The 56,725-nt window shown below is 67.8% G+C and carries 56 protein-coding genes, 1 tRNA gene and 1 pseudogene (2 of these 58 running past the window's edge); 29 read left to right on the top strand and 29 right to left on the bottom strand.

Annotation, left to right across the window (positions count from 1 at the left end):
- From G6N07_RS16760 to G6N07_RS16750, 3 genes are all read right to left on the bottom strand, one after another.
- On the bottom strand, positions 1-2,618 hold the 5' portion of the coding sequence (locus G6N07_RS16760) for a cation-translocating P-type ATPase (protein WP_235849552.1). It extends 1,777 nt beyond the left edge of the window; only the first 2,618 of its 4,395 coding nucleotides appear in the window; its start codon is at positions 2,616-2,618; its stop codon lies beyond the left edge, outside the window.
- Positions 2,615-3,034: a hypothetical protein gene (locus G6N07_RS16755; protein ID WP_085188218.1), complete on the bottom strand. Its 420-nt coding sequence runs from the start codon at positions 3,032-3,034 to the stop codon at positions 2,615-2,617. Before G6N07_RS16755 ends, G6N07_RS16760 begins: the two co-directional genes overlap by 4 nt.
- Positions 3,035-3,146: 112 nt before the next feature.
- A complete protein-coding gene (locus tag G6N07_RS16750; RefSeq protein WP_085188220.1) occupies positions 3,147-3,983 on the bottom strand; it encodes an RDD family protein in 837 nt (278 codons plus the stop codon).
- A gap of 26 nt (positions 3,984-4,009) precedes the next feature.
- Here G6N07_RS16750 and G6N07_RS16745 point away from each other — a divergent pair, with 26 nt between their 5' ends.
- Entirely contained in the window at positions 4,010-5,002 is a 993-nt protein-coding gene (locus tag G6N07_RS16745) for a stage II sporulation protein M (RefSeq protein WP_085188222.1), read from the top strand.
- On the opposite strand, the gene G6N07_RS16740 is transcribed toward G6N07_RS16745, so the two are convergent.
- From G6N07_RS16740 to G6N07_RS16720, 5 genes are read right to left on the bottom strand one after another with little or no spacing between them, the layout of a single operon-like run.
- Positions 5,003-6,322 (bottom strand): DUF58 domain-containing protein, encoded by a 1,320-nt coding sequence (locus G6N07_RS16740; RefSeq protein ID WP_085188224.1) that lies wholly within the window; start codon positions 6,320-6,322, stop codon positions 5,003-5,005. It lies immediately after the preceding gene.
- Entirely contained in the window at positions 6,322-7,311 is a 990-nt protein-coding gene (locus G6N07_RS16735; protein WP_085188225.1) for an AAA family ATPase, read from the bottom strand. The genes G6N07_RS16740 and G6N07_RS16735 overlap by 1 nt, the downstream gene beginning before the upstream one ends.
- Positions 7,308-8,450 carry a DUF4350 domain-containing protein gene (locus G6N07_RS16730; RefSeq protein WP_179959999.1) on the bottom strand — a complete coding sequence of 381 codons (1,143 nt, stop codon included), beginning with the start codon at positions 8,448-8,450 and terminating at the stop codon, positions 7,308-7,310. The genes G6N07_RS16735 and G6N07_RS16730 overlap by 4 nt, the downstream gene beginning before the upstream one ends.
- Entirely contained in the window at positions 8,447-9,097 is a 651-nt protein-coding gene (locus G6N07_RS16725; RefSeq protein ID WP_085188229.1) for a DUF4129 domain-containing protein, read from the bottom strand. Before G6N07_RS16725 ends, G6N07_RS16730 begins: the two co-directional genes overlap by 4 nt.
- Before the next feature lies 1 nt (position 9,098).
- On the bottom strand, positions 9,099-10,289 hold the full coding sequence (locus G6N07_RS16720) for a DUF7847 domain-containing protein (RefSeq protein ID WP_085188564.1): 1,191 nt from the start codon (positions 10,287-10,289) through the stop codon (positions 9,099-9,101).
- Between the two features lie 93 nt (positions 10,290-10,382).
- Here G6N07_RS16720 and G6N07_RS16715 point away from each other — a divergent pair, with 93 nt between their 5' ends.
- Together G6N07_RS16715 and G6N07_RS16710 are read left to right on the top strand one after the other, a co-directional pair.
- The gene (locus tag G6N07_RS16715; protein WP_085188231.1) at positions 10,383-10,847 is read left to right on the top strand and encodes a GatB/YqeY domain-containing protein; all 465 of its coding nucleotides are present in this window, start codon (positions 10,383-10,385) and stop codon (positions 10,845-10,847) included.
- A gap of 79 nt (positions 10,848-10,926) precedes the next feature.
- On the top strand, positions 10,927-11,913 hold the full coding sequence (locus tag G6N07_RS16710; protein WP_085188233.1) for an LLM class F420-dependent oxidoreductase: 987 nt from the start codon (positions 10,927-10,929) through the stop codon (positions 11,911-11,913).
- Between the two features lie 4 nt (positions 11,914-11,917).
- Here G6N07_RS16710 and G6N07_RS16705 read toward each other — a convergent pair whose 3' ends face one another.
- Positions 11,918-12,130 (bottom strand): three-helix bundle dimerization domain-containing protein, encoded by a 213-nt coding sequence (locus tag G6N07_RS16705; protein ID WP_085188235.1) that lies wholly within the window; start codon positions 12,128-12,130, stop codon positions 11,918-11,920.
- 145 nt (positions 12,131-12,275) lie between these two features.
- Between G6N07_RS16705 and G6N07_RS19770 the strand changes: the two genes are divergently transcribed.
- A complete protein-coding gene (locus G6N07_RS19770; protein WP_165756747.1) occupies positions 12,276-12,434 on the top strand; it encodes a hypothetical protein in 159 nt (52 codons plus the stop codon).
- An 8-nt stretch (positions 12,435-12,442) separates the two neighbouring features.
- Here G6N07_RS19770 and G6N07_RS16700 read toward each other — a convergent pair whose 3' ends face one another.
- Positions 12,443-13,096, bottom strand: a complete 654-nt coding sequence (locus G6N07_RS16700) for a phosphodiesterase (RefSeq protein ID WP_085188237.1) — start codon at positions 13,094-13,096, stop codon at positions 12,443-12,445.
- 114 nt (positions 13,097-13,210) lie between these two features.
- On the opposite strand from G6N07_RS16700, the gene G6N07_RS16695 reads away from it, so the two are divergent.
- Both G6N07_RS16695 and G6N07_RS16690 read left to right on the top strand, forming a co-directional pair.
- Entirely contained in the window at positions 13,211-13,906 is a 696-nt protein-coding gene (locus G6N07_RS16695) for a HemK2/MTQ2 family protein methyltransferase (protein WP_085188239.1), read from the top strand.
- Complete coding sequence (locus G6N07_RS16690) at positions 13,903-14,151, top strand: CDGSH iron-sulfur domain-containing protein (protein WP_085188241.1); 249 nt, start codon at positions 13,903-13,905, stop codon at positions 14,149-14,151. The genes G6N07_RS16695 and G6N07_RS16690 overlap by 4 nt, the downstream gene beginning before the upstream one ends.
- On the opposite strand, the gene G6N07_RS16685 is transcribed toward G6N07_RS16690, so the two are convergent.
- The gene (locus G6N07_RS16685; protein ID WP_085188243.1) at positions 14,131-15,150 is read right to left on the bottom strand and encodes an iron-containing redox enzyme family protein; all 1,020 of its coding nucleotides are present in this window, start codon (positions 15,148-15,150) and stop codon (positions 14,131-14,133) included. The two genes, G6N07_RS16690 and G6N07_RS16685, sit on opposite strands and share 21 nt — an antisense overlap.
- Positions 15,151-15,209: 59 nt before the next feature.
- The gene (locus G6N07_RS16680; RefSeq protein ID WP_179959998.1) at positions 15,210-16,025 is read right to left on the bottom strand and encodes an acyl-CoA thioesterase; all 816 of its coding nucleotides are present in this window, start codon (positions 16,023-16,025) and stop codon (positions 15,210-15,212) included.
- A gap of 116 nt (positions 16,026-16,141) precedes the next feature.
- On the opposite strand from G6N07_RS16680, the gene G6N07_RS16675 reads away from it, so the two are divergent.
- Positions 16,142-16,684: a hypothetical protein gene (locus G6N07_RS16675; RefSeq protein WP_133055515.1), complete on the top strand. Its 543-nt coding sequence runs from the start codon at positions 16,142-16,144 to the stop codon at positions 16,682-16,684.
- Between the two features lie 956 nt (positions 16,685-17,640).
- Here G6N07_RS16675 and G6N07_RS16670 read toward each other — a convergent pair.
- The 3 genes from G6N07_RS16670 to G6N07_RS16660 form a co-directional block, all read right to left on the bottom strand.
- A complete protein-coding gene (locus tag G6N07_RS16670; RefSeq protein WP_085188247.1) occupies positions 17,641-18,657 on the bottom strand; it encodes a hypothetical protein in 1,017 nt (338 codons plus the stop codon).
- A complete protein-coding gene (locus G6N07_RS16665; RefSeq protein ID WP_085188249.1) occupies positions 18,647-20,293 on the bottom strand; it encodes an N-6 DNA methylase in 1,647 nt (548 codons plus the stop codon). The genes G6N07_RS16670 and G6N07_RS16665 overlap by 11 nt, the downstream gene beginning before the upstream one ends.
- Before the next feature lie 793 nt (positions 20,294-21,086).
- Positions 21,087-21,665, bottom strand: a complete 579-nt coding sequence (locus G6N07_RS16660; RefSeq protein WP_163784234.1) for a hypothetical protein — start codon at positions 21,663-21,665, stop codon at positions 21,087-21,089.
- A 9-nt stretch (positions 21,666-21,674) separates the two neighbouring features.
- Here G6N07_RS16660 and G6N07_RS16655 point away from each other — a divergent pair.
- Both G6N07_RS16655 and G6N07_RS16650 read left to right on the top strand, forming a co-directional pair.
- Positions 21,675-22,223: pseudogene (locus G6N07_RS16655) on the top strand (alpha/beta hydrolase); the annotation flags it as partial.
- A complete protein-coding gene (locus G6N07_RS16650) occupies positions 22,217-22,870 on the top strand; it encodes an LppA family lipoprotein (RefSeq protein WP_085188253.1) in 654 nt (217 codons plus the stop codon). The pseudogene G6N07_RS16655 and the gene G6N07_RS16650, both read left to right, overlap by 7 nt.
- A 227-nt stretch (positions 22,871-23,097) precedes the next feature.
- On the opposite strand, the gene G6N07_RS16645 is transcribed toward G6N07_RS16650, so the two are convergent.
- The 4 genes from G6N07_RS16645 to ponA2 form a co-directional block, all read right to left on the bottom strand.
- Positions 23,098-23,171 (bottom strand) — tRNA-Pro (locus G6N07_RS16645).
- 252 nt (positions 23,172-23,423) lie between these two features.
- Complete coding sequence (locus tag G6N07_RS16635) at positions 23,424-24,530, bottom strand: L-cysteine desulfhydrase Cds1 (protein ID WP_085188256.1); 1,107 nt, start codon at positions 24,528-24,530, stop codon at positions 23,424-23,426.
- 13 nt (positions 24,531-24,543) lie between these two features.
- On the bottom strand, positions 24,544-25,530 hold the full coding sequence (locus tag G6N07_RS16630) for a metallophosphoesterase (RefSeq protein WP_085188258.1): 987 nt from the start codon (positions 25,528-25,530) through the stop codon (positions 24,544-24,546).
- A 92-nt stretch (positions 25,531-25,622) separates the two neighbouring features.
- Positions 25,623-28,064, bottom strand: a complete 2,442-nt coding sequence (ponA2, locus tag G6N07_RS16625; protein WP_085188260.1) for a transglycosylase/D,D-transpeptidase PonA2 — start codon at positions 28,062-28,064, stop codon at positions 25,623-25,625.
- A gap of 294 nt (positions 28,065-28,358) precedes the next feature.
- On the opposite strand from ponA2, the gene G6N07_RS16620 reads away from it, so the two are divergent.
- Positions 28,359-28,715, top strand: coding sequence for a WhiB family transcriptional regulator (locus G6N07_RS16620; protein ID WP_085188262.1), 357 nt, complete (start codon positions 28,359-28,361; stop codon positions 28,713-28,715).
- Between the two features lie 21 nt (positions 28,716-28,736).
- Here the strand turns inward: G6N07_RS16620 and G6N07_RS16615 are convergent, their stop codons facing one another.
- Entirely contained in the window at positions 28,737-29,867 is a 1,131-nt protein-coding gene (locus G6N07_RS16615) for an ATPase BagB (protein WP_085188264.1), read from the bottom strand.
- A gap of 31 nt (positions 29,868-29,898) precedes the next feature.
- Positions 29,899-30,918 (bottom strand): ATPase BagA, encoded by a 1,020-nt coding sequence (locus tag G6N07_RS16610; RefSeq protein ID WP_085188266.1) that lies wholly within the window; start codon positions 30,916-30,918, stop codon positions 29,899-29,901.
- Between the two features lie 57 nt (positions 30,919-30,975).
- On the opposite strand from G6N07_RS16610, the gene G6N07_RS16605 reads away from it, so the two are divergent.
- The 3 genes from G6N07_RS16605 to G6N07_RS16595 are packed head-to-tail and all read left to right on the top strand — an operon-like array spanning position 30,976 to position 32,386.
- A complete protein-coding gene (locus G6N07_RS16605; protein ID WP_099050129.1) occupies positions 30,976-31,152 on the top strand; it encodes a Sp36 family protein in 177 nt (58 codons plus the stop codon).
- The gene (locus G6N07_RS16600) at positions 31,149-31,607 is read left to right on the top strand and encodes a RidA family protein (protein ID WP_085188268.1); all 459 of its coding nucleotides are present in this window, start codon (positions 31,149-31,151) and stop codon (positions 31,605-31,607) included. Before G6N07_RS16605 ends, G6N07_RS16600 begins: the two co-directional genes overlap by 4 nt.
- A complete protein-coding gene (locus G6N07_RS16595; protein WP_085188270.1) occupies positions 31,604-32,386 on the top strand; it encodes an MBL fold metallo-hydrolase in 783 nt (260 codons plus the stop codon). The genes G6N07_RS16600 and G6N07_RS16595 overlap by 4 nt, the downstream gene beginning before the upstream one ends.
- Before the next feature lie 22 nt (positions 32,387-32,408).
- Here the strand turns inward: G6N07_RS16595 and crp are convergent, their stop codons facing one another.
- Both crp and G6N07_RS16585 read right to left on the bottom strand, forming a co-directional pair.
- A complete protein-coding gene (crp, locus tag G6N07_RS16590) occupies positions 32,409-33,083 on the bottom strand; it encodes a cAMP-activated global transcriptional regulator CRP (RefSeq protein ID WP_085188272.1) in 675 nt (224 codons plus the stop codon).
- A 101-nt stretch (positions 33,084-33,184) separates the two neighbouring features.
- The gene (locus G6N07_RS16585) at positions 33,185-33,517 is read right to left on the bottom strand and encodes a hypothetical protein (RefSeq protein ID WP_085188274.1); all 333 of its coding nucleotides are present in this window, start codon (positions 33,515-33,517) and stop codon (positions 33,185-33,187) included.
- Between the two features lie 195 nt (positions 33,518-33,712).
- Here G6N07_RS16585 and nth point away from each other — a divergent pair, with 195 nt between their 5' ends.
- From nth to marP, 4 genes are read left to right on the top strand one after another with little or no spacing between them, the layout of a single operon-like run.
- Positions 33,713-34,465: an endonuclease III gene (gene nth, locus G6N07_RS16580; RefSeq protein WP_372507537.1), complete on the top strand. Its 753-nt coding sequence runs from the start codon at positions 33,713-33,715 to the stop codon at positions 34,463-34,465.
- Between the two features lie 11 nt (positions 34,466-34,476).
- Positions 34,477-35,124, top strand: a complete 648-nt coding sequence (locus tag G6N07_RS16575) for a TlpA family protein disulfide reductase (protein ID WP_085188278.1) — start codon at positions 34,477-34,479, stop codon at positions 35,122-35,124.
- Entirely contained in the window at positions 35,121-35,897 is a 777-nt protein-coding gene (locus G6N07_RS16570; protein ID WP_085188279.1) for an NUDIX hydrolase, read from the top strand. The genes G6N07_RS16575 and G6N07_RS16570 overlap by 4 nt, the downstream gene beginning before the upstream one ends.
- A complete protein-coding gene (gene marP / locus G6N07_RS16565; RefSeq protein ID WP_085188281.1) occupies positions 35,894-37,081 on the top strand; it encodes an acid resistance serine protease MarP in 1,188 nt (395 codons plus the stop codon). Before G6N07_RS16570 ends, marP begins: the two co-directional genes overlap by 4 nt.
- Before the next feature lie 2 nt (positions 37,082-37,083).
- Here the strand turns inward: marP and G6N07_RS16560 are convergent, their stop codons facing one another.
- Together G6N07_RS16560 and G6N07_RS16555 are read right to left on the bottom strand one after the other, a co-directional pair.
- Entirely contained in the window at positions 37,084-38,037 is a 954-nt protein-coding gene (locus tag G6N07_RS16560) for an alpha/beta fold hydrolase (protein WP_085188283.1), read from the bottom strand.
- A complete protein-coding gene (locus tag G6N07_RS16555; protein ID WP_085188285.1) occupies positions 38,037-38,549 on the bottom strand; it encodes a phage holin family protein in 513 nt (170 codons plus the stop codon). The genes G6N07_RS16560 and G6N07_RS16555 overlap by 1 nt, the downstream gene beginning before the upstream one ends.
- A gap of 127 nt (positions 38,550-38,676) precedes the next feature.
- Between G6N07_RS16555 and G6N07_RS16550 the strand changes: the two genes are divergently transcribed.
- Entirely contained in the window at positions 38,677-39,384 is a 708-nt protein-coding gene (locus tag G6N07_RS16550) for a chymotrypsin family serine protease (protein ID WP_085188287.1), read from the top strand.
- A gap of 64 nt (positions 39,385-39,448) precedes the next feature.
- Here the strand turns inward: G6N07_RS16550 and acs are convergent, their stop codons facing one another.
- A complete protein-coding gene (acs, locus tag G6N07_RS16545; protein WP_235849554.1) occupies positions 39,449-41,398 on the bottom strand; it encodes an acetate--CoA ligase in 1,950 nt (649 codons plus the stop codon).
- Between the two features lie 125 nt (positions 41,399-41,523).
- On the opposite strand from acs, the gene G6N07_RS16540 reads away from it, so the two are divergent.
- Complete coding sequence (locus G6N07_RS16540) at positions 41,524-42,255, top strand: oxidoreductase (RefSeq protein ID WP_085188291.1); 732 nt, start codon at positions 41,524-41,526, stop codon at positions 42,253-42,255.
- A gap of 402 nt (positions 42,256-42,657) precedes the next feature.
- Here G6N07_RS16540 and G6N07_RS16535 read toward each other — a convergent pair whose 3' ends face one another.
- The gene (locus G6N07_RS16535; protein ID WP_085188293.1) at positions 42,658-43,515 is read right to left on the bottom strand and encodes an HAD-IB family hydrolase; all 858 of its coding nucleotides are present in this window, start codon (positions 43,513-43,515) and stop codon (positions 42,658-42,660) included.
- A gap of 453 nt (positions 43,516-43,968) precedes the next feature.
- Here G6N07_RS16535 and ssd point away from each other — a divergent pair, with 453 nt between their 5' ends.
- From ssd to G6N07_RS16500, 7 genes are all read left to right on the top strand, one after another.
- Complete coding sequence (ssd, locus tag G6N07_RS16530; protein WP_085188568.1) at positions 43,969-45,030, top strand: septum site-determining protein Ssd; 1,062 nt, start codon at positions 43,969-43,971, stop codon at positions 45,028-45,030.
- Entirely contained in the window at positions 45,027-46,193 is a 1,167-nt protein-coding gene (locus G6N07_RS16525; RefSeq protein WP_085188295.1) for a TadA family conjugal transfer-associated ATPase, read from the top strand. The genes ssd and G6N07_RS16525 overlap by 4 nt, the downstream gene beginning before the upstream one ends.
- Positions 46,190-46,975, top strand: a complete 786-nt coding sequence (locus tag G6N07_RS16520) for a type II secretion system F family protein (RefSeq protein ID WP_085188297.1) — start codon at positions 46,190-46,192, stop codon at positions 46,973-46,975. Before G6N07_RS16525 ends, G6N07_RS16520 begins: the two co-directional genes overlap by 4 nt.
- Positions 46,972-47,550: a type II secretion system F family protein gene (locus G6N07_RS16515; protein ID WP_085188570.1), complete on the top strand. Its 579-nt coding sequence runs from the start codon at positions 46,972-46,974 to the stop codon at positions 47,548-47,550. The genes G6N07_RS16520 and G6N07_RS16515 overlap by 4 nt, the downstream gene beginning before the upstream one ends.
- A gap of 48 nt (positions 47,551-47,598) precedes the next feature.
- Positions 47,599-47,805 carry a DUF4244 domain-containing protein gene (locus G6N07_RS16510; protein WP_085188299.1) on the top strand — a complete coding sequence of 69 codons (207 nt, stop codon included), beginning with the start codon at positions 47,599-47,601 and terminating at the stop codon, positions 47,803-47,805.
- A 68-nt stretch (positions 47,806-47,873) separates the two neighbouring features.
- Positions 47,874-48,134, top strand: a complete 261-nt coding sequence (locus tag G6N07_RS16505) for a TadE family type IV pilus minor pilin (RefSeq protein ID WP_308214538.1) — start codon at positions 47,874-47,876, stop codon at positions 48,132-48,134.
- Complete coding sequence (locus G6N07_RS16500) at positions 48,034-48,474, top strand: Rv3654c family TadE-like protein (RefSeq protein ID WP_085188303.1); 441 nt, start codon at positions 48,034-48,036, stop codon at positions 48,472-48,474. Before G6N07_RS16505 ends, G6N07_RS16500 begins: the two co-directional genes overlap by 101 nt.
- Before the next feature lie 611 nt (positions 48,475-49,085).
- On the opposite strand, the gene G6N07_RS16490 is transcribed toward G6N07_RS16500, so the two are convergent.
- Positions 49,086-51,413, bottom strand: coding sequence for a DNA 3'-5' helicase SftH (locus tag G6N07_RS16490; RefSeq protein ID WP_085188305.1), 2,328 nt, complete (start codon positions 51,411-51,413; stop codon positions 49,086-49,088).
- A 308-nt stretch (positions 51,414-51,721) separates the two neighbouring features.
- On the opposite strand from G6N07_RS16490, the gene G6N07_RS16485 reads away from it, so the two are divergent.
- The 3 genes from G6N07_RS16485 (at position 51,722) to topA (ending at position 55,725) form a co-directional block, all read left to right on the top strand.
- Positions 51,722-51,925, top strand: coding sequence for a cold-shock protein (locus G6N07_RS16485; protein WP_011562175.1), 204 nt, complete (start codon positions 51,722-51,724; stop codon positions 51,923-51,925).
- A 133-nt stretch (positions 51,926-52,058) separates the two neighbouring features.
- Positions 52,059-52,652 carry a hypothetical protein gene (locus G6N07_RS16480; RefSeq protein WP_085188307.1) on the top strand — a complete coding sequence of 198 codons (594 nt, stop codon included), beginning with the start codon at positions 52,059-52,061 and terminating at the stop codon, positions 52,650-52,652.
- A 289-nt stretch (positions 52,653-52,941) separates the two neighbouring features.
- On the top strand, positions 52,942-55,725 hold the full coding sequence (gene topA / locus G6N07_RS16475; RefSeq protein WP_099050130.1) for a type I DNA topoisomerase: 2,784 nt from the start codon (positions 52,942-52,944) through the stop codon (positions 55,723-55,725).
- Positions 55,726-55,728: 3 nt separating this feature from the next.
- On the opposite strand, the gene G6N07_RS16470 is transcribed toward topA, so the two are convergent.
- A protein-coding gene (locus G6N07_RS16470) for an adenylate/guanylate cyclase domain-containing protein (protein ID WP_085188311.1) crosses the window boundary here: on the bottom strand, positions 55,729-56,725 show its 3' portion. 590 nt of this gene lie beyond the right edge of the window; only the last 997 of its 1,587 coding nucleotides appear in the window; its start codon lies off the right edge, out of view; it ends in the stop codon at positions 55,729-55,731.

The raw sequence follows: 56,725 nt of genomic DNA, 5'->3' as shown, positions 1-56,725 counted from the left end.
CCGCCCCCCAGGCTGAACGGCAGAGCGCGGTTGGTGAGTTCTCGCAACTGGGTCTGTAGGCCGACAGCGGAGCCCGGTGCGCCCGGCAGCTCGGCCGCCCGTCGCGCCTGCGTCTGGGCGCCGACAGTCGTCACCACAGCGCGGCCGGTGCCCGCGACGACGGTCGTGGTGGCGTAGAGCATGCACGCGCGCTCGGCGAGCGGCGCACCCGGTGTGGCCCCGACCTGCTTGGGCACCGGCAGCGATTCACCGGTCAGCGATGATTCGTCGACCTCGAGATCCACTGTGGAGATCAGGCGAGCGTCGGCCGGAACCACCTCTCCCGCGCGAACTTCGATCTCGTCGCCGAGCCGCAGCTGAGCCGCTTCCACAGTGCCGAAGCGGCCGTCGCTCACCCGGCGCGCCGGCGGGTCCTGTCTGGCCAGCAAGCGTCGTAACAGCCGTTCGGCCCGCACCTGCTGAGTCGCCGCCAGCACCGCGTTGCCGGTGAGGACCGAACCCACCAGCACCGCGTCGACCGGCGAACCCAGCAGTGCGCTGGCCGCCGAGCCGACCGCCAGCACCGGGGTCAACGGATCCGACAGCTCCTCACGCAGTGCGGTGGCCAACTCGCCTATGGTGTGGCGAACCGGCCCGCTGACTCGGCCGATGACCGCCGCCGACGTCCGCGCGGTCGCCGGCAGGCGCGCAGTCTCTCCGACCGCAGGCACGTCCGGTGTCGGTAGGAGCTTGCGCACCTGATCCGGCGACATCGAGTGCCATTCCTGCTCAGGGGCGGGTGCCGGTGTTTCGGCGCGGAGGACTCCGCGGGCCAACCTGAGTCCGGTCCACAGTCCGGCCGCCGCGCCCGCCGTCACCGGACCCGGCCCGCGGCCACGGACGCCCGGGATCATCAGCAATGCTCCGAGTGAGGAGGACGCGGTGGCCATGGCGACACCGCGCTCACTGGCCCGGCGGGCGGCCGGCAGTGCGTGTAGGAGTCGCCACACCCCTGAGAGATCGTCCGCCAGCAGATCGGCGTCCCATGCGGGCCGTCCGTCGAGGGCCGACACACCGATCGCGAGGTCGGCCGCCACGAGCGCCTCGGCGGCCTCGCTCGACACCACCGCCACCGTGCGGCCTTCGCGCTGCAGTGCGGCGACGGCGTCGGCAAGCGCGGCGTCGACCGATCCGTCGACGGGGTGGAGCTCGTCGAATGACGACCGCAGATCGTCGAGCTCGTCATCATCGACCGAGACCACATCGGCGTCTGCGCGTCGAAGCTCGCCGAGCACACTTGCGGCGAGGGGGTGATGTGCGGGCCGGACGAACACCTCGCCCTGCGACGCACCGCTGCCGTTGCTGCTGCCGATGGGGCTGTGGTGCCAGCCGGCGCCGAGCGTCCCCCGCTCGCATTGATCCTGGGCCCACTGCCAGACCGCGGTACGGTCCTGGTCGGCCACACCCCGCAGTCGGCTGACCCGTAGCTGCGCGGTCGCCAGCGCGCGCGGGTCGACCACGACCGCGTCGACGCGGTCGAGCATCCGCACGGCATCGCGGCGAAGAGGCAGGACGCCGTACCGATCGGCCAGGCCGCGGGACAGGGTGCTGCAGAAGCCCTCCCGCGCATTGCGGGCCGCCTTCGGCGCGGTGACCACAGCTGCCGTCGCGGCGAGGCTCAGGTCACCGGTCAGTAGTCCCACCGACGATGCCCCCAGTCCCTGCGTGACGCCGCTTCGCGCACTGTGGCGCTCCACCGGGCCGGCCGGGAGGGGACGGGGCCGTTGCGGGGCAGGCGTGGCGTCGGGACGGTCCGCGTGTGCGGCCAGCGCGTCGGCTCGCCGTTCCCACGCGTCAGCGGCGGAGACAGCCTCGCCGAGTTGCATCGCATGCCGGACGAATTCGACGGCGACCGTAGAAGGAGCCTGGGTGATCGCATACACCGTGGCGGACGCCATCGCGAGCGCGGTGTCCGCGGCGACCGGACCGAGTCTGCCTTCCACCATCGCGCGCAGCCGCGGTTGGTAGTCGACGAGGGTCACCGCGGCGGTCAAACCGGTGGGCAAGCTCGGCCACATCAGCGCGCGACCCGCGACCGCGGCACACAGTCCGATGCCGTTGGCTGCTGCCGCCATCGCCCGGCCGGCGAGCACCACGCCGTCGGCCGGCAGGTCGGTGGGTCGGGTTTCGCCGTCGGACGCCGGTTGCTGCCGTTCGACGGAATCGACCAGTGCACACAACTCGCGCAGTGTCGGTCCGTCGTCGTCGACGTGCACGATCACCCGTGCCAGGGGCACGTTCAGCCGGACCGATGTCACCCCCGGCGTCACATCCACTGCGTCGAGGACGGCCGCCCCTAGTTTGGGTCCCCGCTCGGTGTGCAGGCCACGAACCTCAATCCAGCAGTGGCCGTTCCCGCGCCAACAACGCCGGACGGCTTCACCGCCGATCAACTCTCTTGCGACCCCCAGCAGCGCGTTCGCATCGGGGGTCGGTAGGCGTTTGGCTTGCCGGACAGGCAACGTCGCGACGTTGACGCCGGCTTGCAGTCCGATCGCCGTTGCTGCGGTGGCGACCGCGATCGGCACGGTGACAGCGGTCGCAGCAGTGTCGGTGATCCGCCCCAAGAAGGACCTCACCTGCTGGTGGTGTGCCGCGACCGTGTCGTCTTGCGCGGCTGGGCAGCGGATTGGGCTGACGCGGAGCCGGTTGGCGCGGAGCCGGTTGGCGCGGAACGCAGAGGTGCAGGTGCCGATTCGCGATCTCCGTTTCCGTCCGATCGCTGACTGAGACGGTGCAGCACGAGCGCACCACCGCCGACAGTGAGCAGCAACGGCCATTCCACCAGGCCTACCGCCCCCACCGCACCCAACGTGAGTGCGGCGGCCGCCGAAGAGTGGCTGCCCTTCTCCAGACCATCTCGCAGCCCCGTGGCGGCGCCCTGAACGCCACCGATGACACCGTTGATTGCCGCGCCGCTGACCGCGCCGGCAGCCGCTGTGGTCACATCAGCAGTCCGCGAGATCACTCGGACCGCACCGTCGACGACATCCATGGCACTCCTCCAATCATTCACCGGCCGTTCACCCCTGAATAACTCGCTGTTATACACCCCGAAAGTGAACAGAACGTTGTCGCGCTTTGCCGCCCGGTGACGGCCACCGGGCTCAGCCCGGCGGGGTGAACCCCGGGTTCGGCGGTGGTGTGGCGGCCCCGTACGACGGTGCGGGCGCCGATGGGTACGCCGGGGGTGTGGGCGCCAGACGCGCCAACTCTCGCCGGTGCCGTTCGGCCAGCACGGCGGCCAGCACATACTGCGGAGGCGTTCCCGGTGGCGGTGGCGGAGAGGTCCGCGAGACCACTTCGCCGGCGATGCGGTAAGCCATGTCGTCACGCAGCCGGGGCTCCAGTTGGTGTGCGCGCGAGAGAAATTGGCGCGCGCGCTCGGCCTGTGCCCCGCCGAGGCCGGAAAGCTCCAGCGACGAGGCCCACCACGCGAGCGCAGGCGGCATCACCGGCGGTGGACTCATCCGCGGTGCCCGCTCGCTGATCACCACCGTGCCGGCGAAGACGTCGCCGATGCGCTTGCCCTTCGGTGACAGCAGGCTGCACACCGCGGCCGGCCCGCCCGCGAGCGTCCACAGTTCGATGACGCCGGCAAGCGCCCGGAACAGGGCCTGCCGGAACCTTTCAGGACCGCCGTCCTCGGACACCACGCGCAGGCCGAGCGCCATCTTCCCCAGCGTCCGGCCCCGCGTCGCGGTCTCGAACACCAGCGGGTAGCCGACCAGTGTGAGCACCGTGAAGACGATCAGCACCGCAGCCGACAGCGCCGTGTCGAAGTCGCTCAGGGTGGCCGCCCACAGGACCACTCCCAGCACATACCCGACGAACACGACCAGGATGTCGATCATCGCCGACAGCGCCCGGATCGGCAGTTGGGCGATTTGCACGTCGAGCACCACCGCGTCACCGGTCACCACCGGTTCGGGCTGGGAGACCATACGGTCACGCTACTAGGCTGACCGACGTGGATGTGGACGCGTTCGTGCAGGCCCACCGCCCCGCGTGGGACCGGCTCGACGAGCTCGTCAAGCGGCGCCGACGGCTGACCGGCGCCGAGGTCGACGAGCTGGTGGACCTGTACCAGCGGGTGTCGACGCACCTGTCGATGGTGCGCTCGGCGTCGACGGATTCGGTTCTGGTGGGCCGGCTCTCGGGGCTGGTGGCGCGCGCCCGCGCGGCGGTCACCGGTGCCCACGCCCCGCTGTGGCGCGAGTTCCTGCGCTTCTGGACCGTCTCGTTCCCGGTCGTCGCCTACCGCTCCTGGCGCTGGTGGCTCGGATCGGCCGCCGCCTTCTTCCTCGTCGCCGCGCTGATCGGGTTGTGGGTCGCGGGTAACCCCGAGGTGCAGTCGGCCGTCGGCACCCCCAGCGACATCGACCAGCTGGTCAACAACGACTTCGCCTCGTACTACAGCGAGAATCCCGCGGGCTCGTTCGCACTGCGGGTGTGGGTCAACAATGCGTGGGTTGCCGCGCAGTGCATCGGTTTCGCCATTCTCCTCGGACTGCCGATCCCGTACGTCCTGTTTCAGAATGCGGCCAACCTCGGGCTGACCGGCGGATTGATGTTCGACGCCGGCAAGGGCGACATCTTCCTGGGGCTGCTGACCCCGCACGGGTTGCTCGAGCTGACCGCGGTGTTCCTCGCTGCGGCGGCCGGGATGCGGTTGGGCTGGATGGTCATCGCCCCGGGACACCGTCCGCGGGGCCAAGTGCTCGCCGAACAGGGCCGGGCCGTGGTCGCGGTGGCCGCCGGCCTGGTGGTGGTGCTGCTGCTGTCCGGCCTGATCGAAGCGCTGGTCACCCCGTCGCCGCTGCCAACGTTCGCCCGGATCGCGATCGGTGTCGTGGCCGAGGTCGCGTTCCTGGCCTACGTCGTACACTTCGGCCGCAAGGCGGTTCGGGCCGGCGAATCCGGCGACATCGAAGACGCGCCCGACGTGGTGCCCACCGGCTGATCACATGTGGCCCGCGGCCTTCATCTGCAGATACCGGTCGGCGAGCGCGGGTGCGAGTTCCTCGGGTGGGGCATCCACGACGTCCACGCCCGCCTGCCGCAGCATGCCGGCGACGCGGTTGCGGTCGTTGCGCGACCGTTCCGCGGCGGCCGCGTCGTATACGGCGGCGGCGTCGTCGCGGCCCGCGGCGAGCAGGTCAACCCGGGGATCGGCGACCGCCGCGATCAGGACGTGGTGGCGCGCGGCGAGCTGGGGCAGCACCTCCATCAGACCCTCCTCGAGGGCCGATGCGTTGAGATCGGTGAGCAGCACCACCAGCGCGCGGCGGCGCACGCGGCGCAGGATCGCCGACGCCATCGCGACCGGGTCGGATTCGACCAGTGCCGGCTGCAGCGGCGCCATCACGGTGACCAACTGGGCCAGCAACTCGGTGCGCGACGCGTTGAACACCCCGGCACGGGTGACGCGGTCGTGGGCGAGGAAGTCGACACGGTCGCCTGCGCGCGCGGCGAGCGCCGCCAGTAGCAGCGCAGCGTCCATCGACCAGTCCAGGCGGGGCCAGCCGCCCGGGCCGGCCGCCGGGTCGACGCCGACGCGCCCGGCCGAGGTCCGGCCCGTGTCGAGCACGATGACGATGCGCTGATCGCGTTCCGGACGCCAAGTGCGCACGACGACGTCGGCGCGCCGGGCCGTCGCCCGCCAGTCGATCGAGCGGACATCGTCGCCGACGACGTATTCGCGCAGCGAGTCGAATTCGGTGCCCTGCCCGCGGATCAACGCGGGCGTCGACCCGTCGAGTTCCCGCAGCCGGGCGAGCCGTGAGGGTAAGTGCTTGCGGGACAGGAACGGAGGCAACACCCGGATTCGACCTGTCACCCGGTGCGACGCCTGCCTGCCGGCCAGGCCGAGCGGACCGATCGAGCGGGCGGTCACCAGCGCCGACTGCAGGTCGCCACGGCGGGCCGGACGCAATGCGGTACGCACGGTCACCCGTCGGCCCGCAGGCACGTCGATGTCATGGGTGCGCGGCCAGGCGTGCGCACTCGGCGGCCAGGCGTCGCGCAGATGGCCGCGCAACCGCCGCCCGCCCGGGTTGTGCACGTCGAGCACCGAGTCGACCGACTGACCCAGCCGGGCGGCGGTGTCCCCGGACCGGGTCACCTCCAACCGGCGGGGACTCGCGGCCAGCGCGGTGTCCACCACGATCGCGAGGAGGAGCGCACCGGACAGCGCCACGAAAGCGACTCCGGGAGCGGGCGCCACGGCGATGGGCAGCACGCACAGCAACGCGGCCAGTGCAGCACGTCCGGTGAGGACCACTATCGCGGGACCGGCACGGCCGCGAGGATGCCGTCGAGCACCAGGTCCGGGCTGGCCCCCTCAAGCTCGGCTTCCGGACGCAACGCGATGCGGTGGCGCAGCGTGGGCCGGGCCATCGCCTTGACGTCGTCAGGGGTGACGTAGGTGCGTCCGGACAGCCACGCCCACGACCTGGCCGTGGCCAGCAGCGCGGTGGCACCGCGGGGCGAGACACCCAGCTGCAGCGACGGTGACTGCCGGGTGGCGCCGGCGATGTCGACGATGTACCCGAGCACCTCGTCGGCCACCAGGACCTGACGAACCGCCGCCCGACCGGCCGCCAATTCGGCAGGGCCCGCGACCGGGCGCACGGCCGATAGGTCCCGGGGATCGAACCCGCGGGCATGGCGGTCGAGGATCGCAACCTCCTGATCGCGCGGCGGAAGCGGCACGTTGAGCTTGAGCAGGAAGCGGTCCAGCTGGGCCTCGGGAAGCTGGTAGGTGCCCTCGTACTCGATCGGGTTCTGGGTGGCGGCAACGATGAACGGGTTGGGGAGCGGGCGCGCTTCACCCTCGACGCTGACCTGCCGCTCCTCCATCGCCTCGAGCAGCGCCGCCTGCGTCTTCGGGGGTGTGCGGTTGATCTCGTCGGCCAGCAGCAGGTTGGTGAAGACCGGTCCGGCACGGAACTCGAATTCCGCGGTGCGCGCGTCGTAGACCAGCGAACCGGTCACGTCACCCGGCATCAGGTCCGGGGTGAACTGCACGCGCTTGAACTCCAGCTGCAGCGCCGCGGCCAACGTGCGGACGAGCAGCGTCTTCGCCACGCCCGGAACGCCTTCGAGCAGCACGTGGCCGCGGCAGAGCAGCGCGATGACCAGCCCGCTGACCACGGCGTCCTGGCCGACGACGGCCTTGCCGATCTCCTGCCGCAGCGCCAGCAGCGCCTGGCGCGCCGAATCGGCTGCCGTGTCGCCTGTTTGGGTGGTGTGCGCTGATGGCTGTGTCACGAGTGGGTGACCTGCCTTTCGATGTCGTCGAGTTGGTGGGCGAGGGTCAGCAGATCGGCGTCGGTCGCCGGGGCGGGGCCGTACAGCACGTAGGCGACGACCTGGGGATCGCCGCCCGCCCGCTGTGCGACGGCCTGGACGACCGCCGGTGGCTGCGTGTTGGCGGGCAGGCCGAGCCGGGGCAGCAGACGGTTGCGGGTGCCGGTGCGCAGTGCATCGGCGGCGCGGTCGCGGGCGCGCCGGGAGCGGTACAGCCGGCCGCGGCCCTCGACCGTCTCCGACGCCCGGATGACAACCGGAAGCTGTTCGGCGACAAGCGGCCCCAATCGTCTTCCCTGCCAGATCGCGAGGAGGACCACCGCCAGCGACAGCTGCAGGACGATCCAGCTGACCTGGTGGGGAACGAGGTCGGACAGGGTTGCGGTTCCGGCGGCACCCTCCCGCTCCCGTGGGGTGAACCAGATGACCCGTGGCGCACTGCCGACAAGGTTCATCGCCAGCGCAGCGTTGCCCTGTTCGAGCAGTCCGTCGTTCGTCATGAAACCAGAGGTGCCCACCACGGTGATCGTGCGCCCCGCGCCGCTGTAACGGACCAGCGCGCCGTCGTAGCACCGGGTCAGTGCCAGCCCCTGCTCGGTCGCCCGGTAGCTCTCGGCCAGCCCGAGCTGAGCGTCGCCTGCCCGGTTGGCCTCGCGCAGATCGCAATCCGGCCCGGGCGCGAACGAACTGACCCCGTCCGAGCGCAGGTCCGGCGCGAGCGCTTCCCGCACCCGCGACGCCGGTTCGATCAGCAGCCGGTCACCCGGCAGGTCGGCCAGTCGGCGCAACTGTTCGTCGTCGGTCAGGGCGAACGTCTCGGCGAAGACGATCAGCGTGTCGTCGCGTGCCGCTCCTTCGACGTCGGCGACGCTGCGGGCTTCCACCACCTCGACGCCTCGGTCCCGCAGCAGCGTGACCAGTGCGCGGGCCCCGCCGGGCGAGGTCGACTGCGGATCCATCGGCGCGCCCGGCCGTGAGGCGGTCAGCAAGGTGCCGACCGTGGCCACCGCGACGATGGCGATGAGCGCGAGTATCACCCAGCGTCCGGTGCGCCAGCGTTGTCCTACAGTGGGGCCGACCGCGGTGGCAGGAGGGGTCATCGGACCTCTGCCCAGTCGGTTCCGGCCGGCGGCGCGGCGGAGGTGTGGCCGGCCGTGGTGGCCGCCTCGCGGATGTGGTCGTCGAGGGCGGCCACCGAGCGGTACGCGGCTTCGGACCCTGGCCGGTCACCGTAGGTGACGTCGTTGAACGCCGTTGCGGCAGCGCGTAACGCGCCTGAAAGGTGCGGCAGCGCGAGGCCGGCGTCGTTCGCCAACTCGGTGGCGGTGCGACCGGGAACCGCTGCGAGAACGCCGGACTCCTCGAGTTGCCGGGCGACCGCCCGCAACCGGTGGCGGATCGCCAGCGCCCACTGTCCGGCCGCGGCATGCTGTTCGGCGGTCACCCGGTGTTCGGCGGCACACAACTCGTGCCCGCCGTATAGCGAGTGATTGCCCCGGTCGGTACGCATGGTGCTGCGTGCCACGCGGACCGCGACGACCACCGCGACGGTGAGGAGCAGGCCGAGCACGCTGATCGTCAGCCAGCCTCCGGGCACACCGGCCCCGCCCGCAGCGATGCGGTAGATCAGGTCGTTGACCAATTCGGAGAGCCGATCAGTCAGCGACGTCCTCGGGTAGATCGGCTTGTCGAGCTCCTGCTGGGCGGCCTCGCGCGCGGCATCCCGATCGATGTCTACGGTCGGCACGTCAGGGGCGGCGGATCAGCCACAGGTGGTCGGTGGAATCGGCCGGAACGCCGGGCCCCTCCGCCGCACCGGTGTGCAAGACCAGATCGAACGCCTCCGCCCGGATCCTGCGGTCCGTGTAGAGCAGGACGACGACTCCGGCGCTGAACGGGGAGGTGATAATCTGGCCGATCGCCGCGCCGACCGCGGTCAGAACGAGGCCCGCCAGGACTCCGCCGTCGGACCCGGACCCCGCGATCAGTTGCCCACCGAAGGTGAACGGGACCCCGACGGCGCCTGCGATGACGAACGCCACGAGCGCGGCCAAAATCCAGATGCCGAGCACCCGCCAGAAGTCCTTCTTCACCAGCGCGAAGGAGCGTCCCGCCGCTTCGACGATGCCGAGACGCTCCAGGACGATCAGGGCGGGTGTGAACACCAGCGAGGTGGCGACGTACACGATCAGCAGCAATGCGGCGATGACCAGCGGAGCGCCGACGAGGAACGCGGCGACGCCACCGCCGACGGACTCGGCCCCGATGACCACCACCACGACCACCACGATAAGCAGCAGGATGGCGACGGCCTCCAGGACGGTGAAGCTGAGGAGCGCGAGCAACCTTCCCTTCACCCGCTGCCACGCCTCACCGATGCTGATGTCGGCTCCGAACACCGCGCGTCCCACGATGACGGTCAGCATCCCGCTGAGGACCACCGATGCCAGGGCGGTGGTGACCGACCCCGCCAGCGAGGATCCGGACTGCGCGACGAGGTCGGCGGCGGTGGGCGCATCTCCGCTCAGGGTGGGGTCGATATCGCCGGTGGCGATCAACGGGACCAGGATCTGCAGGACGAGTGATATGAGCTGGGCGGCGACGACCACGACGGCGGTCAGGCCGAGGGTGGCCTTCGGATTTCGCCGGATGTAGTTGACCGCCCCGTTGAAGATATCGGACAACCCGAGCGGGCGTAACGGGATGACGCCGGGCTTGAGCACCCCGGGCGGTGCGTACCCCGGCAGGGGGTAGCCCTGCTGATACCCGGGCGGGGGGTAACCCTGCTGATACCCGGGCGGCGGGTAACCCCGGTGGTGCGCGGGCGGTGGATAGCCCTGCGGTGCAAACGGCGACGAAGCGTAACCGGGTGGACCAGGTCTTGGCGGCGGCGGGTCGACCTGGCCGGGCCCACCGGCGTCATTGCTCATGGGCACCATCCTGTCGATCACCAAGCCGATTGACAATGTGGCACGCGTGTTTGCGGTCGTGACGGGCCTGGCCGCCGGTGGCACCGGCGTAGTTTCGTTGGCATGGCGGAACTCAAAGCGCGGTTGCGCGCAGATCTCACCACCGCGATGAGATCACAGGACAAGCTGCGCACGGCCACGCTGCGGATGCTGCTGGCAGCAATCCAGACCGAGGAGGTCTCCGGTAAGGAGGCGCGGGAGCTTACCGACGACGACGTGGTGAAGGTTCTCACGAGGGAGTCACGCAAGCGCGGTGAGGCCGCCGAGGTCTACACCCAGAACGGTCGTGGTGAGCTGGCCGCCAACGAGCACGCCGAAGCCCGCATCATCGAGGAGTATCTGCCGACCCCACTCACGGAAGCCGAACTCGCCGCCGTCGTCGACACCGCGATGGCTCAGGTCGCCGAACAACTCGGTGAGCGCCCGACGATGAAGCAGATGGGCCAGGTCATGAAGGCAGCAGCCGCGATCGCCGGGGGTAAGGCCGACGGTTCGCGACTGTCCACTGCCGTCAAGGCGCGCTTGTAGTCCGCGTGTAAAGCGCAGCAGCCCTGGGTTTTCCGTCACCGTCGTTTGCACCTGTACGGCACGGGTTACCCGGGACGCCATGACGCGCTTCGGCTACACCCTGATGACCGAGCAGAGCGGGCCCAAGGATCTCGTCCGTTACGCTGCCGCCGCGGAGAGCGCCGGATTCGACTTCGAAGTGTCCAGCGACCACTACTCACCGTGGCTCGCGGCGCAGGGTCATGCGCCGAACGCCTGGACCACCCTGGGCGCCGTCGCGCACGCCACCGAACGCGTCGAACTGTTCACGTACGTCACCTGCCCGACGATGCGCTACCACCCTGCGATCGTCGCACAGCAGGCGGCGACACTGCAGATCCTCGCCGACGGCCGCTTCACCCTCGGCCTGGGCACCGGTGAGAACCTCAACGAACACGTCGTCGGCAAGGGGTGGCCGACGATCGCCCGGCGGCAGGACATGCTGCGCGAGGCGATCCAGATCATCCGCGAACTGTTCACCGGTGAGGTGGTCGACTGGCGCGGCGAGTACTTCCAGATCGACTCCGCCCGGCTGTGGGATCTACCCGAGACGCCGGTCGCGATCGCCGCAGCCGTATCCGGCGAGCGGTCGGTCGAGGCGTTCGCCCAACTCGCCGACCACCTCATCGCCGTCCAACCCAACAGGGAGCTCGTCGACGCATGGCACGACGCGCGGCGTGCGACCGGTCTGCCCGGGGACGTGCGGGTGATCGGCCAGATCCCGATCTGCTGGGATCCCCACCGGGACGCGGCCGTCGCGCGGGCCCACGAGCAGTTCCGGTGGTTCGCCGGCGGATGGGCCGTCAACGCCGACCTCCCGACCACAGCCGGGTTCGCGGGCGCGACCCAGTTCGTGCGCCCGGAGGACACCGCGGAGTCGATTCCGTGCGGCCCGGACCTCGACGCGATCGTCAAGTCCGTCAGCTCGTACTGGAAGGCGGGGTTCACCGACATCGCGTTGGTGCAGGTGGGCGACGAAGGCCAGGATCGTTTCCTGCAGGAGGCGGCCGGTCCGCTACTGGAAAAGCTGCGCTCCGCGGCGGCCTGACGGGTCAGCTGTAGGCGAGGTCGGACGAGCGGTCGAGCCTCAACTCGTCGCCGACCCGGCGTTCGACGAGGAGCGGGACGAAATCGCGGATGAGGCTGTCGGTGAAGTTTGCGTAGGCCTCTTCGACGGCGATCATGATGCGGCCCTCCGGTACGTCGGAGAACTTCGCGACGAGCCTGTTCTTGACTTCGTCGATCAGCTCGCGCTCACTCTTCATTGACACGCTCGAATTCTGGGATGTGCCGAACCTCCGGGTCAAGGTCGGCTGCGTCACAGGGCTCGGCACTCGTCAACGACTGCATGGCTATTGGTTGAGCCAAGCGGTCGAGGGGTAGTCCCGCCGTGACGAGAGGAGAGCACCCGTGCCCCGTGGCGAAGGCATCTACGACGAGCAACACGCTTCCGAACCCAAGGGCGGCCGGCCTGGCCCGTCGGATCAGGGCGGCGAGGGCCCGATGGCCTCGCGTGAGGTGGCGCCGGAGGTCACCACCGCCGATGACACCGAGGAGTCACCGGACTAAGCTAAGTATCACTGCGCGCCGCGGCCTTCCCGGCTGCGGCGGTAGGCCGCGCGCCGGAAGTCGGTCAGCCATCCCGGTGCCAGCGAAACCCCGGGCGCGGTGTTGAGCGTCGGATCGAACGACATGTCCTTGTCGGGTGGAATCACCTCCGACAGGGTCAATCGGGCGATGGGGGCGAATTGGCCTGTGCCAGCGGCTTGATCGATGCTGAATTGCAGGTCACCGCGCGCCAGCTGGTCGGTGACGGTGTCGAGGGACAGTCCCGGGCGGTCGAGTTTGGTGGCCAGGTGCGCGCGGACCCACCACACGCCGCCCTCATACCGCAACGGCATCAGGCTCGAGTAGCTGGTGTCATCCCAGGATGCGGTGGGCAGCAACAGGAACCGGTTGAGCACGGTGGTGGCCAGCAGGACGTCCCACGGGTGTGAGTCCTTGGTCATTCGCCACGCCAGGCCGGCGATATCTGGGACCGAACCCGGTAGCCCTACCGCCTTGGATACCCTGCCGACCACACGGCCCGATTCGATGGGGAGACCCTGACCGGGCGAGGCGACCCGCTCGATGTGGCCGCGGGCGAACACCCCGGCCGGATGGAACAGCCTGCGTCGGCGCGCCGCGGCGCCGACCTCGACCGGTAGCGCGAGGAGATCTGAGACGTTCACGCCCGACCGGGTGCCCGCCCCGGCGCCAGGGCAAACGGGGTGCGCGCGGTTTAACAACCGCGATTCAGGGCATTAATCACCGCAGTTATGACCGATTTGCGTCGAGAGGCTGATGTGACGACTGCATACACCGACGAGCGCGACACCGTGGTCGCCGCGGACGGCGTGTACGCCCCCCAGCAAGATTCGCAACTGCTGATCGACATCATGGAGAAGACCGGTCTCGCGGTCGGTCGCCGTGCCGTCGACTTGTGCACGGGCAGCGGAGTGGTGGCGGTCAACGCCGCGCTGCAGGGCGCCTCGTCGGTCACCGCATTCGACGTCTGCCCCCGCGCGGTGCGCTGCGCGCGCGGCAATGCGCTTGCCGCCGGCGTCGACATCGACGTCCATCTGGGATCCTGGTCGCGGGCAATGGAGTTCACCCCGTTCGACCTCGTGACCTGCAACCCGCCGTACGTGCCGCATGGCCCAGAAGCAGACCGGGAGCCGGTGCCGTCCAGCGTCGGTCCGGCCCGCGCGTGGGACGCCGGCTACGACGGGCGCATGATCCTCGACCCACTGTGCAAGGCGGTGCCCGACCTCCTCGCTCCCGGCGGGAGCTTGCTGCTCGTGCAGTCGGAGTTCGCCGATCCGCGCGCCACCCTGGCGGCGCTGTCGAGCGTCGGGCTGGACGCGGAAGTCGTGGCTTGGCAATGGATTCCGTTTGGCCCGGTGTTGACCTCGCGCGCCGACTGGCTCGAGGACACAGGGCGGCTGGACCGGGGCCGGCGCGAGGAAGAGCTGCTGGTCATCCGCGCGGACAAGCCATGACCGAACCACGCACCGTCCGGTTGGTGCAGGGGGGCCCCATCATGATCGAGGGCCCGGTCCGTATCGAGATGCCCGACGGCAACGTCGTGGAGTCCGACCGGTTCATGGTCGCGGTTTGCGTGTGCAAGCGCAGCAGGACCTACCCGCTCTGCGACACCAGCCATCGTCGGCGCCGCCGTGGCGCCGACGACTCGGACGCCGACTCGTCGGCTCCTTGCGATGCCTCAGGACAGCGGTCGGCGTAGCGAGGTCCGGCCCGCAGTCCAGCACGCCATGAGGTGGTCGGCCAGGTGACCCTCGAGCAGTGCGTGCGCCCGGATCCCGAACACCACGTCAGCGTCCAATTGCGGTTCACGGGCCACCAGGTCGCCGACCACATCGGTTCGCACGACCTGCTCGTGCACCGCATCTGCCTCGACGTGCTCGCGGTAGAAGGCCGCACAGGTATCCGGTGCGTTCATTCGCTCCAGCGCCTCGACCAGCCGGCGAGATCCCGGTGACGAGGTGATCTCCGTGGAGGCGAAATGCCCGACCACCGCTCCTCGCAGAGCGCGATGCAGTCCGAACATCGACATCAGGTTCACCGCGGCCAGCGCTTCGGCGGGCACGTCGTTGATGTAGCCGAGGTAGCTCGCGTCGAGGTCGGCGGCCACCATCAGGTCGGAGAACAACTGCTGATGCAATTGCGGTCCCCGCCCGCCCCCGAACTCGTCGAATTCCACCGCGACGAACGACGCCTTGGCCTGACCGGTCAGGCGGGGGATGGCGAAGGCGTGCGGATCCCCTTCCTTGAGGTGGTAGAGCGAGCGGTGCACGAAGTACTCACGCATCTCGCCCCAGGTGCCCTTGTCGCGCAGGTAGTACGACGGTCCCTCACCGTCCACCGGTTCGACGGCGAGGGTGGCCATCTCCTCCGCAGCGGTCTCCTCGGGGCCGATCTCCCCGACGTCGCGGCGCACGGCGGCGAGGAACGTCTGCTCCATCTGGCCGCGCAGGTGTAGCAGGCCCGGGTTCCACTCCCAGTGCGGGTCGACCCCTGCGAACCCGCGGTAGTGCAGTTCGTAACAGACGTAGAGCGCAAGCTGCAGATCAAGCCCGTACGGGTCGGAATCGCCGAGCGACGCTTCGATGCGGGACAGGTGGTTGCGGGGGGCGCGCTCGGTCAGGGCGTTCACCACGGCCAGCGAAAGGGGGCCGCGGGCGTCGGGCAGCATCGGTTCGACCAGGATCGGCGCGTAACTCACACCGACGGCGTACCCGCTACTTGGGTGTTCCAATCGTCACGGCAGACCGAAGTGCTCGGTCAGCAGCGCCAGAGCGATTCCTGCGTGGTGCTGGCGATCAGCCGGCCGTCTTCGTCGTACAGCGAACCGATGGCGAGGCCGCGGGCGTCGCTGTTGTTCACGCCGGTCACCTCGTAGCGGTGCCAGCGGTGCGGATCGAATGGCCGATGTAACCACAGTGAATGGTCCAGCGAAGCAGCCATTCCGGCACCGGGTGCGTCGGGTGCGCCGGCCGGGCGGGCGGCGAGCACCGGCCCGAGGTCGGACAGGTAGGTCAGCATGCATGCGCGAATCAACGGATCGTCTTCGACGACCTCGCGGCTACGGATCCAGAACGGTGGGATGGCGAAGGGGGAGGTGTCGCGCGGATCGGTGCGGAGCTCGAAGCGGTCCACCGATTCGAGCTTGAGCGACTTGGGCACCGCGTCGTCCAACGCCAGGGTCGCAGGTCGCTGAGGATGCCAGTCGGCGCTTTCCTCGGGACGGTGGAACGACGCGATCATCTCGAGGATGACCTTGTCGTCCTGGATCGCCGTGACGCGGCGGGTGTCGAACGAGCGGCCGTCGCGGGTGCGCTCGACCTGCAGTTCGACGTCGATCCCATACTTGCCGCCGCGGACGAAGTAGGCGTGCAGCGACTGCGCCCGCTTATCGGGATCCACCGTCGCGCCCGCGGCGCCCAGCGCCTGCGCGGCGACCAGACCGCCGAACAGACGGTGCTCCGGACCACTGGTGACCTGGGGTGCGATAAAAATGTCACCGTCGCGTTGGAACTCGAGCAAACGCGCGATCCAGCTCGCGTCGTGCGGCCGGGAGGTCTCTCGAAGGGCGGTCATCACCGGCAGCTTATCGACCAACTGGTTAAAGCGACGCGAGGGGGAGTGTCCTCGACGTCACAGCCGAGGCGCGCGCCGCTTGCGCGGCCCGAGCCGCTGCCGCCACAATGGGTGTGATGAACGCACGTTCACGGCAACACCGCCGCAGGCCGTGGACCCGCGTAGGGGCGGCTTCGATGGGCGCGCACGTCTTCTACGAACTCGTCGCGGGCGTCGCGATGCCGCTCTCGTCGGTGGCCGGTCTGTCACCTGCCGCTGCCGTGTGGGCGACCGGGACCGTGTGGTCCTACACCGCAGCCGGCCGGCGGGACCATCGCTCGGACAAGCACTTCGGCCTGATCAACGGGCTGTTCCTGTCGGCGGTCGCCGCGCATTTCATCTACTGGCCGAAACGCTGGATCGGCGGGGTGCCCTATCTGGTGGAATGCGAAGGCATGCGTGGTCGCCTGATGGCGCCCTACAACGGGATCCTCTACGTCTCGGCGGTCGCGGCGGTTGTCGGACTTGTGGAGAACGGGCGGGCGGGTCTGCGGGGCGCCGTCGTCCCCCTGCTGGTTGTGCCCGCCCTGCTGCGCATTCAAGGCATCGAGTTCGGGCGCTTGAGAACGCAGGCACAACGTCACCCCGCATGGTGGAACCGACGCCTGCGGAGCCGCTGAGGCCGGCCTGACGGTCAAGACCGCACCTGGGTACCGGGCCTGGGTACCGGACCGCTCCCGGCCCACAGCGTGGCGATCGCTCTGCGAAGTCGCCCAGTGGACTGACCGCTGACACGCATGAGGCCCCGCCCGGACGAACCGGATCAGGGCCTCTGCGAACACACGAGTCGGGGTGGCGGGATTCGAACCCACCTCTCGTGAATCTTCTCGTCAGCGTGTTGACGGCGTTGGCTGACGGGGAACCGTGTCGGAACTGCTGCGGACTGACTGCGGACTGGCGGGAGAACGCAAGGAACGCCCCGATTTCGATGACCAGTTCCATCTGACTACCAAGTCCTTAACCTGATCCGCGTGCAGGCCCATGGAGCGCGTTCCGCTTCTCTGACGGAGTCAAGTTGAATGCTTGATTCAGCCGAAAGAACAGCTCGTTTGGCTCTTGCGGATTGTAGTCTCTTAAGGTGATTATTTGAATAGGGAACCGGTTAACGGCTTTGCGCACCTCTTCAGGCAGCTCTTGAATAAGTGAGGCCGTCCAGTGCGCTTACCTTAGCGTCGGTGGTTGGTTAAATGGATCCGTCAACGATGATCCGGTCATCAAAGAAATCGCGTACCGTCGTCAGACGCTGTTGTCCGTCGAGGACGAGCTCATTCTCGTCAGAGTGAACCACGACGTCAATTGCCGATACATACCATCCGCGATCGAATCGTGTCGATTAGTCGCTGGCGGCGTTTGGAGTCCCAGATCTCCCCTCGCTGGAAACTGGGCTGCAGATCCAATTCGTTGTAATTGATGCGAGTAACGATCGTTTCGAGTTGAAGGTCCGACTTATCAAGTTTCAAACCAGCCTCCAGCCAGACGGGTCAGGGCGTTCTGTGTACCGTATCGCGGTCCCGTTGTGAAGTGTGCCCAGCGAGGCTAGCGGCGAGCGAACCCACAAGTCGGGCCGATTCACCGATTACCCATCTTCTGGCGGGCCTTTGCTGGCAGCTTCGCTACGCCGCACACGCGCCTGCTCGTGCTGAGTGATACTGGAGTTTCCCAGAACGATGGTCAACAGCACGGAGAAGAAGCGCGCTGGGCTGAGTTCCTCGGGCACGAGATCGTGCCGTAGGGTAACGGCAACATTCGGCAGAGACGCAATCTGATTGGTGAGGTTCGCGGTCGACTCCTCGTCGACATCCTCGACGTCAACGTCATCGGGGTCGATGACGACGTCGTCGATTCCTGGTGCGGTGTCGGGAGGTGCGTCACCTTCCCATTCGGGGACGATGAGGGCGCACGCATCGTATGCGTCATCTTCTCGCCCTAGCTTGATGAGTAGGTCGACGATCCAATCGAACTGTCGTCGTTCTTCCGTGTAGGCGGTCGAGCGTAAGGAGTAGGCGAATCCGAGGGCTGCCAGAGGATGGCGGAGCGCGAGATTCTTTGCGTCGCCGTATGATTCCTCAACGCGATTAGCAGCATTCTTGCCAAACGACGAATCCATGCGCTTTGTCGAGATGAGCAATTCAGGCCCGGTCTGCCACGAGGACATGATGACGTCGACTTGTTTGAAGTAATTCTTGCCAGCGATGTTTGCCGAAGCAGTCCCGACTCCGCCGGTGCCGCCGCCCCTCCTCAGTCGCGACAACAAATCATCGCGGCCCAACGTCTTTGGGACAGCTCGAACGAAGTTGAGCACGTCGCGATCTACGACTCGAGGCGCCTCGACCCGTGGCCAAACTGCATCCGGGTCGAGGCCGGCGCGTCGCAGTTCGTACGCGATCCATACGTCGATGGCGAGCGCTGGGACGCCTGAACGGGTCTCGGCGCCGAGTTGCAACGGCACCGCAAGCAACTGGCGCAACGTCTCGTAGTCAGGGGCGAATGCGCCGTCTGGCGTCCACGGGTTTCTGCCCTTCAGCGGTGATTGGTGAACAATCGCGTCGAACAGCGGCCACGCTTGTGCCTTGGCGTTGGGTTTACTTGCCACCGTTGGTCTTCCCCCGCGCAATGCGACGGGCGGCGAGGTCTGCATGGTCTTGCCGTATGGCCTGAAGACGCTTCCGGTTTAAGCCCATCGAACCAGTAAGCAGCACCTCATCGACTAACGCAACTGCGTTGAGTAGGCCCCCGGCGCGGAGCTGAGCTGCAACGGCAGGCCGAATACGGCGGAGATCGTCTGCGTTCCGGCGGACCAAAGTTGGCGACGGCACTGGAAGCTGATCGGCTTCTCGAGGTTCGATCTTTAACAGGCCTCCCCCGTAGGCTCGCCCTACAGTCTCGGCTCCCAGCAGGGTGATCGAATTAAGCGATGCGACCGGCAGGAGGTTCATGCCGTCCGCCTTCAGACCTTCGCGAAGGTATACGCCATGGACTGAGTTCAAGTGGTGAGCGCGAGCTCCATTGCAGGTCAGTCGCGGCGTATCTGCATTCATGTATGTCAAGAAGAGGTCGGCTGGGCGGAGATACGGCACCCGCCACCATGGAGTGCGAACTCTACATTTGTAGGCTTGGTGGACGTCTAGATCTTCGCCCGACTGAATATAGCTCCAAGCCGCCGCCGAGGGTTCATTGGCTGGCCGAAAAAGATGGGTCGATTGGCCGCTCGCGCCCAGTTCGCGCAGCGCCTTCTCCGTCAACCCCAAGCCGCGCAAGTGACGAGAGCCTGGAGGCGACAGCGAGATGAGATCAGTTGTTTCTAAGCTAAGTGCCTGTGTTTTGGCGGGGGACAAAGTGAAGAACTGGTTGCTGCCGGTGACCATCCCGAGTGTTGTGTCACCCCAGGTCTCCAACCGAGTGAACCCGTCGCTGCCAACAACGGCGTCGAATGCACGCATGCCAGCTGCTGACATCAGTCCAGCCGACCATTTTGCCCCTTTATTCGGCGGAGTCCATCGTCGCGAGGCGGAAAGTTGCGCCAGTCCTTCAGCGTCTCGTACTTGCCACAGATGCATATGGCGCGGATCGCCGTGGTGACCGTCTGGGATGTAACTGTCGGCGAGAAGGAGAACGACTTCCTCTAGCACGCCTGGGAACACTCGCTCATGGAAAAGCACAAGGCCCACCGAGCGGAAGTGGTCCATCAAGTACTGCCGAACTCCGGCGGCATAATTGACCGTCAGAAGTTCGGCCGGCAGAACGAGCCCTAACCGCCCGCTGCTCTTTAGGTGCAACGCCGAATGGACCGTGAAAGCCGCCCACGAAGATGCGAGGTTAGACAGTGCGACGCCCGCGCGGAGGGCGGCCTCTCGGGCTCGTGCACGTGATTCTCCGGCAAAAGCTTGGTACCGGACGTAGGGCGGGTTTCCGACCACCGCGTCGTACGCGCCAAGTTCTGAGTGAGCGAAGAAGTCACCCACATGGACGGTCGCATCGATCCCGCTAGCGCGCAGGCTTCGCTCCGATTCGGCGGCGGAACTCTTGTGTAGCTCGACTCCAACTAGAGGGCCAGAGTGGTCACCTCGTCGGCCGACCTCATGCAGGAAAATAGCCTCGCCGCAGGACGGCTCCAGAACGGCGTCATCCGGGCTCTGGACGGCCCAGTCGACGAGGAAACGCGCTACGGGAACTGGCGTAAAGAAGGCGCCGCGAGCCTTCCGCTGCGAAACGCTGTCACCGGGAAGCATGCGCTTATCGTGCCTGAGCGGACCGACAATCTGGCGGTGACCCGCCGCTTCGCGGTCTTACTGTAAGTGGTGGATCCTCGTGTCCTGCACGAGGTGGCGCTCGGTACTGCGCGACAACGATCACCTTGTAGACAATTTGGTCATCAATTTCGACATGTCGGGTCGCGGCGCGACGGCCGACGCTGACGTGTAGTCCGGGCGATGGAGTTCCCGGCGATGTGGGTTGCCAGAACAATGGGTACCTGGCTATCGCCACCCCTTCGCTTCGTAGCTGTGGCGCTTTTCGCTGGTCCGATAGCCGGCATGTCCCGCAACGGCGTTCGCCCGGCGGATTCGGTGCGTATCGCTTCGCCGCTGGCCCCGTATTCTGGGCGGGCCGGGTGTTTGCTTGGCGGAGACGGTTGCATCGGTTGCTGGCTGAAGGGGCACACGGGGTGGCGCAGGACCTCAATGTTGATCCCGCGGGTCTGCTCACGGCCGCTGCGAGCAGTGAGGAAGTTGTCGCCACGTTGGGCGCTACCCATCGGCAGCGGCGCAGGAGGCGGTCAGGCAATGCATGCGGCGGTGTCGGCGTTGGACGCGGCCATTGCCGCGGCACGCGGTAGCCAGTCGGGGCGAGTAGCTCAGCAGGCCGTAGACATGCAGTTAGCGAGCAACAACTACCAAGGCACCGATGAACGCGCTGCCGACAACTCGCGGAGACGATGTGACCCCAGCCAGTGCGGTGCCCAGCTCGACGGTGCCGACGCGTTCTCAGATCGCGAATTGGGATTTCGCACATTTGGAGAGTGCTTCAAGTAGGTGGCGTGGGCAGGCCACCGAATCCGAGCGGCTGTTCGGAGAGCAGGCGCAGAACGTCCGCGCGCCGGGCGGCACCACGTGGAATGGCAGCGCTGCTGAGGCAGCATCCGACCGTGTTCCTGGCGACATGGTGGTGGTGCGACGCCAAAGCGAACGAATACGACAGGCTGCCGCCGCTGCGGCCCGTGGCGTAGGTGATCTTCGGGCCGACCAAAGCAAGGCACTGGATGCCATCGCCGACGCCGAAGCCGACGGATTCCGTGTCGGCGACGACTTGTCCGTGACCGATATACAGCGGCGAGTTCCGCTCGAAGCAGCAGCCCGCCAGCGCGCCGCAACGGAGCACGCGGAGTACATCCGCTGGCACGCCGAGCAGCTTGCTCAGACGGACGACCACATCGCAGGCCAAGTGGAGGCCAGCGCCGCCGAGTTGGAAGGCATCACGTTCGAGCAGAGCAGCGATGATTCGACGCAGATGCTCGGCGACGACGAGGAGCGGCAAGGGCCAGAGGCTGCGACCGACCTGTCGTCGGACTTGCCCGTCCGGTAGCTGGCTGATTTCCTCCTTCATGTCCACTCATCGGTGCTCAACGATGATCTGGCCCAGGCAGGAGCACCGAAACTCACCTCCTTTCTGCAAGACCTCGACGCCGCCGCACACAATCCGGGCCACACAACAGCATTGTTCGGCTATTCGTACGGCTCGTTGACGTCGGGCATTGCGCTTCAGGACGGAGCCAGCCAGTTCGTGGACAATGCGGTGATGTACGGATCGCCGGGCTTCCAGGCCGATACACCGGCAGATCTCGGAATGAACGACAACAACTTCTTCGTGATGTCCGCGTCAGACGACCCAATAAACTACATCGGCGGCCTTGCGCCGCTACACGATTGGGGGTCGAACCCCAACGACGTCATCAACGACGACGGGAATCTTCGGTTCCGGTTCCAACACCTGGAAGTGGATGCTGGCGTAACGCCTATCGACGGCTATGAATCCAAGATCGGGGCGTCTGGGCATGCAGAGTATGGCCGGGATGCAGGAGAACGAATGAGCGGCTACAACCTGGCGGCAATCCTGCTCGACCGCCCGGATCTCACGGTGAGGGAAACCCCGCTCTCATGGTGACTCGACGGCGAGCCGAACGAGCGCAGCGCCGCCTAGCGGCACTGACTTTTCTGTTGTGTAGCTCGACGCTGATAGGTGGCTGCTCCTTGACCGAGAATCCGTACGAGTCCAAGACCGTTAACGGTGACGAGGCGGTGCAGCTGATCGACAGCATGCGCGCCAACGGTTCGTTCGAAGATGCCCGCGAGCGGCTCAACAACTCTGCCCGCGTCATTGGCGAACGGATCACCGCCGCCGTTCCGGGCCAGACCTGGAGATTCGATGATGACCCGCACGGGGTGAAGGCCGCGAGAAACGGAGCATTGTGCGAGAAGCTCCACGCAGACGTCGCGCGGCGCCCCAGAGCTGATCCGGTTGTGTTTGGCAGGACGTTCTCTGCGGAGGAGTTCGCGACAGCGGCCGACATCGTGCGCGAGGAAGCCGCGCAGTACGGCGCCACGGACGATTCTTCACTGTTCAACGAGCAAGCCAAGCGCGACTTCGACTTGCAGGGCAATGGTTACGAATTCAACCTTGGACAAATCAATTTCGCCACTCTCACCATCACGGGCGACTGCTTCCTTCTCCAGACGGTGCTGGACCTGCCGCCCGGACAGCTCCCGCCAGAACCACCCATCCTGCCAACGACGCCGTCGCCAACACCGTGACCGCCGATGCGGAGCCACCGGGCCGGCCCCAATCCGCGGTCGGAGAGCGCCATCCCAGGCGGCATGCGAAGCACTGGGCATGGTTCGCGGGCCTGCTCACCGTATTGGGAATTCTGGGTTTCGGGCTAAGCGTGGGTACTCGAACAGGCTCGCGAATCTACTGCGGACTGGCAATCAGAAAGGCTCAACCGGATCAAACGTGGGCCCTCTGAGCTGCAAAAACGCTGTCGGGGTGGCGGGATTCGAACCCACGACCTCTTCGTCCCGAACGAAGCGCGCTACCAAGCTGCGCCACACCCCGCGTGAAGCATTGAAAGGGTATCGCACCGTTGCCTCGGAAAGCCAAACGGCCTCGCGACACGAGTTCCCCCTGACCTGGAATGCCGGGGGTTGTCGGTGGCGTTGGTCAGAATGACGGCAGAGCGCCGCGCAACTGGTGAAACGAGGCAGGCATGACCGGGTTGGGAGCGTCCATCTATCTGGGCTTCTTCGCTCTGGCGGCGATCTGGCTCTTCCTGACCGCCGACGGACCGTTGTCCGGCCGGTCCGATGATCAGCGCCAGACGCAGGACCGTTCGAATTCGACGAGCACCTCGGCCGATTCGGACGAATCGATGCCCTGGCTGCTCAGCCACTCGTCGCAGAAGTAGGTGTCAACGTAGCGGTCGCCGCTGTCGGCGATCAACGTCACCACCGATCCGCTTCGTCCCTGTCCCTTCATCTCCGCGAGGAGTCCGAAAGCCCCCCACAGATTCGTTCCGGTCGACGGGCCGACCCGCCGACCCAGCACATGGCTCGCATGCCGGGCGGCCGCCACTGACGACGCGTCAGGTACGACAACCATGCGGTCCACAACCTCGGGCAGGAACGACGGTTCCACGCGTGGACGGCCGATCCCCTCGATCCTCGATGACGCGCCGGTCACAACCGTCGGATCCTGTTGGGCGTAGGCCGGGAAGAACGCCGAGTTCTCCGGGTCGACCACGCACAGCTTCGTTCCGTACCGGCGGTAGCGGATGTAGCGCCCGATGGTCGCGCTCGTCCCACCGGTGCCGGCGCCCACGACGATCCACTCCGGGATCGGATGCTGCTCGTCGGCCATCTGGTGGTAGATCGACTCGGCGATGTTGTTGTTGCCGCGCCAGTCGGTGGCGCGTTCGGCGTTGGTGAACTGGTCGAGGTAGTGCCCGCCGGTCTCCGCCGCCAGCCGCTCTGCCTCGGCGTACACCTGTGTCGATTCGTCGACGAAGTGGCACCGCCCGCCCTGGGATTCGATCAGGGCGACTTTGCTGGCGCTGGTCGACGACGTCATCACCGCGATGAAGGGCAGGCCCAGCAGCGCTGCGAAGTACGCCTCCGATACGGCGGTCGATCCGCTGGAGGCTTCGATGACGGTCGTGCCCTCGCAGATCCACCCGTTGCACAGCCCGTACAGAAACAGCGAGCGCGCCAACCGGTGCTTGAGGCTGCCGGTGATGTGCGTCGACTCGTCTTTGAGATAGAGCGCGACGCCGCAGTCCTCACCCCACGCCGACGGCAGTGGGTAGCGCAGCAGATGGGTGTCGGCACTGCGCCGGGCATCGGCCTCGATCAGGCGGACGGCATTGTCGACCCATGCGCGGGGCTGGCTGTGAGCGGCGATCGACGACCGCCCTGTCATCACTGCCGCCTCGTCACCGCGCCGAGACGGTCGACGGCGACTGCCCGGCCTTCACGTCGGCGTCCCAGCCGCCGGTAGGTGCCCCCACCAGCGTCAGCAGCGTGGCCTCCGGGCGGCAGCAGAACCGCACCGGCGCGAACGGCGAGGTTCCGATACCCGCCGACACGTGCAGGGCCATGTCGGCGCCCCACTTCGATGCACCCTTGACCCGTGAACGGTCCAGCTCGCAGTTCGTGACGAGTGCGCCGTAGAACGGTAGACACAGCTGCCCGCCGTGCGTGTGGCCGGCCATCACCAGTTGGTAGCCGTCGGCGGCGAACCGGTCGAGTAACCGTGGCTCCGGTGAGTGCGTGAGTCCCAGCGACAGATTAGCCGTCGGCGTGGCCGCGCCGGCGATCGTGTCGTACCGGTCGCGCTCGAGGTGCGGGTCGTCCACACCGGCCACTGCGATGCGCAGCCCCGCGACGTCCAGTTCGCGGCGCGTGTGGGTCACGTCCAGCCAGCCGCGTTCGGTGAACGCCGCGCGCAGGTCCTGCCACGGCAGCGGCTGCCCGTGCACCCGGTGACCCGGGTTGGTGACGTAGTTCAGCGGGTTCTTCAGACGCGGCGCGAAATAGTCATTGCTACCGAAGACGAACACACCGGGAACCGACAGCAGGTCCGACAGCGCCTGCACGACGGCGGGCACCGCCCGCCGATGTGCCAAGTTGTCGCCGGTGTTCACCACGAGATCGGGTTCCAGGCGTGCCAGCTCGCGCAGCCACGCCTGCTTACGCCGCTGGCTGGGCCGCATGTGGAGATCGCTGAGGTGCAGCACGCGCAGCGGTGTCGAGCCGGGCGTGAGCACCGGCATGGTCACCTCACGCAGCGTGAACGCGTTGCGCTCGATGACCGACGCGTAACCGATCCCCGCGACAAGGGAGCCGGCGGTCACCGCAGCGGTGTTCTTCAAGAGCTTGATCGACGTCGAAGTCGTCGGTCGTGGCAGAGCAGCAGCCATGGCAGCAGCCTACTGCCAGATGGCCAACCTGACTCGCGTACACCCGCTCACCGTGGGAACGTGCACAGCAGGCATCCGTGGTCAGCCGGCGGTCACGGCGGCGGCGGTGGTGGTGGCGGCCCGAGAACCGGCACGGTGATCGGCGGCAGACCGGGAATCTCCACCACGGTCTGACCGATCGGCGGCGGCGGTCCCCCGGGCAGACCCGGAACGCTGGACGACGGAGGCGGCGGCGGCGGCGCGATGCCGTTGCTCACCTGGATCGTGACGATCGATCCCGGAATGGTCTGGCCACTCGGGTTCGTGCCGACGACCGTGCCGGACCGCGAGCTGCTGTTCACCGACGCGGTTCCGTCCGCGACCTGGAACCCGGCATCCCTGATGCGCTGTCGGGCGGCGTCCACGGTCAGGCCTGACACGCTCGGCACCTTCGAGCCGGGGCCGCCGTCGACGTAGCGCGGATCTGTCGGCGGAAGCGCCACCGGACCGAAGTTGGTGGCGATCGGCTTCATCGCGGTGAACCACGTGCGCGCCGGTTCGTTGCCGCCGAACAGGTTTCCCGAGCCGCACTGGCGCAGGGGGAAAGAGCACAGCTCGCCCGGCGTCGGCGAGTCGTCGTAGATGTAGTTCGCGGCCGCCAACTGGTTCGTGAAGCCGAGGAAGGCCGAGGATCGATTCGACTCCGTCGTTCCCGTCTTACCCGACATCGGCAGATTCCAGCCCACCGAACTGGCCGCACCGGCTGCGGTGCCGGCGCCGGTGTCGTCCTTGCTCAGCGCATTGGCGAGGGTGTTCGCCAACCCCTCAGGGACGGCCTGTTCGCAGGTCTCGGTGGTCACCGAAACTTCTTCGCCCTTGCGGTCGAGTATCTGGGCGATCGGGTTCGGCGGGCACCAGACGCCGCCCGAGGCGAGGGTGGCCGCGACGTTGGACAGTTCCAGGCCGTTCACCTCGAACGGGCCAAGGGTGAACGACCCGATGTTCTGGCGCTTGATGAAGTCGGCCAGGCTCTCGTTGCTCTCCGGATCGTAGTCACGAGCGGTGCCGGGCAGTGCGTAGGACCGCATCCCCAGCCGGACCGCCATGTCGACCGCACGCGGCACCCCTACCTGGGAGATGAGCTTCGCGAACGCCGTGTTCGGCGAGGTGGCCAGCGCGTCGGTGACGTTCATCGACCCCCGGTAGCCGCCGGCGTTGCTCACGCACCACGTGGCCGCCGGGCAGCCCGGCCGGTCGGTGCTGCCCAGACCCTTGGCCTGGAACGAACCGGGCACCTGGAGCTGGGTGTTGATGCCCATGCCCATCTCCAGCGCGGCCGCGGTGGTGAAGACCTTGAACACCGAGCCAGCGCCGTTACCTGCCAGCGCGAACGGCTGCGGTTGCATGGTCTCGTAGGCATCCAGGTTGAGCCCGTAGGTGCGGTTGGACGCCATGGCCAACACCGGATGGGATTCCTTACCGGGCCGGATCACGCTCATCACGCTCGCGACGCCGGGGGTGTCCGGGCTGGCGAACTGGTTGACGGCGGACTTGACGGTGCTCTGTACATCGGGGTCGAGGGTCGTCTTGATCAGATAACCGCCCTTGGCGACCTGTTCCTTGCTGATCCCGGCGCGGGCCAGGTAGTCCAGTGCGTAGTCGCAGAAGAAGGCCCGGTCACCGGCGGCGATGCAACCCCGCGGCAGTTCGTTGGGCACCGGCAGGATCCCCAGCGGCTCGTTCTTCGCGGCCCGCAGCGCCTCCGCTTCGTTCGGCAGGTTCTCGATCATCGTGTCCAGCACGAGATTTCGACGTGCGAGTGCGCCGTCCGGATTGGTATAGGGGTTCAGTGAGCTCGTCGACTGCACCAGACCGGCCAGCAGCGCGGACTGCTGCCAGTTCAGTTCCGAGGCGTTGACGCCGAAGTAGGTCTGCGCGGCGTCCTGGATGCCGAACGCGCCGTTGCCGAACGAGACGAGGTTGAGATACCGGGTGAGGATCTCGGGTTTGGTGAACGTCTTGTCCAACGTGAGCGCCATCCGGATCTCGCGCAGCTTGCGAGCCGGAGTGGTCTCGATCGCCGCCCGCTTCTCCGAGTCGGTCTGGGCGACGACCAGCAACTGATAGTTCTTGACGTACTGCTGTTCGAGCGTCGAACCGCCGCGCGTGTCGGTGTCGCCGCGCAGGTAGCCCGCCAACCCGGTGAGCGTGCCCTGCCAGTCGACGCCGTTGTGTTCGGCAAAGCGCTTGTCCTCGATCGAGACGATCGCCAGTTTCATGGTGTTGGCGATCTGCTCGGTGGGCACCTCGAACCGTCGCTGGGAGTACAGCCACGCGATCGTGTTGCCCTTGGCGTCGACCATCGTCGACACCTGCGGGATCTCGCCCTCGACGAGGGCGGCGGAACCGTTCGCGACGACGTCGGACGCGCGGTTGGACATCAGACCGATGCCGCCGACCACGGGGAACATCAGTGCGGCGGTCAGCACGCTGGCCAGCAAGCAGCACCAGGCCAGCTTGACGACCGTGACGGCGGTTGGCGGACGCTCCGGCATGTGTACAGAGTAACGACCTCGCCCGACGGGATCGCCGGAGCAGGGAGATCGCCGCCAATAGTGATCCTCTGAGCGCCGCGCCGGGAATCCTCGATCTCCAAGAAGGCGATCAGACGGCACGGCCGTCCCAAAAAAGACGGGCGCAAAGTGTTGCGCAAATGGGCTCTGACCACCTAGCTTGGACACACAGTGCGATCCAGGACACAGCGCCTGGGGCAATGTGGCGTAGATCGCATCAGCGTTCTACTCCGGAGGGTCACCGTCGGGTGCGACGGCAGAACGAAGGGATCGCTGGTGTCAAGTAATCGGCCCGCGGTGCACAAAACTACGACAACCGTCATATCGTCGCCTCCCGCACACGGCGCAGAGGCCGAAGCGCGGATCGCGTGGGTCGCCCAGGCCCGCTGCCGGCAGGCCGACCCGGACCAACTGTTCGTCCGCGGCGCCGCACAGCGCAAGGCCGCAGTGATTTGCCGTCACTGTCCGGTCATCCTGGAGTGCGGCGCGGACGCCCTCGACAACCGCGTGGAGTTCGGCGTCTGGGGTGGGATGACCGAGCGTCAGCGCCGTGCATTGCTCAAGCAGCATCCCGAGGTCGTTTCCTGGTCAGAGTTCTTCTCCGCGCAGCGCAAACACCGTAGCGCGGTCTGAGCTCCTTCTTCCCGATCGCGGTCAGGCGGCGCTGGGCGCCCCGGTGATCTGATCGGCGATCGCCCGCAGCGCCTCGATGTCCGAGACGTCGAAGGGCAGCGAAGGAACACCGACGATCGCCACATGGGGATTGGCGCCGGTGAACCGGGACAGCAGTCGAACTTCACGCTTGGCCGTCTGCGTTCGGTCGGCGTGGATCCGCAGAGCCGCCGAGGTCAGCGATTCCGGGTCTTTCTCCGAGAGTGCGTCGGCCACCTCACTCGCCTTGTCCGCGTGTAGCGAGCACAGTGCCGGGTGGGTGCGGTTGAGGATCAGCCCCGCCAACGGCATCCGCTCCGTCGACAGCCGGTCGACGAAGAACGCCGCCTCACGCAACGCGTCGGGTTCGGCCGCCGACACCACCACGAACTGGGTCCCGCGCCGCTTGAGCAGATCGTATGTCCGGTCGGCCTTCTCTCGGAAGCCGCCGAACGTCGCGTCCAGCGACTGCACGAAACCGGCTGCATCCGATAGCAATTGGGACCCCAGGATGGTGGACATCGCCCTCATCGCCAACCCCACCGCCCCGGTGACCAGTTTCCCGATACCGCGCCCCGGCGCCAGAAGCACGCGCCACAACCGGCTGTCCATGAAGCTGCCGAGGCGTTTCGGGGCGTCGAGGAAGTCCAGCGCGTTGCGCGACGGCGGAGTGTCCACCACGATCAGATCCCATTTGTCCTGTGCGAGAAGCTGACCCAGCTTCTCCATCGCCATGTACTCCTGCGTGCCGGCCAGCGACGTGGCCACCGTTTGGTAGAACTGGTTATCCAGGATGGCGTCGGCCCGGCCTTGGCCCGAGTACTGGATCACCATCTCGTCGAACGTGCGGCGCATGTCGAGCATCATCGCGTGCAGTTCGCCGGGAACCTCGGGCGCCAACGGCACCCGCTGCGGGGTGTTGCCCAGGATCTGTATGCCCAGGGCCTGCGCGAGACGCTTGGCCGGATCAATAGTCAGGACCACAACGGTGCGGCCGTACTCGGCGGCCCGCAGCGCCATCGCCGCCGCGGTGGTGGTCTTGCCGACGCCGCCGGCCCCGCAGCAGACCACCACCCGGTTCGAGGTGTCTTGGAGGATCGCGGCCATGTCGAGGGCGGGCGGTGTCGGACTCATCTACGGGCCTCCATGGTGCTCTTCTCCTGGTTCATCGCACGCCTTGGTGGGCGAGCACCTCGGCGAGTTCGTAGAGGCTGCCGAGGTCGACGCCTTGGGAGAGGGCCGGCAGTTCGAGGCGAGGCACGTCCAGGCGCTCGAGTTGTTCGGCGGTCTCCGCACGCGCCCTGATGCGGGTGGCGTGCTGGATGGTCTCGGTCAGCAGTCCGGCGAAGTCGTTGTCCGACAACTTGATCCCGGCCCCTGACAGATCGGCGCGCACAGCGTCGGCGTCGATGTCCCCCTCGGCGGCCTTGGCGAGATCGTCGGGCGAGAGGTACGCCGGGATGTTGCGGTTGACGACGACACTGCCGATCGGCAGGCCGATTTCCCGTAGCTCGTCGACGGCTTCGGCCGTCTCCTGCATGGGCAGTGCCTCCAGCAGAGTAACCAGGTGGATCGCCGTGATCTCGGAGTGCAACACCTTCACCACGCTCTCGGCCTGGGAGTGCACCGGGCCGCCTCTGGCGAGATCCGACACCGCCTTGGTCACGTCGAGGAACCGTGCGATTCGGCCGGTGGGCGGGGAGTCCACGACCACGGCGTCGTAGACCGGCTGCTTGCCTTTCTCGGCGCGGGTGACGACCTCTCGGATCTTGCCGGTGAGCAGTACGTCCCGCAGGCCCGGCGCGATCGTGGTGGCGAACTCCACCGCGCCGATGCGGCGCATCGCCCGTCCGGCCAGACCGAGGCTGTAGAACATGTCGAGGTACTCCAGGAACGCCGCATCGGTGTCGACGGCGAGCGCGTTGACCTGCCCCCCGCCGTCGGCGGTGGCGATCTTGACCTCGCTGTACGGCAGCGGTGGCACGTCGAACAATTGCGCGATGCCCTGGCGTCCTTCGACCTCGACGAGCAGAACCCTGCGCCCACCGGCAGCCAGCGCCAGAGCCAGCGCGGCCGCGATCGTCGACTTGCCCGTGCCGCCCTTGCCGGTGACGAAGTGTAGTTTCGCCTTGGTCAGTCGCGACGGCCAGCCGACGGCTCTACCGCCATTGGTAGTTGTTGCCACCTCTCCATGCTAGCTGTGGGGCTCTGGGCTCCTGAGGCGACCGATAAGCTCGGCCCCATGAGCGAACCGACCCAGAGCGAACCGACCCAGTGGGAATACGCCACCGTGCCGTTGTTGACGCACGCCACCAAGCAGATCCTCGATCAATGGGGCGCCGACGGGTGGGAGCTGGTCGCGGTGCTGCCCGGCCCGACCGGTGAGCAGCACGTCGCCTACCTGAAACGGCCCAAGTGAGCACCTGGTCGCATCGGCTCAGGGAACTGGGTATCGAGCTGCCCGAGGTGGTGGCACCGCTGGCGTCTTACCTGCCGGCGGTGCGGACCGGCAACCTGGTCTACACCGCCGGGCAGTTGCCGATCGTCTCCGGTGAGCTGACCAGGACCGGCAAGGTCGGCGCAGACGTCGATCCGGACGATGCCGAGGACCTCGCGCGGCTGTGCGGCCTCAACGCGCTGGCCGCGGTGAACGCACTCGTCGGCATCGATGCCGTCACCCGGATGGTCAAGGTGGTCGGGTTCGTCGCCTCGGCTCCCGACTTCGGTGGTCAACCCGGCGTCGTCAACGGCGCGTCGGCGCTGTTCGCCCAGGTCTTCGGCGATGCCGGCGCGCACGCCCGTTCCGCGGTCGGGGTGTCGGAGTTGCCGCGCAACGCCCCGGTCGAGGTCGAGATCATCGTCGAGGTCACGTGACCGCTACACCGGAGCATCCGGCATACGGGCTACTGCGCCCGGTGACCGAGACCGCCTCGGTGCTGCTGTGCAACAACCCGGGGCCGATGACGCTCGACGGGACGAACACCTGGGTGCTGCGCGGACCGGGCAGCGACGAGCTGGTGATCGTCGATCCCGGACCCGACGACGACGAGCACATCGCGAAGGTCGCCGAACTCGGCCGCATCGCGCTGGTGCTGATCAGCCATAAACACGAGGACCACACCGGCGGGATCGACAAGATCGTCCAACGCACCGGCGCGGTGGTCCGGTCGGTCGGCAGCGGATTCCTGCGGGGTCTGGGCGGCCCGCTCGCCGACGGCGAGGTCATCGACGCGGCAGGGATGCGCATCACGGTTATGGCCACCCCCGGCCACACCGCCGACTCACTGTCGTTCGTCCTCGACGATGCGGTGCTCACCGCCGACACCGTGCTCGGCCGCGGCACCACCGTCATCGACGCCGAGGACGGCACCCTGCGGGACTACCTCGAATCGCTGCGCCGGTTGCAGGGTCTGGGCGGGCGGACCGTTTTGCCCGGCCACGGCCCCGACCTGGCCGATCTGGAGGCCGTCACCGCGATGTACCTCGCGCACCGCGAGGAGCGGCTCAAGCAGGTGCGGGCGGCGGTGCGGGAACTCGGCGACGACGCGTCCGCGCGCCAGGTCGTCGAACACGTCTACACCGACGTCGACGAGAAACTGTGGGACGCCGCCGAGTGGAGCGTCCAAGCCCAGCTCGACTACCTACGCTCCTAGGGGATTCGGGCAAATCCCACGGCTAGCGGGCGCGGCGAGCCAGCCGTTCGGAGTCGCTGATCAGCACGCTCTTGCCTTCGAGGCGGATCCATCCGCGGTGGGCGAAGTCGGCGAGCGCCTTGTTCACGGTTTCGCGGGAGGCGCCGACGAGCTGGGCGATCTCCTCCTGCGTCAGGTCGTGGGTGACGCGCAGCGCGCCACCCTCCTGGGTGCCGAACCGCTGCGCGAGCTGCAGCAGCTGTTTGGCTACGCGTCCAGGGACGTCGGTGAAAATGAGGTCCGCGAGGTTGTTGTTGGTGCGACGCAGCCGGCGGGCCAGGACACGCAGCAGCTGCTCGGCGATCTCGGGGCGGTCGGCGATCCATGCACGCAGCGCTTCGCGGTCCATCGACACGGCGCGCACCTCGGTGATCGTGGTGGCGCTCGACGTCCGCGGTCCCGGGTCGAAGATGGAGAGCTCACCGAACATGTCGCTCGGCCCCATGATCGTCAGGAGGTTCTCACGGCCGTCCGGGGAGCGGCGGCCGATCTTCACCTTGCCGTTGACGATGATGTACAACCGGTCGCCCGGCTCGCCCTCGGCGAAAACGATGTGCCCGCGCGGGAAGTCCACGGGCTGCAATTGCTTGGTGAGCGCGGAAACGGCGCTGGGTTCGACTCCCTGGAAGATTCCGGCCCTGGCCAGGATCTCGTCCACGTTGCCCCTCTTAAGCTGTTGGGTTGATTGACACACGAAGCCGACCTCTTACTGGCTAGTGTGCTCAGTGTAGAGGCATGACGTTTCGCAACGTGCCAACGCTACACACGATTGGCAGGGCCAACCGGCTGAAACTGCGGATTGGGTCGGTGCGGGATGTACACCCGTGTCGGCACATCCGCGGCCGCCGTCCGTGTCGGCAGTGTCTCGACCGGTTCGAGGCGGTTCTGCTGGCGGCGGTGCATCCCGGCGATAGCCGCGCCCATACCGTCGCGGACAAGGCGGCCCACGTCGTCGGAATCGGCCTGCTGGAGGAATTCGTCGACGTCGGACGCCGACACGGTGTCGCGGACGAGACCGGATTCCAGGCGCTCGAGCCCAAAAGTCGCCACCATCAGCAACCAGGGGATGAAGGCGACGAACAACCAGGACACAAGGCAGAAGTAAACCCGGCCAAGGTCTCAGCGTCATCACGAATAACCACCGGTATCGCGCACCTTGTCACGGTCGGTGTCGGCGCTCTGGCCTAGGCTGGTGGCTGTGACCGCAGGTGCGTCTCCCGCCGGCCGGCCATCTCCCCGGCCGATCCGAAGCCGGCGCGGCGGGCCGTCGTGAAGAAATGGGCCGTCGTGAAGGATTGGGCCGCCGTGAAGAATTGGGACAAGGAGACGCCGCTGGGTCTGGTGCGTCGGGCGCGAAGGATGAATCGCGTTCTCGCCCAGGCTTTTCCACATGTCTACTGCGAGTTGAACTTCACCAATCCGCTGGAACTGGCGGTCGCCACCATCCTGTCCGCGCAGAGCACCGACAAACGGGTCAACCTCACCACGCCCGCGTTGTTCGTGAAATACCGCACCGCACTCGACTACGCTAAGGCCGACCGGACCGAACTGGAGGAACTGATCCGGCCGACCGGCTTCTACCGGAACAAGGCAGACTCGCTGATCCGGCTCGGCCAGGAACTCGTCGAGCGGTTCGACGGCCAAGTGCCCGCCGACATCGACGATCTCCTCACACTGCCGGGGGTCGGACGCAAGACGGCCAACGTCATCCTCGGCAACGCCTTCGGCGTACCGGGCATTACCGTCGACACCCACTTCGGCCGGTTGGTGCGCCGATGGCGGTGGACGACAGAAGAGGATCCGGTGAAGGTGGAACACGCCATCGGGAAGCTCATCGAGCGCAGCGAGTGGACTTTGCTGAGCCACCGGGTCATCTTCCACGGCCGCCGCGTCTGCCACGCCCGTAAGCCCGCCTGCGGGGTATGCGTGCTGGCCAAGGACTGTCCGTCGTTCGGCATCGGGCCCACCGATCGGGAAGCCGCCGCAGCTCTGGTCAAAGGGCCGGAGACAGAGCAGCTACTCGCTCTCGCCGGCCTGTAACCACGTCGTTCATGAGCACTTCGGCCCGTTGGATCGTCGCCGTGTCCGCCGTGGCGCTCGCGCTGGTGGTCGCGCTGTCGATGCAGCTGGCCGAGGGGCCGGCGCCCACCCGTCGCGACGGGCCGGCGTCCCTGCGCGACCACCGCGATGCGGACACCCCCGAGGCGTTGGCCGGACCCCGCGCCGAGGCGGATCTGCCGCCGTGTCCGGCGCCTGGCGTCGGCGCCGGACCCGAGTCGCTGCGGGGCATCAGCCTGGAATGCGCCGGCGACGGGAAGATGGTCGACGTCGCGCGGGCATTGGCGGGCCGGACCGTGGTGCTCAACCTGTGGGCCTACTGGTGTGGCCCGTGCGCGGACGAACTGCCCGCCATGGCCGAGTATCAGCGCCGGGTCGGCGACGCGGTGACGGTGGTGACCGTCCACCAGGACGAGAACGAGACGGCGGGGCTGCTCCGGCTGGCCGAACTTGGGGTGCGGCTGCCGACACTGCAGGACGGACGTCGCCTGATCGCCGCGGCGGTCAAGGCACCCAACGTGATGCCTGCGACGGTGGTGCTACGCCCGGACGGTAGCGTCGCCGGGATTGTGCCGCGGTCCTTCGCCACAGCCGACGAGATCAAGGAAGCGGTGGACCAGACGATGGGAGTGCCGGGGTGAGCGCGACGCGCGATGGGCACCGCCTGATGCCCGATGCCGCACCCGCGTGGCTCAGACCGCTCGTGGACAACACCGACGCAGTGCCCAACGCCTATCGCCGGCTGCCGCCGGACGTGCTGGCCGCGATCACCGCGGCGAACGCCACCGCGACGGTCACTCGCGCCAAGCGCGACGCCGCCGTACTGGTGCTGTTCTCCGGACCCGAAGGCGCCGGCGAAGCCTTACCCGACGACGCCGACCTGCTGGTGACGGTCCGGGCGTCGACGTTGCGCCACCACGCCGGTCAGGCAGCCTTCCCCGGTGGCGCGACAGACCTCGACGACGAGGGCCCCGTGGACACGGCGCTGCGCGAGGCCACCGAGGAGACCGGTCTCGACACCAGCCGCCTGCAGCCGCTGGCGACGTTGCAGCCGACGTTCGTCCCGCCGTCGGGATTCCACGTCGTGCCGGTGCTGGCGTATTCGCCCGATCCGGGTCCGGTGGGTGTCGTCGACCAATCCGAGACCGCCGTCGTGGCGCGGGTGCCGGTGCGTGCGTTCGTCAACCCGGAGAACCGGTTGATGGTCTATCGCGACGCCAATTCGCACAGGTGGGCCGGCCCGGCGTTCCTGCTCAACGAGATGCTGGTGTGGGGTTTCACCGGTCAGGTCATCTCCGCGATCATCGACGTCGCCGGGTGGGCTGTGCCCTGGAACACCGACGACGTTCGGGGACTCGACGAGGCGATGGCCCTCGTCGGGCACGACGACCGTTACGGTGAATCTCAACAATGACACCGTCTCAGTGGCTCGACATCCTTGTCCTGGCCGTCGCCTTCGTCGCCGCCGTCTCTGGCTGGCGCTCAGGCGCGTTGGGGTCCCTCATGTCGTTCATCGGCGTGGTGCTCGGCGCGGTCGCCGGCGTGCTGCTCGCACCGCATGTGGTCACCCACATCAGCGGCCCCCGCACCAAGCTGTTCGCGACCCTGTTTCTGATCCTCGCACTGGTGGTGATCGGTGAGATCGCCGGTGTGGTCCTGGGCCGGGCCGTACGCGGGGCAATCCGCAACCGGACGCTTCGGCTGTTCGACTCCGTGATCGGGGTGGGTCTGCAGATCGTGGCGGTGCTGCTCGCGGCATGGCTGTTGGCGACCCCGCTGACGGGGTCCGACCAGCCGGACCTCGCGGCCGCCGTCAAGGGCTCCCGGGTGCTCGCCGAGGTGGACGAGGTGGCCCCGCCGTGGTTGAGGTCGGTGCCGACGCGGCTGTCCGGCCTACTCGATACCTCGGGCCTGCCGGAAGTGCTCGAACCGTTCGGCCGCACGCCGATCGCTACCGTCGACGCACCGGACGCCGCGCTGGCCACCGATGCGGTGGTCGGTGCCACCCGCGGCAGCGTGGTGAAGATCCGCGGTGTCGCGCCCGGCTGCCAGAAGGTGCTCGAGGGCAGCGGTTTCGTGGTCTCGCCGAACCGGGTGATGTCCAACGCACACGTCGTCGCCGGGTCGGAAAGCGTCACCGTGGAGGTCAACGGTCAGACCTACGACGCCTTCGCGGTGTCCTACGACCCGAGCGCCGACATCTCGATCCTCGATGTACCCGGCCTGCCCGCGGCGCCGCTGCCGTTCGTCGACGAGTTGGCTCCGCCGGGTACCGACGCCATCGTGATGGGCTATCCCGGCGGTGGTGACTTCGCCGCCACCCCGGCGCGGGTCCGCGAGACCATCAAGCTCAACGGACCGGACATCTACCGCACGACCACCGTCACCCGTGAGGTCTACACGATCAGAGGGACTGTGCATCAGGGCAATTCGGGTGGTCCGATGATCAACCGCGGTGGCGAGGTGCTGGGAGTGGTGTTCGGCGCGGCGGTCGACGACGCCGACACCGGATTCGTGCTGACCTCCGAGGAGGTCGGACGACAGCTGGCGAAGGTGGGGAACACCGAGCGGGTCTCCACCGGCGTCTGCGTGAGCTGACCTCAGCGTCGGTACACCTGGCCGAGGAACCGACCGAGTTGCTCGTTCACCTCGTCGGGCGCTTCTTCGTGACCGTAGTGGCCTGCGCCGGCGAGCGATACGTAACGCCCGTGCGGTGCGAAGTGCTGGGTGCGGTCGACCGGATCGGCGAGAACGTACGGGTCCGAGCCGCCGCGCAGGTGCAGCATCGGCACCACCAGCGGCCGCTTCATCAAACGCATGAAGCGACGGCCCTCGCCGCGGAGCTGACTGCGCACGGCCCAGCGTTGATACTCCAGTGCCGAATGCGCCGCCGACGGGATCTGGATGGCTTTGCGCAGATGTCCGATCGTCTCCGAGAAATCTTCAGTCGCTTGCCACTTGAGGCTGGAGCGGGCACGGATCAGCTTCTCGACCTCGGCGCCGTCGTCGCGGGTGAGCATCCGCTCCGGCCACATCGGCGTCTGGTACCGCAACAGCGAGGGCAGCAGCGCCCGGCCCTGATCGCGCTGCCTCGTCACCGAGGCCCGCAGCGCAACGGGATGCGGGGAGCTGACCACCGCGATGGCGCGGACCACCCGAGGGTGCAGCACCGACGTCGCCCAACACACCAGGCCACCGTCGGCGTGTCCGACCAGCGTCGCCGACTGGTGGCCCAACGCTCGCACCAGACCCGCGGTGTCCCCGGCCAACGTCCACCCGTCGTAGCCGCGCGGTGGTTTGTCACTGCCGCCGTATCCCCGGAGGTCCACGGCCACGACACGGGCGCCGCTGAGCTCCTTGAGCTGATGGCGCCACGACCACCAGAACGAGGCGAATCCGTGCAGCAGGATGACCAGCGGCCGCTCGGTGAGCGGAACTTTGGAGGCGTCCAGCGAATCCGCCTCGACGACGTGGAAGCGGATGCCGTTGGCGTGCACGTCGAGATGACGCCAGGGACCGTCGATCCGGACGACCGACGGATCAGGCGAGGACACTACCAACCGGACGGGTCGCCCGTCTTCTGAGCGTCTGCGACCGCGGCCACCTTCGGCGCCTTGTCATGGCCCGGGGTCAGCGCTTCGCGCGTCTCCTTGACCGACTCGATCGTCTGCTGCGGGCCCCGGATGCGGCGCACCTTCAGATAACCGAGCAGCGCCAGTACGGTGGTCACCACCACCATGACGCCGAAGACGATCAGGAACGACGCCCACCGCCACAGCCAGGTGTCGAGCAGTTCGGCGACGAAGAAGAAGAAGAAGAACGTCGAGTAGAACAGCACGGCCAGCGCGGCGATGAAGAAGATGCTCCCGGTCAGACCCTTCTTGACGTCCCGGGTGATTTCGGCCCTGGCCAGTTCGACTTCGGCCCGCACCAGCGTCGACACCTGGGAGGTGACGTCTTTGACCAGATCACCGATCGAGGGATCGGGCTTGGGCGCATGTGGATCCACCAACGGGATCGATGTGACGGTGGTGGGCACGCCGTTGTTGCGATCGCCTCGGCTCACGGACACTTCCTCCCGATGTGATGTCAGTCGCGCTTCATGTTGCCATGTGCGCATCGGCTAAACGATTCCGACCGACGATAGACTCAATTGATCTAGGTGGGTCGGGCACATCGATGGAGGAGCCACATTGCGCACCGCACACCGCCTCGCGCTGATCGTCGCGGCGATGGCCGTCGGCTTCGTTCAGGCTCTCGTTGCGGCTCCCACCGCCGGCGCGGCCGGCCCCGTCGTGCTCGGCGGTGGCTCGGGCATCGTCGTCAACGGTGAATCCTTCTGCACGCTGACCACCATCGGCAATGACAACCGCGGCAACTTGATCGGATTCACCTCGGCGCACTGCGGCGGCCCCGGTGCGACGGTGTCGGCCGAAGGGGCGCAGGACGCGGGAATCCTCGGCACCATGGTGGCGGGCAATGAGGCGCTCGATTACGCGGTGATCCAGTTCGATCCGCAGAGGGTCATTCCGAGCAACAACATCGACGGCTTCCAGATCGATGGGCTGGGACCGGACCCCGCATTCGGTCAGGTCGCGTGCAAGCTCGGGCGGACCACCGGCTATTCATGCGGCGTGACGTGGGGCCCGGGCGAGGATCCTGGCACGATCGTCAACCAGGTGTGCGGTCAACCCGGCGACTCCGGTGCGCCGGTCACGGTCAACAACCGCCTCGTCGGCATGATCCACGGTGCCTACACCGAGGGCCTACCGACGTGCGTGGTGAAGTACATTCCGTTGCACACCCCGGCGGTGACCATGTCGTTCAACACCCAACTCGCCGACATCGTCGCGAAGGGCCGACCGGGCTCGGGTTTCGTGCCCGTCGGCGCCGTCGCCTGATCCCCGCGAAACACATTCCCGGTCGTCAAGCGGATGGCTCGACGACCGGGAATGCTTTTCGGCGCTATTTGCTGGCGCGGATGGCCTCGAAGACGCTGGGGTCGACGAGGGTGGAGGTGTCACCGAGTTCGCGGCCTTCGGCGACGTCACGCAGCAACCGTCGCATGATCTTGCCGCTGCGGGTCTTGGGGAGTTCGGGGACGACGTGGATCTCGCGTGGCCGGGCTATCGGTGAGATCTCCTTGGCCACCTCGGCACGCAACTCTTCGACCATGTTGTCGTTGTCCTCGGCGGAGGATTCCAGGATGACGAACGCGCAGATCGCCTGCCCGGTGTGGTCGTCGCTGGCGCCGACGACGGCGGCTTCGGCCACGTGGGAGTGCCCCACGAGCGCGGATTCGACCTCGGCGGTCGAGATCCGGTGACCCGACACATTCATCACATCGTCGATGCGCCCCAGCACCCAGATGTTCCCGTCGGCGTCGTAGCGGGCGCCGTCGCCCGCGAAATACCAGCCCTGCTGGGCGAATCGGGACCAGTAGGTGTCCTTGAAGCGCTGCGGATCACGCCAGATGCCGCGCAGCATCGCCGGCCAGGGCGCGTCGAGCACCAGATAACCGTTGGCCTGCTCACCGTGGTCGCTGCCGGGCGGCAGTTGGTTGCCGTCGTCGTCGACGATCTTGGCCGAGATGCCGGGCAGCGGCGTCATGGCTGAGCCTGGCTTGGTTGCCGTGACACCCGGCAACGGCGAGATCATGATCGCGCCGGTCTCCGTCTGCCACCAGGTGTCGACGATCGGAGTCTTGTTGTGCCCGAACACATTGCGGTACCACCGCCATGCCTCAGGGTTGATCGGCTCGCCGACCGAGCCGAGCAGCCGCAGACTGGACAGATCGTGGGCGTCGGGGATCGCGCGACCCAGTTTCATGAAGGTGCGGATCAGTGTCGGGGCGGTGTAATAGGTTGTCACGCCGTACTTCTCGATGACCTCGAAGTGCCGGTGCTCGGTGGGTGATGTCGGCGTGCCCTCGTAGACCACCTGAGTGACCCCGTTCGACAGGGGACCGTAGACGATGTAGGTGTGGCCGGTGACCCAGCCGATGTCTGCAGTGCACCAGTACACGTCGGTCTCGGGTTTGACGTCGAACACGTTGTAATGGGTGTAGCTCGACTGCACGAGGTAGCCGCCGGTGGTGTGCATGATGCCCTTGGGCTTGCCCGTGGTACCCGAGGTGTAGAGCAGAAACAGTGGGTGCTCGGCGTCGAAGGCCTCAGGGGTGTGCTCGGGCGACGCGCTGTCCACCGTCTCGTGCCACCACAGGTCGCGTCCGTCGGTCCAGGACACGTCGATCCCGGTGCGGCGCACGACCAAGACGTGTTCGACCGAGGACTGCCCCTCGACGGCCTCGTCGACCGCCTCCTTCAACGAGGCGGCCTTGCCGCGGCGGTACTGACCGTCGGTGGTGATGACCAGTTTGGCCTCGGCGTCCTCGATGCGGGCCTTGAGCGCCGACGCCGAGAACCCGGCGAACACTACGGAGTGCATCACCCCGAGGCGCGCGCAGGCCAGCATCGCCACGATCGCCTCGGGCACCATCGGCATGTAGATCGCGACCCGGTCGCCGGCGGTCAGGCCCAGGCCGGTCAGCGCGTTGGCCGCCTTGCACACCTCGTCCTTGAGTTCGGCGTAGGTCAGTGAGCGGGAGTCGCCGACCGGCTCGCCCTCCCAGTGGATCGCCACCCGTTCACCGTTGCCTGCCTCGACATGCCGGTCGACGCAGTTGTACGCCACGTTCATCTTTCCGCCGACGAACCACTTCGCGAACGGGGCGTCGGACCAATCCAGCACCTCGGTGAACGGCGTGTCCCACGACAACCGCTCGGCCTGTTTGCCCCAGAAGGCGAGGCGGTCCTCCTCGGCTTCGCGATATATCTCCGCTCTGGCGTTCGCCTGCTCGGCGAACTCGGCGGGCGGCGGGTAGCTGGACGGGATCTCGTTGTGCGCCTCGGACATGATTGTGAGCGTAGTCACCTCGGGTGGACTCCACATCGAGACCCCACATCACCTCGTGCAGAGGGCCGAAGTGATACGCGAGCGTCGGGCCTCCGCGGCCCAGCGGTCGACTACCGTGGGCTGCCATGACCGATCCGCTTGGCCCCCTCACCGAGCTACCCGAAGTGAGTGCAGCCAGCGACGAGGCTCGCGACGCGCTGGGGCGGGCGCATCGGCACAAGACCAATCTGCGCGGCTGGCCCGCTACGGCGGCCGAGGCGGCGCTGCGGGCAGCGCGGGCCTCATCGGTGCTCGACGGCGGATCGCTGCAATTGGCGGACACCGGCGAACCCGACCCGGTACTGGGGGGCGCGTTACGGGTGTCGCAGGCGCTCGAGGGTGGTGCGACCGTACTGGTCGACGTGTGGCAGCGAGCGCCACTGCAAGCGCTTGCGCGGCTGCATTCGTTGGCGGCCGCCGACCTCACCGATGACGAACACCTCGGTCGGCCCCGAGCGGACGCCGGGGTCGGCAGGCGGCTCGAGCTGTTGGTCGAGATTCTCACCGGCGGTTCGCGGGCGCCCGCCCCGGTGCTAGCCGCCGTCGCGCACGGTGAGCTTCTGACGCTGGCGCCATTCGGGACGGCCGACGGCGTGGTGGCCAGGGGAGTGTCGCGGCTGGTGACGATCACCAGTGGGCTGGATCCGCACGGCCTCGGCGTTCCGGAGGTGTACTGGATGCGCCAGTCCGGCGACTACCGGGCCGCCGCCCGCGGGTTCGCCTCCGGAACGCCCGACGGCCTCACGGCGTGGTTGCTGCTGAGCTGCCGGGCGCTGCACGAGGGAGCCCGCGAAGCCCTGCAGATCGCCTCGGGATGACCTCCCAGCAACGTGAAGCGGGCGGCGATCCGAATCCGAATTCAGTTCGCCGCCCGCCAGCCCGGAGTCCGGTTACCAAGCGTGCTGTGGGGGTTGCGTGGGTCGGCCTCGGCGTCAGTGCGATGCGCTTCGACGGACTGCTCCACCCAAAGAGCCGTCGTGGTCGTCCGCTCCTCGCATCAACGCAGGCCCGCAACACTTTTGCCAATTTCGCGGCAGGTGCTCCGCGTGGGTGCCGGGTTCCGTGCTGGGTCGCCGCGGTTCGGGAGGTGTCGCCTTCTCTTCTGGTGACATCTTGGCCTTGCCGGGCTTCCGTGCCTCCTTTTTACTACGTGAGAACCGTCACATCAAGGCCAACGCCGCTCGATTCCGGATCGTTACGGCCTCCGGCTCGACAATCCATCAGGGTGCGAAGCGGCGCAGTAACGAATACGTCAGAGCGCCCGCGGCAAGTGCGCTCATCCCGACCGCTGCGGTGGTGGCGACGGCGGCGCCCGAAGGCGCGGGGATGCGGTCGCGCAACGACACCGGACGGGTGAAGGTCAGTACCGGCCAGCCCCGGGCGGCGGCCTCCTTCCGGAGCGCGCGATCGGGGTTCACCACCGTCGGATGGCCGACCGCCGAGAGCATCGGAAGGTCGGTGATCGAATCGGAGTAGGCGTAGCAGTGTTCGAGCGCGTACCCCTCCTGTGCCGCCAGCGCGCGGATGGCTTCGACCTTGCCCTCGCCGTAGCAGTAGAAGGCGATCTCCCCGGTGTAGCGTCCGTCCTCGACCACCATGCGGGTCGCCATCGCATGGCTGGCGCCCAGCGCACGGGCGATCGGCGCGACGATCTCCTCACCGGACGCCGACACGACGACCACGTCGCGGCCGCAGAGCTTGTGGTCGGCGATCAGGTCGGCGGCCTCCGCGAAGACCAGGGGGTCGACGATGTCGTGCAGTGTCTCGCCGACGATGGACTTGATCTGCTCGACGTCCCACCCGGCGCACATGTTGGTCACGTAGGACCGCATGCGCTCCATCTGGTCGTGGTCGGCGCCCGACATCAGAAAGAAGAACTGCGCATAGGTGGACTTGAGCACCGCCCGTCGGTTCAGCAGGCCCTGATCGAAGAAAGGTTTGCTGAAAGCCAACGTGCTGGACTTCGCAATCACAGTCTTGTCCAGATCGAAAAACGCTGCGGTGCGTACTGGGTGATCGGCGGACGAACCGTCTCGGTGGTCGGTCGGCGCTGCGGCGTCGTGCTCAGATGCGCTCATGGGCCCAGCATAAACACCAATGTCGTGACATCTGGGCTGGCAGGTGTACAAAATGGCAGATCACGACACCTGTCCGATCCCGCCGCTTACCAACAAACCACCAATGAGAAACGTCGTGGGCACTTGCATTCCGTGGCCGTACCGTGTGTATAGTGGTCGTTGCCCGGTTATTCCGGGTGTGTATCAGCCCGACCCCCCGGGGCTGATACACGACGACCTCCGCCTCCTCCCCCCCTGGCGGAGGTCGTCCCTTTTCTGGGGTGTCGAATTCGTAATCGGGCTAAATCCCATGATGCCGAAACGTTGCCGAACTGACATACGGACTCCACCCCCAGCTGGTTGTCCACAGTTGCTGGTATATCCACAGATGGTAAGCGGAACCGGCATCGGCGGGCGCTGAGGCGGCGGTCGGCGCGGCACTCTTGTCTCATGACCAGCCCAGGTGTGCGTCCCATGACCAGCCCAGGTGTGCTCGTGATGCTGAGCGGGTCGGCGCTGCGCGACGACGTGGATCGCGTCGCGGCGGCGGCGACGGTCGCTGTTGTGCACGCCGCCGAGCCGTCGAGCAGGAAGAGCTGGAGCGCCGCGGCGGCCGTCCTGCTCGACGAGCAGGCGGCCCGCCGGTGCGCCGCGCAGGCACTCCCCAGACGTGACGGGGTCATCCTCCTCGGGCAGGCCCCGCTCGGCGAGGAGCACTGGCACGCCGCGATCACCGTGGGTGCGCAGCGGGTGCTGACGCTGCCGGAGCAAGACGGCGAACTGGTCGTCCTGCTCGCCGACGCGGTGGAATCGGTGTGCGACGACGCAAGGCAAGGGCCGATCGCCGCCATTGTGGCGGGTCGAGGTGGTGCGGGAGCGTCTGTACTCGCCGCGGCGCTCGCGATGTCGGTTTCCGACGCGCTGCTGGTCGACGTCGACCCCTGGAGTGGGGGGCTGGACCTGCTGCTCGGTGCCGAGACCACGGCAGGCCTGCGCTGGCCGGATCTGTCCCTGCGCGGCGGCCGGGTCGGGTACGCGTCGCTGCGCGACGCGCTGCCCCGGCATGGCAGCGTGACGCTGCTGGCGAACGGGCGCGGCGGAGGAGAGATCGACCCGACCGCGCTGGCCGCGGTGGTGGAGGCGGGAAGCCGCGGCGGCGCGACGGTGGTGTGCGACGTGCCGCGCCGCTCGACAGCGGCAGCGGAGGTCGCGCTCGACACCGCCGACCTGGTGGTCGTGGTGGTCACCGCCGAGGTCCGCGCCTGCGCGTCGGCGAGCGCGATGGTGCCGTGGCTGTCGGCGATCAACCCCAACGTCGGCCTGGTGGTTCGCGGGCCGGCGCCCGGAGGTTTGCGCGCGGCGGAGGTGGCGGGTTCGGTCGGGCTGCCGCTGCTGGCAGCGACGCGACCACAACACGGGGTGGCCGAGGCGCTGGAACGCGGTGGTCTGCGGATCTCCCCGCGCTCGCCGCTCGCGGCCACCGCGCGGCGCGTGCTGACCGTGCTGCAGCGTCATCCCGCGGAGGCGGTGGCATGACCACGTCGCTGATCGACCGTGTGCGCGAGCGGCTCGCCGCCGAAGCGTCGCCGCTGCACCCGGCGGCCGTCGCGGCCGCGATCCGGGCCGAGTCGGGTGGCGTCCTCGGTGACACCGAGGTGCTCACGAACCTGCGTGCGCTGCAGACCGAACTGACCGGTGCCGGCCCGCTCGAACCCCTGCTCCGTGCCGACGGCACCACCGACGTCCTGGTCGCCGCGCCGGACGCCGTGTGGGTCGACGACGGCAACGGTCTGCGCCGCACCGCGGTCCGGTTCGCCGACGAAGGCGCCGTGCGTCGTCTCGCGCAGCGGCTGGCGCTGGCCGCGGGACGCCGACTCGACGAGGCCCAGCCGTGGGTCGACGGTCAACTGCACGGTTTGGGAACGGGCGGGTTCACGGTGCGGCTGCATGCAGTGCTCCCACCGGTTGCCGCGGCCGGCACCTGCCTCTCCCTGCGGGTGCTGCGTCCGGCCACTCAAGATCTGACCGCCCTCATCTCCGCGGGAACGGTCCCCGCCGAGGCGTCCCCGCTGCTGCGTGACGTCATCGACGCCCGGCTGGCCTTCCTCGTCAGCGGCGGGACCGGGGCGGGCAAGACGACACTGCTGGCCGCCGCCCTCGGCGCGGTCCCGCCCCACGAACGAATTGTCTGCGTCGAGGACGCCGCCGAACTGGCGCCGCGGCATCCCCACGTCGTGAACCTCGTCGCCCGCGCCGCGAACGTCGAGGGGGTCGGCGAGGTGACGGTTCGCGATCTCGTGCGGCAGGCGCTGCGGATGCGGCCCGACCGGATCGTGGTCGGCGAAGTCCGCGGCGCGGAAGTCGTCGACCTGCTCGCTGCACTCAACACCGGTCACGACGGCGGTGCGGGCACCGTGCACGCCAACAATCCTGCCGAGGTTCCGGCCCGGATGGAGGCGCTCGGCGCGGTCGGCGGGCTGGACCGCCCGGTCTTGCACAGCCAGTTGGCGGCCGCGGTGCAGGTGCTGCTCCACGTCGCGCGTGACAGCACGGGCATGCGCCGACTCACAGAGATCGCAGTGCTCAAGCCGCACGACGACGGCCGCGTGCGGGTGATTCCGGCCTGGCGAATCGGCCATGGGTTGGATGCCGGTGCCACTGACCTGAGCCACCTGGTGTCCTCGAGGAGGGCGGGGTGAGCGTCGCCGCGTTAGCGCTCGCAGTGGCGCTGTTGCTGAACCCGGTCGACGTGAGCCGACGGCTGCGCGCTCCGGCGCCGCGGCAGTTGCGCCGCCGGCGGATCCACGCGCTGACCGCGCCGGTCGTCCTGTCGACGGTCCTCTTGTGGTCGGTGGCCTCCGCCGGAGTCGTGCTGGCGGCGATGGTCGCGGGCGCCACCGCCGCGGTGCGAACACGTAACCGGCGCGCCCTGAGGCGACGGGGCCGGGAGTCGGAGTCGCTGCAGGCTGCGCTCGAGGTGCTGGTGGGTGAACTTCGTGTGGGGGCGCACCCGGTGGCCGCCTTCGAGGCCGCTGCCGGCGAAACCGGCGGGCAGGTGGCGGACAACCTCCGCGCCGTCGCGGCGCGTGCCCGTCTCGGCGCCGACGTGGCCGCAGGCCTGCACGACACCGCGCTGAGGTCGGCGCTGGCCTCTCAGTGGGACCGCATCGCGGTGTGCTGGCAGCTGGCCGAGACCCACGGTCTCTCCATCGCCGCATTGATGCAGACTGCGCAACGCGATATCTCCGAGCGGCAGCGCTTTTCATCGCGGGTGAGCGCCGGTATGGCCGGTGCGCGGGCGACCGCCGCGGTCCTGGCCGGGCTGCCCGTCCTCGGAATCGGCCTCGGCCAGTTGATCGGAGCGGATCCCGTGCGTTTCCTGCTCACTGGGGCGGGCAGCTGGCTGCTGCTGATCGGTGTGACGCTGTCGTGCGCCGGCCTGCTGTGGTCGGACCGCATCACCGCGGGTGTGACGGCATGAGTGTGTCGGCCGCGCTGCTCGCCCTGGCCCTCTTGTTAACGGGACGCGAGGGCGGTGTGCGGATGGTCGGGCTGCGTACGGCCGATCGGCGGATAACTCGGCCAGTTGAGCAGGGGAGCGCCGATCCGCTCGCGGCGGCGTCGACCTTCGACGTTCTCGCGGCCTGCCTGTCCTCGGGCATGGCGGTGTCGGCGGCCGCGTCCGCGGCGTCGACCTCCGCGCCGCCCGCACTGGCCCGGATCCTCACCCGGGCGGCCGACATGCTGGCCCTCGGCGCGGACGCGGCGACCGCCTGGGCGGATCCCGGGTCCACACTCGACGACCCTGCCCGCGCACTGATGCGGCTGGCCCGCCGGTCCGCGGAGTCCGGAACGGCTCTGGCGCAGGGCGTCGCCGACCTCGCGGTCGAATCGCGAAGTGACGCAGCCGATGCGGCACGGGCCACCGCTGAGCGGGCGGGCGTCCTGATCGCCGCGCCGCTCGGAGCGTGTTACCTGCCTGCCTTTCTGTGCCTGGGCATCGTGCCCGTGGTGGTCGGCCTGGCAGGTGACGTCCTGCAGTCGGGGTTGTGGTGATGATCGGAGCCCGCGGACCGTCCGCGGGTATGGGCAAGGGAGGGCAAGATGTCACTGGGAGCGAAGTTGCAGGAGTTCCAAGCACGGTTGACCGTGTTGGCGGTCGACGACGCCGGAATGTCCACTGTCGAGTACGCCATCGGGACGGTCGCCGCGGCAGCCTTCGGCGCGATCCTCTACACGGTGGTCACCGGCGACTCGATCGTCGGCGCACTGACCAACATCATCAGCCGCGCGCTCAACACGAATGTCTGATTGACGATTCGGGTGGGGCAACGGTCGAGGCGGCATTCGCCATCGCGGCGGTGGTGGTCGTGCTGTGCATGTGTGTCACCGGCTTGTCCGCCGTCGGTGCCCAGGTGCGGTGCGTCGACGCCGCACGTGAGGCCGCACGCCTGGCGGCGCGCGGCGACGGTCGCTCGGCGACCGAGGTGGCCGGCAGGATCGCCCCGGAGGGTGCGGCGGTCGATCTCCGGTGGGAGGGTGAACTGGTCGTCGCGCGGGTCAGCAGCAGACCTCCGATCCTGTTGGGCGTCACCATCGCCGCACAGGCGGTGGCAGCGGCCGAACCCGGCGTCCGATGAGAGCGGCGCGGCGAGCTTCACCGCGGTCGCCGCCGTGGCGGTTCTGATCGCGGTGACGGGTGCACTGACCCAGGTGGGGTCGGCGGTGATTGCTCGCCACCGCGCGCAGGCCGCCGCGGATCTCGCCGCGCTGGCCGCGGCCACCCAGATCGCCGCCGGCCCCGAATCAGCATGTGCGGGAGCGGCAGTCGTAGCCCGGTCGATGGACACGACGGTGACCGACTGTGCCGTCGACGGCCTGGAGGTGATCGTCGAGGTCCAGGCGGTCGCGGGACTGGGGGAGTGGCGATTCGGTCCTGCGCGTGCGGCGGCGCGCGGGGGACCGGTGCCACTCCCGTGAGGGCGGCTGCGCGATGGTCGGCAACGACCGCGCCTCGCGCAGTTCCTCGTCGGCCGGCAACCGCACCGAGGCCAGGCCGGCGAAGGTCTGCGGTTCGAAGTCGATGCAGTTGGCCAGGTCCTACTTCAGCGGACCGCGAAGCGGACGCTCGGGCGGTTCCAGATTCGGCGGCCCGATCCAGACGGGAGCCCCGTCGGTGCGGACATCTGCACCACGTCGGTGCGGATCATGCGGTCGTTTTTCGGGTTGATCCCCGACCGAGCATGCTCGGCGGACAGTCTCGGCGATGGCGGTCTGCACCGCCATCAGATGGAGTTGCGCCGCAGAAAGGCGCTGGTCAGGACCATTCTCTCGGTTCGCCGGCCCTGCGCGGCCACGACGGGCTCACTCCCCAGTGTCTCCACCAGCAGCATGCTCCACCAGCAGCGCGTCTCCACCAGCCCACCGGATCTGCGTCGCCGTTGCGGTCACCGTGCGACGGCGCCGAAATGGACACGCAATCGGTGGCGGTGTCCTCGGCAACGAGGTATTTTGCTCCCACGCCTGGTTCCGGTCGGGCGAAACGGATTTTCTTGTGGAGTCGACCGTCGAGGGGTCGGTCGGTTCCCCTGTCAAGGGCGACGATCGTCCAATGCGCGCAATACCAGACGAAGCACTTGCACCGCACCGGCCTTGTCGAGCGGATCATTACCGTTCCCGCATTTCGGCGACTGCACACACGACGGGCAACCGCCCGGACACTCACACGCCTCGATGGCATCGGCGGTCGCCTTCCACCACGTGCGGATCTGACCGAACCCGCGAGCCGCGAACCCCGCGCCGCCCGGATACCCGTCGTAGACGAAGATCGTCGGCAGGCCGTCCTCCGGGCCTACGGCGGTCGACACCCCACCGATGTCGCCGCGGTCGCAGCTGGCCACCAGAGGCAGCAGGCCGATAGCCGCGTGCTCGGCGGCGTGCAGTGAGCCGGGAAACCGAAACGGGTCGATCCCGGCGTCTAGCAACGCTTCCGGTGCGACGGTGCACATCGCCGCCATGGTGTTCAGTGTTCGGGTTGGCATGTCGAGTTCGATGAAATCGATCACCTCACCGTTGAGCCGGCGACGCAGATAGCCGACCACGGTGTTGGACACCGACACCGGAACCAGACCGACGGTCACCGCGCCAAACGCCTCCCGCTCCCCGGTACCGGTCACCGCGATGTCGGTGATCTCTCTGGCGAAGGTGGTGTAGCCGGGTTCTTCGGCGTGGACGAACGCCACACCATCCTCGAATGACAGGCAATCCACCACATAGCTCTCACCCTGGTGCAGGTACACCGCGCCCGGATGAACCGCCGCCGCCGCCTGACCGGCATTCGCGCTGCCGAGCATGCGCCCGGTGTCAGCCTCGAGGATGGCGATCTGCCCGCCGATGGAACCTCGGATGTCCACCGTGGGATGGGGATCGAGACCGGGTACGGGGAAGTACTGGGGTCCCCGGCGGCGCAGCAAACCGTCGTCGACGAGTGACTCCGCCACCGTCTCGGCGTGCCACATCCGCACCTCGGAATCGGTGAGCGGCAACTCGGTGGCGGCGCAGAGTAACTGCGGAGCAAGGACATAGGGATTAGCGGGGTCGATCACCACTCGCTCGATCGGCCGGTTCAGCAGAGCCTGCGGATGGTGCACGAGATAGGTGTCGAGGGGGTCGTCGCGGGCGACGAGCACGATCAGTGCGCCCTGGCCGCGCCGCCCGGAGCGGCCCGCCTGCTGCCAGAAGGAGGTGACCGTGCCGGGGAATCCGGCCAGCACCACCGCATCGAGCCCGGCGATGTCTACCCCGAGTTCCAGCGCGTTGGTGGTGGCCAGTCCCCGCAGTCGCCCGTCGGCCAGCGCGCGTTCGAGTTCGCGGCGGTCCTCGGCGAGGTAACCGGCGCGGTAGGAGGCCACCTGCTCGACCAGTTCGGGGGCGACCTCCTCGAGGCGGGCCCGCGCGCCGAGTGCGGTGAGTTCGGCGCCGCGGCGCGATCGCACGAACGTCAGCGTCCGCGCCCCTTCGGCGATCAGATCGGCCATCACCCGCGCGGCCTCCGCACCCGCGGATCGTCGTACCGGAGCTCCGTTCTCGCCGACCAGATCGGTGAGCAGCGCCGGCTCCCACAGTGCCACCGTCCGTGCGCCCTGAGGTGAGCCGTCGTCGGTGACCTCCGTGACCAATTGACCGATCAACTCGGCGGCGGTGGCGGCGGGTGCGGCGGTGGTCGCACTGGCGAAGATGACCGTCGGCCCGCCCGGGTCGGCCGAGTACCGCGCGCACAGCCGCAGCAGCCGGCGTAGCACCAGCGCCACGTTGGAACCGAATATGCCCCGGTAGTAGTGGCATTCGTCGACCACGATGAACTTGAGGTGGCGCAGGAAGACAGCCCAGCGCGGGTGGTTGCGCAGCAACGAGAGGTGGATCATGTCCGGGTTGGAGAAGATCCAGCGTGACCGCTCCCTGGCGAATCGCCGGACGTCGACGGGGCTGTCACCGTCATACGACGACGGCGCCACGTCATGCAGTGCCGGGACCGCGTCGGTGAGTGCTTGCGCAGTGCGTAGCTGGTCGTGGCCGAGCGCCTTCGTCGGCGACAGATACAGTGCGCGCGTGCGTGGCTCGGACGCCATCGCGGACAGGATCGGCAGCTGGTAGGCCAGCGACTTGCCGGACGCCGTGCCGGTGGACAGAACGACGTGTCTGCCGTCGTGGGCCAGGTCGGCCGCCGCGCGCTGATGGGACCACGGAGTGCGCACGCCTCGATCAACAAACGCCTGCACCACTTCTGGATGCGCCCACTGCGGCCACGGTTGCGGTTGGCCGGAACGCGGCGGGAGGTCGGCGACGTGACGGAGCGGTTGCTCGTCGCCCGCCACGCCCGCCACTGCACAAGACAGCAGCTCCCGGCCGAAATCTGACACTGCCAACCCTTCTGAAACACGTCCGTAACAGTGCGTCGCGCCGTCGACGCCGGTGCACAGGTGAATTGTTCCCCAGGGAAGTGCTCGGAGACTGTCGCACCAGCGCTGAACGTGATTGACTTAGCGCGGTCGCAGCTTCTGTGTTCGTGTACTCGCACTCGCAGGATCGACGTTGCGATCGCGGTTCCTGCGAGGGTTGTAGGTCGGGTCGAGTTCCGACGACTCCACGAAGGATGGCGGTCGGAACGGGCCCGGTGTACCGAAACGGTGGACCGCACCCGGAGAAGAAGAAAAGGAAACAACAGGAAATGCCACAGGGAACTGTGAAGTGGTTCAACGCGGAGAAGGGGTTCGGGTTCATCGCCCCCGAGGACGGCTCCGCAGACGTGTTTGTCCACTACACGGAGATTCAGGGCAGCGGCTTCCGCACCCTGGAGGAGAACCAGAAGGTCGAGTTCGAGGTCGGCCAGAGCCCCAAGGGGCCGCAAGCTACCGGTGTGCGCACCATCTAGTACAGCGAGCCTGACGAAACACCCCCACTGATCCGTGTCAACGGAGCTGTGGGGGTGTTCTCGTTCAGGGCGCCGTCGCTCCGCATGCGCGGGGCGCCCCGCGGCGAACGCTCGGCTGGCTTACTGTCGATTCGTGAGCCAGCTGTCCTTCTTCTCGGCGGAGGCGGTACCCCCCGCCGTCGAGGATCTCACCGGGTTGCTCGCCGCGCCCGGTCAGGTGGTGCTGGTCGGCACTGGCCGTGAACAGGGGGCGCGACTGTCGGTGGTCGTGGACGACCTGTGGCGGGCGGAGGCGCTCGCCGAGATGATCGCCGACGCCGGGCTGCATCCGGAGATCTCGCGTACGGAGGAGAAAACCCCGCTGGTCCGCACGGCCGTCGAGTCGCGGCTTGTCGCGATCGCCGCTGAATGGTCCCGTGGTGCGGTCAAGACAGTGCCCCCGCAATGGCTGCCCGGACCCCGCGAATTGCGGGCGTGGACGTTGGCGTCAGGCACCAGGGAGCCCAACGGCTACCTGCTCGGCCTCGACCCTCACGCGCCCGACACCCATTCGCCGCTGGCGTCGGCGATGATGCGCATCGGTATCGCGCCTACCCTCATCGGCACCAGAGGGTCCCGCCCGGCCTTGCGGATCAGTGGTCGACGCCGGCTGACGCGCCTGGTAGAGACGGTCGGGGAACCCCCTGAAAGTGCCGCGTCGTTGTCCCACTGGCCCGGCATCCAGTAACCGGTGACGAAGAGTCCAGTTTGCGTCGGTCAGCGTAGGGTGCGAAATTGTCAGGTGCCGACAGGCGCCGACGCAGGCATCCGGCGCCGGATGGCGAATGAAGAATTGGAGCAGGATCCAGTTGGCTGACGGTAGCCGCAGAAGCGGGAACGGTGGCGATGAGCCGCTTGCGCGAAGAGGAAACGGCGCCGATGAGCCGCTTGCGCGAAGAGGAAACGGCGCCGATGAGCCGCTTGCGCGAAGAGGAAACGGCGCCGATGAGCCGCTTGCGCGAAGAGGAAACGGCGCCGTGCGGCGACTCGTCATTGTCGAGTCACCGACGAAGGCCCGCAAAATCGCCGGTTATCTGGGCTCCGACTACATCGTCGAATCGTCGCGCGGACACATCCGCGACCTCCCCAGGGCCGCCGCTGACGTGCCCGCGAAGTACAAGTCGGAACCGTGGGCCCGGCTCGGCGTCAACGTCGAACACGACTTCGAACCGCTCTACATCGTCAGCCCGGACAAGAAGGGCACCGTCACCGAGCTGAAAGGCCTGCTCAAGGACGTCGACGAGCTTTATCTGGCCACGGACGGCGACCGTGAGGGCGAGGCCATCGCCTGGCATCTGCTGGAAACGCTGAAACCCCGCATCCCGGTCAAGCGGATGGTGTTCCACGAGATCACCGAGTCGGCGATTCGCGCCGCCGCCGATGACCCTCGCGATCTCGACAACGACCTGGTGGATGCACAGGAGACCCGCCGGATCCTCGACCGCCTCTACGGCTACGAGGTCAGCCCGGTGCTGTGGAAGAAGGTGGCGCCGAAGCTGTCGGCCGGCCGCGTGCAGTCCGTGGCGACCCGCATCATCGTGCAGCGTGAACGCGAGCGCATGGCGTTCCGCACTGCCGGCTACTGGGATGTGAGCGCCGAGTTGGACGCCAGCGTCTCCGATCGGCAGGCCATGCCGCCGACGTTCACCGCCAAGCTCAACAGCGTCGACGGACGCCGGGTTGCCACGGGTCGCGATTTCGACTCACTCGGTCAGGTGCGCAAACCCGACGAGGTGCTCGTCCTCGACGAGGTCGCCGCCGGAGCGTTGGCGGCAGGTCTGCAGGGCGCACAGCTGTCGGTCGCGTCGGTCGAAAAGAAGCCCTACACGCGTAGGCCGTATGCACCTTTCATGACCTCGACGCTGCAGCAGGAGGCCGGTCGCAAACTCCGATTCTCGTCGGAACGCACGATGAGCATCGCCCAGCGCCTGTACGAGAACGGCTACATCACCTACATGCGAACCGACTCGACCACGTTGTCGCAGTCGGCCATCGACGCCGCGCGCAACCAAGCCCGCCAGCTCTACGGCGAGGAGTACGTGCACCCGTCGCCGCGCCAGTACACCCGCAAGGTCAAGAACGCGCAGGAGGCGCACGAGGCGATCCGCCCCGCCGGTGACGTGTTCCAGACGCCCGGGCAGCTGCACGCGCAGCTCGACACCGACGAATTCCGGCTCTACGAACTGATCTGGCAGCGTACCGTCGCCTCGCAGATGGCCGACGCCCGCGGGACCACGCTGTCGCTGCGGATCGCCGGAGACTCCCGCGACGGCCAGTCGGTGGTGTTCTCCGCCAGTGGCCGCACCATCACATTCGCCGGTTTCCTCAAGGCCTACGTCGAGAGCATCGACGAGCAGGCCGGCGGTGAGGCGGACGACGCCGAGAGCCGGCTGCCGAACCTGACCCAGGGCCAGCGCGTCGACGCCAAGGAGCTCACGCCCGCCGGTCACCAGACCAGCCCGCCCGCCCGCTACACCGAGGCTTCGCTGATCAAGGCGCTCGAGGATCTCGGCATCGGCCGGCCGTCGACGTATTCGTCGATCATCAAGACGATCCAGGACCGCGGCTACGTCCACAAGAAGGGCAGTGCACTGGTCCCGTCGTGGGTGGCGTTTGCGGTGATCGGTCTGCTCGAACAGCATTTCGGCCGCCTGGTGGATTACGGGTTCACCGCCGCGATGGAGGACGAGCTCGACGAGATCGCCTCGGGTCACGAGCGAAGGACCAACTGGCTCAAGAACTTCTACTTCGGCGGTGAGCACGGCGTCGGGGACTCGATCGCCCGCTCAGGCGGTCTCAAGAAGCTGGTCGGTGTCAACCTCGAGGAGATCGACGCTCGAGAAGTCAACTCCATCAAGCTCTTCGACGACGCCGAGGGCCGTCCGATCTACGTGCGGGTCGGCAAGAACGGTCCGTATCTCGAGCGGATGGTCACCGACAACGACAAACCGGGTGAGTTGAAGCCCCAGCGCGCCAATCTCAAAGACGAGCTGACGCCGGACGAGTTGACCCTGGAACTGGCCGAAAAGCTGTTCTCCACACCGCAGGAGGGCCGATCCCTGGGTGTCGACCCCGAGACCGGCCACGAGATCGTCGCCAAGGACGGCCGGTACGGGCCGTACGTCACCGAGGTGCTGCCGGCCCCGCCGGACGAACCAGAAGACGGGGCGCCGGCGAGGAAGGGCAAGAAACCCACGGGACCCAAACCGCGCACGGGTTCGCTGTTGCGCTCCATGGATCTCGAGACCGTCACGCTCGACGATGCGCTCAAGCTCCTGTCGCTGCCGCGCGTGGTGGGCGTCGACCCCAACACCGGTGAGGAGATCACCGCGCAGAACGGCCGGTATGGCCCCTACCTCAAGCGGGGCACCGACTCGCGGTCGCTGGCCACCGAGGAGCAGATGTTCACCATCACCCTCGACGAGGCTCTCAAGATCTACTCCGAGCCCAAGCGCCGGGGCCGGCAGGGCGCGGCGACGCCGCCGCTGCGGGAGCTCGGCACCGACCCGGTCAGCGGCAGCCCGATGGTGATCAAGGACGGCCGCTTCGGACCGTATGTCACCGACGGTGAGATCAACGCCAGCCTGCGCAAGGGCGACGACGTCATGTCGATCACCGACGCGCGCGCCTCCGAATTGCTCGCCGACCGACGGGCCCGCGGGCCGGTCAAGAAGAAGGCGGCCGCCAAGAAGCCGGCGGCGAAGAAGAAGACGGCGGCGACGAAGACCGTGGCGAAGAAGACCGCCTCTAAGAAGGCGTAGTCCTCAGCGCGACAGATCGCCGATCTTGCTGGGCGACCTCAGGTTCACCGGTCGGGCCAGCTGCGTCGGGGCGATGCGGCCGCGCAGTTCGACCGTCTCGGCGACGTTCCAGCACAGCGCCTCGGCGTCGAGTGCGCCGCTCACGCAGATCGCCGATGCCAGCACGTGGCCCGGCTCCAGCTTGGCGAGCTCGGTGAGCCGAGCGGCTTCGTTTACCGGATCGCCGATCACCGTGTATTCGAAACGGGCCTGTGCGCCGATGTGGCCGGCGATCGCTCGCCCCGCCGACACGCCGATGCCGAACTCGGTCCGGCCGAGGACTTTGATGAGCTCGTCGTGCAGTTCCCGCGACGCGGCCAGTGCTGCGCCGCAGGCGTCCGGATGCTCGATCGGAGCGCCGAAGATACACAGCGCGGCGTCGCCCAGGAACTTGTTGACGAAGCCGCCGTGGCGGTTGACGGTGTCGACGACCACCCGGAAGAAGTCGTTGAGCAGGTTGACCACTTCGCTGGCCGGGATCGACGAGGCCAGTTGGGTGGATCCGACCAGGTCGACGAACAGCACGGCGACGTCGCGCTCCTGGCCACCGAGTTCGGTGCCGCGTTCCAGTGCCCGGCGGGCGACGTCCTCGCCGACGTAGCGGCCGAAGAGGTCGCGTAACCGCTGCCGTTCGGACAGATCGCGCACCATGTCGTTGAATCCGGCCTGCAGTAGGCCGAGCTCGCTGGCGTCATAGATCTGCATGTGGGCGTTGTAGTTGCCGCGTTGTACCTCGCCGAGAGCCCAGCGCAGCTGGCGCAGCGGATCGGCGATCGACATGGCGACCAGGACTGTGCCGGCCAACCCGATCACCAGGGCGGCGATGGCGAGCAGCAGGATCGGCATGGTCAGCCGTTCCGCGGGCGCATCGAGGATATCGACGTGGCTGGCCACCAGCGCCAGCACGATGGCGAGCACCGGGACGCCGGTGGACAGGACCCAGGTGAGCACCTGCCGCAGC

The sequence above is a fragment of the Mycolicibacterium doricum genome, from assembly GCF_010728155.1.
Classification (GTDB): domain Bacteria; phylum Actinomycetota; class Actinomycetes; order Mycobacteriales; family Mycobacteriaceae; genus Mycobacterium; species Mycobacterium doricum.
The sequence above is the reverse complement of the archived record's forward strand: the minus strand, read 5'-3'. Positions and strand labels throughout refer to the sequence as shown.

What these genes read in the sequence shown, in the direction of transcription:
- G6N07_RS16515 (WP_085188570.1), top strand. Translation starts at nt 46,972, where the DNA reads ATGAGTGTGTCGGCCGCGCTGCTCGCCCTGGCCCTCTTGTTAACGGGA.
- acs (WP_235849554.1), bottom strand. Translation starts at nt 41,398, where the DNA reads ATGTCCGAGGCGCACAACGAGATCCCGTCCAGCTACCCGCCGCCCGCC.
- marP (WP_085188281.1), top strand. Translation starts at nt 35,894, where the DNA reads ATGACACCGTCTCAGTGGCTCGACATCCTTGTCCTGGCCGTCGCCTTC.
- G6N07_RS16485 (WP_011562175.1), top strand. Translation starts at nt 51,722, where the DNA reads ATGCCACAGGGAACTGTGAAGTGGTTCAACGCGGAGAAGGGGTTCGGG.
- G6N07_RS16710 (WP_085188233.1), top strand. Translation starts at nt 10,927, where the DNA reads ATGACGCGCTTCGGCTACACCCTGATGACCGAGCAGAGCGGGCCCAAG.
- G6N07_RS16525 (WP_085188295.1), top strand. Translation starts at nt 45,027, where the DNA reads ATGACCACGTCGCTGATCGACCGTGTGCGCGAGCGGCTCGCCGCCGAA.
- G6N07_RS16690 (WP_085188241.1), top strand. Translation starts at nt 13,903, where the DNA reads ATGACCGAACCACGCACCGTCCGGTTGGTGCAGGGGGGCCCCATCATG.
- G6N07_RS16635 (WP_085188256.1), bottom strand. Translation starts at nt 24,530, where the DNA reads ATGACAGGGCGGTCGTCGATCGCCGCTCACAGCCAGCCCCGCGCATGG.
- ponA2 (WP_085188260.1), bottom strand. Translation starts at nt 28,064, where the DNA reads ATGCCGGAGCGTCCGCCAACCGCCGTCACGGTCGTCAAGCTGGCCTGG.
- G6N07_RS16720 (WP_085188564.1), bottom strand. Translation starts at nt 10,289, where the DNA reads ATGGTGCCCATGAGCAATGACGCCGGTGGGCCCGGCCAGGTCGACCCG.
- G6N07_RS16750 (WP_085188220.1), bottom strand. Translation starts at nt 3,983, where the DNA reads ATGGTCTCCCAGCCCGAACCGGTGGTGACCGGTGACGCGGTGGTGCTC.
- G6N07_RS16755 (WP_085188218.1), bottom strand. Translation starts at nt 3,034, where the DNA reads ATGGATGTCGTCGACGGTGCGGTCCGAGTGATCTCGCGGACTGCTGAT.
- G6N07_RS16510 (WP_085188299.1), top strand. Translation starts at nt 47,599, where the DNA reads ATGTCACTGGGAGCGAAGTTGCAGGAGTTCCAAGCACGGTTGACCGTG.
- G6N07_RS16730 (WP_179959999.1), bottom strand. Translation starts at nt 8,450, where the DNA reads ATGACCCCTCCTGCCACCGCGGTCGGCCCCACTGTAGGACAACGCTGG.
- G6N07_RS16535 (WP_085188293.1), bottom strand. Translation starts at nt 43,515, where the DNA reads ATGAGCGCATCTGAGCACGACGCCGCAGCGCCGACCGACCACCGAGAC.
- ssd (WP_085188568.1), top strand. Translation starts at nt 43,969, where the DNA reads ATGACCAGCCCAGGTGTGCTCGTGATGCTGAGCGGGTCGGCGCTGCGC.
- G6N07_RS16605 (WP_099050129.1), top strand. Translation starts at nt 30,976, where the DNA reads ATGAGCGAACCGACCCAGAGCGAACCGACCCAGTGGGAATACGCCACC.
- G6N07_RS16715 (WP_085188231.1), top strand. Translation starts at nt 10,383, where the DNA reads ATGGCGGAACTCAAAGCGCGGTTGCGCGCAGATCTCACCACCGCGATG.
- G6N07_RS16705 (WP_085188235.1), bottom strand. Translation starts at nt 12,130, where the DNA reads ATGAAGAGTGAGCGCGAGCTGATCGACGAAGTCAAGAACAGGCTCGTC.
- G6N07_RS16660 (WP_163784234.1), bottom strand. Translation starts at nt 21,665, where the DNA reads ATGAAGGAGGAAATCAGCCAGCTACCGGACGGGCAAGTCCGACGACAG.
- G6N07_RS16665 (WP_085188249.1), bottom strand. Translation starts at nt 20,293, where the DNA reads ATGCTTCCCGGTGACAGCGTTTCGCAGCGGAAGGCTCGCGGCGCCTTC.
- G6N07_RS16630 (WP_085188258.1), bottom strand. Translation starts at nt 25,530, where the DNA reads ATGGCTGCTGCTCTGCCACGACCGACGACTTCGACGTCGATCAAGCTC.
- G6N07_RS16615 (WP_085188264.1), bottom strand. Translation starts at nt 29,867, where the DNA reads ATGAGTCCGACACCGCCCGCCCTCGACATGGCCGCGATCCTCCAAGAC.
- G6N07_RS16680 (WP_179959998.1), bottom strand. Translation starts at nt 16,025, where the DNA reads ATGACCGCCCTTCGAGAGACCTCCCGGCCGCACGACGCGAGCTGGATC.
- G6N07_RS16575 (WP_085188278.1), top strand. Translation starts at nt 34,477, where the DNA reads ATGAGCACTTCGGCCCGTTGGATCGTCGCCGTGTCCGCCGTGGCGCTC.
- G6N07_RS16675 (WP_133055515.1), top strand. Translation starts at nt 16,142, where the DNA reads ATGAACGCACGTTCACGGCAACACCGCCGCAGGCCGTGGACCCGCGTA.
- G6N07_RS16540 (WP_085188291.1), top strand. Translation starts at nt 41,524, where the DNA reads ATGACCGATCCGCTTGGCCCCCTCACCGAGCTACCCGAAGTGAGTGCA.
- G6N07_RS16505 (WP_308214538.1), top strand. Translation starts at nt 47,874, where the DNA reads ATGTGTGTCACCGGCTTGTCCGCCGTCGGTGCCCAGGTGCGGTGCGTC.
- G6N07_RS16650 (WP_085188253.1), top strand. Translation starts at nt 22,217, where the DNA reads ATGGTGACTCGACGGCGAGCCGAACGAGCGCAGCGCCGCCTAGCGGCA.